51 protein-coding genes, 1 tRNA gene, 1 other RNA gene and 1 pseudogene (1 of these 54 cut by a window edge) are annotated in these 57262 nt (G+C 68.5%); 26 read left to right on the top strand and 28 right to left on the bottom strand.

The genetic code is table 11. From position 1 onward, the window contains the following. From E3O23_RS12040 to ssrA, 4 genes and pseudogenes are all read left to right on the top strand, one after another. A pseudogene (locus tag E3O23_RS12040) lies at positions 1–454 on the top strand (hypothetical protein); the annotation flags it as partial. Further along, positions 451–1365, top strand: coding sequence for a permease-like cell division protein FtsX (ftsX, locus tag E3O23_RS12045; RefSeq protein ID WP_134491345.1), 915 nt, complete (start codon positions 451–453; stop codon positions 1363–1365). The pseudogene E3O23_RS12040 and the gene ftsX, both read left to right, overlap by 4 nt. Before the next feature lie 72 nt (positions 1366–1437). Next, a complete protein-coding gene (gene smpB / locus E3O23_RS12050) occupies positions 1438–1914 on the top strand; it encodes an SsrA-binding protein SmpB (protein WP_134491347.1) in 477 nt (158 codons plus the stop codon). 161 nt (positions 1915–2075) lie between these two features. Continuing rightward, positions 2076–2451: a transfer-messenger RNA gene (gene ssrA / locus E3O23_RS12055) on the top strand. Positions 2452–2542: 91 nt separating this feature from the next. Here the strand turns inward: ssrA and E3O23_RS12060 are convergent. Beyond that, entirely contained in the window at positions 2543–5209 is a 2667-nt protein-coding gene (locus E3O23_RS12060; protein WP_198415183.1) for a bifunctional YncE family protein/alkaline phosphatase family protein, read from the bottom strand. On the opposite strand from E3O23_RS12060, the gene E3O23_RS12065 reads away from it, so the two are divergent. After that, entirely contained in the window at positions 5166–6890 is a 1725-nt protein-coding gene (locus E3O23_RS12065; RefSeq protein ID WP_134491349.1) for a SulP family inorganic anion transporter, read from the top strand. The genes E3O23_RS12060 and E3O23_RS12065 overlap by 44 nt on opposite strands. Positions 6891–6947: 57 nt before the next feature. Here E3O23_RS12065 and E3O23_RS12070 read toward each other — a convergent pair whose 3' ends face one another. The 3 genes from E3O23_RS12070 to E3O23_RS12080 form a co-directional block, all read right to left on the bottom strand. After that, positions 6948–8117, bottom strand: a complete 1170-nt coding sequence (locus tag E3O23_RS12070; RefSeq protein WP_134491351.1) for a globin domain-containing protein — start codon at positions 8115–8117, stop codon at positions 6948–6950. Positions 8118–8223: 106 nt separating this feature from the next. Then, the gene (locus E3O23_RS12075; RefSeq protein WP_134491353.1) at positions 8224–8673 is read right to left on the bottom strand and encodes an RrF2 family transcriptional regulator; all 450 of its coding nucleotides are present in this window, start codon (positions 8671–8673) and stop codon (positions 8224–8226) included. Between the two features lie 25 nt (positions 8674–8698). Further along, positions 8699–9529 (bottom strand): inositol monophosphatase family protein, encoded by an 831-nt coding sequence (locus tag E3O23_RS12080; RefSeq protein WP_134491355.1) that lies wholly within the window; start codon positions 9527–9529, stop codon positions 8699–8701. Positions 9530–9646: 117 nt separating this feature from the next. On the opposite strand from E3O23_RS12080, the gene E3O23_RS12085 reads away from it, so the two are divergent. Next, positions 9647–9722 (top strand) — tRNA-Lys (locus tag E3O23_RS12085). A gap of 160 nt (positions 9723–9882) precedes the next feature. On the opposite strand, the gene E3O23_RS12090 is transcribed toward E3O23_RS12085, so the two are convergent. From E3O23_RS12090 to E3O23_RS12145, 12 genes are all read right to left on the bottom strand, one after another. Continuing rightward, positions 9883–10761, bottom strand: coding sequence for a type II secretion system F family protein (locus tag E3O23_RS12090; RefSeq protein ID WP_134491357.1), 879 nt, complete (start codon positions 10759–10761; stop codon positions 9883–9885). Between the two features lie 9 nt (positions 10762–10770). Beyond that, the gene (locus E3O23_RS12095) at positions 10771–11727 is read right to left on the bottom strand and encodes a type II secretion system F family protein (RefSeq protein ID WP_241983460.1); all 957 of its coding nucleotides are present in this window, start codon (positions 11725–11727) and stop codon (positions 10771–10773) included. After that, positions 11724–13208, bottom strand: a complete 1485-nt coding sequence (locus tag E3O23_RS12100) for a TadA family conjugal transfer-associated ATPase (protein WP_134491359.1) — start codon at positions 13206–13208, stop codon at positions 11724–11726. The genes E3O23_RS12095 and E3O23_RS12100 overlap by 4 nt, the downstream gene beginning before the upstream one ends. Beyond that, a complete protein-coding gene (locus E3O23_RS12105; RefSeq protein ID WP_134491361.1) occupies positions 13205–14560 on the bottom strand; it encodes a CpaE/TadZ family protein in 1356 nt (451 codons plus the stop codon). Before E3O23_RS12105 ends, E3O23_RS12100 begins: the two co-directional genes overlap by 4 nt. Beyond that, positions 14557–15294 carry a Flp pilus assembly protein CpaB gene (gene cpaB / locus E3O23_RS18170; RefSeq protein ID WP_166790497.1) on the bottom strand — a complete coding sequence of 246 codons (738 nt, stop codon included), beginning with the start codon at positions 15292–15294 and terminating at the stop codon, positions 14557–14559. The genes E3O23_RS12105 and cpaB overlap by 4 nt, the downstream gene beginning before the upstream one ends. A gap of 8 nt (positions 15295–15302) precedes the next feature. Then, positions 15303–16304, bottom strand: coding sequence for a TadE/TadG family type IV pilus assembly protein (locus tag E3O23_RS12115; RefSeq protein ID WP_134491363.1), 1002 nt, complete (start codon positions 16302–16304; stop codon positions 15303–15305). Beyond that, the gene (locus E3O23_RS12120; RefSeq protein WP_134491365.1) at positions 16292–16681 is read right to left on the bottom strand and encodes a TadE/TadG family type IV pilus assembly protein; all 390 of its coding nucleotides are present in this window, start codon (positions 16679–16681) and stop codon (positions 16292–16294) included. The genes E3O23_RS12115 and E3O23_RS12120 overlap by 13 nt, the downstream gene beginning before the upstream one ends. A gap of 122 nt (positions 16682–16803) precedes the next feature. After that, positions 16804–16983, bottom strand: coding sequence for a Flp family type IVb pilin (locus E3O23_RS12125; protein WP_134491366.1), 180 nt, complete (start codon positions 16981–16983; stop codon positions 16804–16806). Positions 16984–17195: 212 nt separating this feature from the next. After that, positions 17196–17381, bottom strand: a complete 186-nt coding sequence (locus tag E3O23_RS12130) for a Flp family type IVb pilin (protein WP_134491368.1) — start codon at positions 17379–17381, stop codon at positions 17196–17198. A gap of 128 nt (positions 17382–17509) precedes the next feature. Next, a complete protein-coding gene (locus E3O23_RS12135; RefSeq protein ID WP_134491370.1) occupies positions 17510–18154 on the bottom strand; it encodes a prepilin peptidase in 645 nt (214 codons plus the stop codon). Positions 18155–18209: 55 nt separating this feature from the next. After that, the gene (locus E3O23_RS12140) at positions 18210–18902 is read right to left on the bottom strand and encodes a response regulator (protein ID WP_255453305.1); all 693 of its coding nucleotides are present in this window, start codon (positions 18900–18902) and stop codon (positions 18210–18212) included. A 67-nt stretch (positions 18903–18969) separates the two neighbouring features. After that, entirely contained in the window at positions 18970–20619 is a 1650-nt protein-coding gene (locus tag E3O23_RS12145; protein ID WP_134491374.1) for a sensor histidine kinase, read from the bottom strand. Positions 20620–20749: 130 nt separating this feature from the next. On the opposite strand from E3O23_RS12145, the gene E3O23_RS12150 reads away from it, so the two are divergent. The 5 genes from E3O23_RS12150 (at position 20750) to mgtA (ending at position 28429) form a co-directional block, all read left to right on the top strand. Next, a complete protein-coding gene (locus E3O23_RS12150) occupies positions 20750–22135 on the top strand; it encodes a cation:dicarboxylate symporter family transporter (protein WP_134491376.1) in 1386 nt (461 codons plus the stop codon). Between the two features lie 386 nt (positions 22136–22521). Beyond that, a complete protein-coding gene (locus E3O23_RS12155) occupies positions 22522–23808 on the top strand; it encodes a quaternary amine ABC transporter ATP-binding protein (RefSeq protein ID WP_241983462.1) in 1287 nt (428 codons plus the stop codon). Continuing rightward, positions 23805–24692 (top strand): ABC transporter permease, encoded by an 888-nt coding sequence (locus tag E3O23_RS12160; protein ID WP_134491378.1) that lies wholly within the window; start codon positions 23805–23807, stop codon positions 24690–24692. Before E3O23_RS12155 ends, E3O23_RS12160 begins: the two co-directional genes overlap by 4 nt. A gap of 50 nt (positions 24693–24742) precedes the next feature. Continuing rightward, positions 24743–25636 (top strand): glycine betaine ABC transporter substrate-binding protein, encoded by an 894-nt coding sequence (locus tag E3O23_RS12165; protein ID WP_134491380.1) that lies wholly within the window; start codon positions 24743–24745, stop codon positions 25634–25636. A gap of 102 nt (positions 25637–25738) precedes the next feature. After that, a complete protein-coding gene (gene mgtA / locus E3O23_RS12170) occupies positions 25739–28429 on the top strand; it encodes a magnesium-translocating P-type ATPase (RefSeq protein ID WP_134491382.1) in 2691 nt (896 codons plus the stop codon). Positions 28430–28519: 90 nt separating this feature from the next. On the opposite strand, the gene E3O23_RS12175 is transcribed toward mgtA, so the two are convergent. The 5 genes from E3O23_RS12175 to E3O23_RS12195 form a co-directional block, all read right to left on the bottom strand. Next, positions 28520–28993 carry a flavodoxin family protein gene (locus E3O23_RS12175; protein WP_134491384.1) on the bottom strand — a complete coding sequence of 158 codons (474 nt, stop codon included), beginning with the start codon at positions 28991–28993 and terminating at the stop codon, positions 28520–28522. A 16-nt stretch (positions 28994–29009) separates the two neighbouring features. Further along, entirely contained in the window at positions 29010–29468 is a 459-nt protein-coding gene (locus E3O23_RS12180; RefSeq protein ID WP_134491386.1) for a pyridoxamine 5'-phosphate oxidase family protein, read from the bottom strand. A 103-nt stretch (positions 29469–29571) separates the two neighbouring features. Beyond that, positions 29572–30165 (bottom strand): energy-coupling factor transporter transmembrane component T family protein, encoded by a 594-nt coding sequence (locus E3O23_RS12185; protein ID WP_134491388.1) that lies wholly within the window; start codon positions 30163–30165, stop codon positions 29572–29574. A 24-nt stretch (positions 30166–30189) separates the two neighbouring features. Beyond that, the gene (locus E3O23_RS12190) at positions 30190–30870 is read right to left on the bottom strand and encodes an energy-coupling factor ABC transporter ATP-binding protein (protein WP_134491390.1); all 681 of its coding nucleotides are present in this window, start codon (positions 30868–30870) and stop codon (positions 30190–30192) included. A gap of 7 nt (positions 30871–30877) precedes the next feature. Then, on the bottom strand, positions 30878–31501 hold the full coding sequence (locus tag E3O23_RS12195) for a biotin transporter BioY (RefSeq protein ID WP_134491392.1): 624 nt from the start codon (positions 31499–31501) through the stop codon (positions 30878–30880). Between the two features lie 152 nt (positions 31502–31653). Between E3O23_RS12195 and E3O23_RS12200 the strand changes: the two genes are divergently transcribed. Then, entirely contained in the window at positions 31654–31917 is a 264-nt protein-coding gene (locus E3O23_RS12200) for a GlsB/YeaQ/YmgE family stress response membrane protein (protein WP_134491394.1), read from the top strand. Between the two features lie 98 nt (positions 31918–32015). Here the strand turns inward: E3O23_RS12200 and E3O23_RS12205 are convergent, their stop codons facing one another. Next, positions 32016–33812: a glycoside hydrolase family 15 protein gene (locus E3O23_RS12205; protein WP_134491396.1), complete on the bottom strand. Its 1797-nt coding sequence runs from the start codon at positions 33810–33812 to the stop codon at positions 32016–32018. Positions 33813–33841: 29 nt separating this feature from the next. On the opposite strand from E3O23_RS12205, the gene E3O23_RS12210 reads away from it, so the two are divergent. Next, positions 33842–35218, top strand: coding sequence for a glucose-6-phosphate dehydrogenase (locus tag E3O23_RS12210; protein ID WP_134491398.1), 1377 nt, complete (start codon positions 33842–33844; stop codon positions 35216–35218). 120 nt (positions 35219–35338) lie between these two features. Here the strand turns inward: E3O23_RS12210 and E3O23_RS12215 are convergent, their stop codons facing one another. Together E3O23_RS12215 and E3O23_RS12220 are read right to left on the bottom strand one after the other, a co-directional pair. Further along, complete coding sequence (locus tag E3O23_RS12215; protein WP_134491400.1) at positions 35339–35728, bottom strand: hypothetical protein; 390 nt, start codon at positions 35726–35728, stop codon at positions 35339–35341. A 102-nt stretch (positions 35729–35830) separates the two neighbouring features. Next, positions 35831–36019 (bottom strand): hypothetical protein, encoded by a 189-nt coding sequence (locus E3O23_RS12220; protein ID WP_134491402.1) that lies wholly within the window; start codon positions 36017–36019, stop codon positions 35831–35833. A 169-nt stretch (positions 36020–36188) separates the two neighbouring features. Between E3O23_RS12220 and E3O23_RS12225 the strand changes: the two genes are divergently transcribed. The 6 genes from E3O23_RS12225 (at position 36189) to E3O23_RS12250 (ending at position 44491) form a co-directional block, all read left to right on the top strand. After that, positions 36189–38423: a bifunctional alpha,alpha-trehalose-phosphate synthase (UDP-forming)/trehalose-phosphatase gene (locus E3O23_RS12225; protein ID WP_134491404.1), complete on the top strand. Its 2235-nt coding sequence runs from the start codon at positions 36189–36191 to the stop codon at positions 38421–38423. Positions 38424–38479: 56 nt separating this feature from the next. After that, a complete protein-coding gene (ilvD, locus tag E3O23_RS12230) occupies positions 38480–40174 on the top strand; it encodes a dihydroxy-acid dehydratase (RefSeq protein WP_134491406.1) in 1695 nt (564 codons plus the stop codon). Positions 40175–40218: 44 nt separating this feature from the next. Then, positions 40219–42048: an acetolactate synthase large subunit gene (locus tag E3O23_RS12235; protein WP_134491408.1), complete on the top strand. Its 1830-nt coding sequence runs from the start codon at positions 40219–40221 to the stop codon at positions 42046–42048. Positions 42049–42050: 2 nt separating this feature from the next. After that, positions 42051–42560 carry an acetolactate synthase small subunit gene (gene ilvN / locus E3O23_RS12240; protein ID WP_134491410.1) on the top strand — a complete coding sequence of 170 codons (510 nt, stop codon included), beginning with the start codon at positions 42051–42053 and terminating at the stop codon, positions 42558–42560. 88 nt (positions 42561–42648) lie between these two features. Beyond that, complete coding sequence (gene ilvC / locus E3O23_RS12245) at positions 42649–43677, top strand: ketol-acid reductoisomerase (protein WP_134491412.1); 1029 nt, start codon at positions 42649–42651, stop codon at positions 43675–43677. Positions 43678–43702: 25 nt separating this feature from the next. Next, the gene (locus E3O23_RS12250; RefSeq protein WP_134491414.1) at positions 43703–44491 is read left to right on the top strand and encodes a DUF998 domain-containing protein; all 789 of its coding nucleotides are present in this window, start codon (positions 43703–43705) and stop codon (positions 44489–44491) included. Here E3O23_RS12250 and ppsA read toward each other — a convergent pair. Next, complete coding sequence (gene ppsA, locus E3O23_RS12255; RefSeq protein ID WP_134491416.1) at positions 44389–46764, bottom strand: phosphoenolpyruvate synthase; 2376 nt, start codon at positions 46762–46764, stop codon at positions 44389–44391. The genes E3O23_RS12250 and ppsA overlap by 103 nt on opposite strands. Before the next feature lie 166 nt (positions 46765–46930). Between ppsA and E3O23_RS12260 the strand changes: the two genes are divergently transcribed. The 3 genes from E3O23_RS12260 to E3O23_RS12270 all read left to right on the top strand — a co-directional run bounded on the left by E3O23_RS12260 (position 46931) and on the right by E3O23_RS12270 (position 51420). Then, entirely contained in the window at positions 46931–48568 is a 1638-nt protein-coding gene (locus tag E3O23_RS12260) for an alkaline phosphatase D family protein (RefSeq protein WP_134491418.1), read from the top strand. Further along, the gene (locus tag E3O23_RS12265; protein WP_338145310.1) at positions 48565–49872 is read left to right on the top strand and encodes an alkaline phosphatase family protein; all 1308 of its coding nucleotides are present in this window, start codon (positions 48565–48567) and stop codon (positions 49870–49872) included. Before E3O23_RS12260 ends, E3O23_RS12265 begins: the two co-directional genes overlap by 4 nt. A 147-nt stretch (positions 49873–50019) precedes the next feature. Next, positions 50020–51420, top strand: a complete 1401-nt coding sequence (locus E3O23_RS12270; RefSeq protein ID WP_134491420.1) for an FAD-binding oxidoreductase — start codon at positions 50020–50022, stop codon at positions 51418–51420. Here E3O23_RS12270 and E3O23_RS12275 read toward each other — a convergent pair. Next, entirely contained in the window at positions 51417–52340 is a 924-nt protein-coding gene (locus E3O23_RS12275; protein ID WP_166790498.1) for an alpha/beta fold hydrolase, read from the bottom strand. The genes E3O23_RS12270 and E3O23_RS12275 overlap by 4 nt on opposite strands. Before the next feature lie 105 nt (positions 52341–52445). On the opposite strand from E3O23_RS12275, the gene E3O23_RS12280 reads away from it, so the two are divergent. Genes E3O23_RS12280 through E3O23_RS12290 form a run of 3 tightly spaced genes read left to right on the top strand, consistent with a single transcriptional unit; the run spans position 52446 to position 54476 of the window. Then, complete coding sequence (locus E3O23_RS12280) at positions 52446–53501, top strand: zinc-dependent alcohol dehydrogenase family protein (protein ID WP_134491424.1); 1056 nt, start codon at positions 52446–52448, stop codon at positions 53499–53501. A 28-nt stretch (positions 53502–53529) separates the two neighbouring features. After that, complete coding sequence (locus tag E3O23_RS12285; RefSeq protein WP_134491426.1) at positions 53530–54111, top strand: hypothetical protein; 582 nt, start codon at positions 53530–53532, stop codon at positions 54109–54111. Then, the gene (locus tag E3O23_RS12290) at positions 54108–54476 is read left to right on the top strand and encodes a hypothetical protein (protein WP_134491428.1); all 369 of its coding nucleotides are present in this window, start codon (positions 54108–54110) and stop codon (positions 54474–54476) included. Before E3O23_RS12285 ends, E3O23_RS12290 begins: the two co-directional genes overlap by 4 nt. Positions 54477–54544: 68 nt before the next feature. Here the strand turns inward: E3O23_RS12290 and E3O23_RS12295 are convergent, their stop codons facing one another. Continuing rightward, on the bottom strand, positions 54545–54940 hold the full coding sequence (locus E3O23_RS12295; RefSeq protein WP_134491430.1) for a DoxX family protein: 396 nt from the start codon (positions 54938–54940) through the stop codon (positions 54545–54547). Between the two features lie 96 nt (positions 54941–55036). On the opposite strand from E3O23_RS12295, the gene serA reads away from it, so the two are divergent. Then, positions 55037–56629 carry a phosphoglycerate dehydrogenase gene (gene serA / locus E3O23_RS12300; RefSeq protein WP_134491432.1) on the top strand — a complete coding sequence of 531 codons (1593 nt, stop codon included), beginning with the start codon at positions 55037–55039 and terminating at the stop codon, positions 56627–56629. A 43-nt stretch (positions 56630–56672) separates the two neighbouring features. Here the strand turns inward: serA and E3O23_RS12305 are convergent, their stop codons facing one another. Then, on the bottom strand, positions 56673–57262 hold the 3' portion of the coding sequence (locus E3O23_RS12305; protein WP_241983464.1) for a TetR/AcrR family transcriptional regulator. Its footprint extends 4 nt past the window's final position; only the last 590 of its 594 coding nucleotides appear in the window; its start codon lies off the right edge, out of view; its stop codon occupies positions 56673–56675.

Here is a 57262-nt window from a genome sequence, read left to right on the forward strand (position 1 = left end):
ACCCGCCGCCCCTGCGCCCGCGCGCGGCATCGCGGCGGCCGCGGCCGCACCGGAGAGCGCTCGCGAGTCCGTCCAGCCGGCGGAACAGCCGCGGCCCGCAGCGGCCGACACGCCGGCCTCGACCCCGACCTCGTCCCAGCCCCTGACCTTCCCCCCCGCCGCGGTGCCCCGTTCGGACCCGGCCCGCGTTGCCGCGGCCCACGAGCCGGCGACCATCGCGGCGACGGCCCGCGACACCGGGATGCCCGTTCCGCACGTCGACCCGCCCGAGCCGACCGACGCCCAGCCGACCGACGCCGAGGCGGCGGACGCCGGCGCGATGACCCGGCCGGTGATCCCGGTGACCCAGCACGACGCTCCTGAGCAGCTCACGCTCGCCGAGAAGCTCGGGCTGCGAGCCCCCGGCGAGAAACCCGATCCGACCGGTGAGCAGAACGTGGGGCCGACCCGATGAGGCTCGCACTGGTGCTCTCCGAGGCGGCCCACGGCCTGCGGCGCAACGCGTCGATGGTCGTCTCGGTCGTGCTCGTGACCTTCATTTCGCTCACCTTCGTTGGCGCGGCAATCCTCATGCAGATGCAAGTCGGCCAGATGAAGAACTTCTGGTACGAAAAGGCCCAGGTCGGCATCTACATGTGCACGGCCATCTCGCCCGGCGACACCTGCGTCGCGGGAGAAGCGACCAAGGAACAGATCGACGCCGTCACGGCGCAGCTCGAGTCGCCCACCCTCTCGCCGTTCGTCGACAAGTACTACTTCGAGACCCACGAACAGGCCTTCGAGAACTTCAAGAAGCAGTTCGCCGGGAACCCGGTGGCCGAGTACGTCACGGCCGACCAGCTCAACCAGACCTTCTGGGTGAACCTGAAGGACCCGGCGCAGTCAGACGTCCTCGTGGAAAGCCTGTCCGGCGTGGCCGGCGTCGAGAACGTCGCGGACCAGCGTAAATACCTGGACCAGATCTTCTCCGTGCTCAACACGGCCAGCTACACGGCGATCGGCATCGCCGCGCTCATGCTCGTGGCGGCGGCTCTCCTGATTGCCACGACGATCCGCCTCTCCGCCTTCTCGCGCAGGCGGGAGCTCGGGATCATGCGCCTGGTCGGCGCGTCGAACCGGTTCATCCAGACGCCGTTCATCCTGGAGGGCGTCTTCGCCGCCCTGCTCGGGTCGTTGCTGGCCGGGGGCGCGATCGTGGCGATCGTGAACTGGTTCGTGCAGGGCTACCTGGGCGCGAGGCTCAAGGGCTTCTCGCTGGTGGGTATCGATGACGCGCTGGTGGTGCTGCCGATCCTGCTTGTCGTCGGCGCGGTGCTGGCCGCGTTCTCCGCAAACTTCGCCATCACCCGTTACCTCAAGGTCTGACCCGGCGCTCAGGCTAGACTGATGGGCTGCCGGGCTTCCGCCCGGCGCCCAGAACCGATCGAGGAGTGCGTCGTGCCCAGGGAAAGTGGCGAGAAGGTCGTAGCGACCAACCGCAAGGCGCGCCACGACTATCTGATCGAGGACACCTTCGAGGCCGGGATGGTCCTCAGCGGCACCGAGGTCAAGTCCCTCCGCGCCGGCCGTGCGTCGCTCGTCGACGGCTACGCGTTCATCGAGTCCGGCGAGGCCTGGCTCGACGCCGTGCACATCCCGGAGTACACCGGCGGCAGCTGGACGAATCACCCTCCCCGGCGCAAGCGCAAGCTCCTGCTGCACAAGCAGGAGATCATCAAGATCAGCCACAAAACCAAAGAGGGCGGCTACACGCTCGTCCCGCTCAAGATCTACTTCAAGGATGGCCGGGCGAAGGTGGAAATCGCCGTCGCCAAGGGCAAGAAGGAGTACGACAAGCGCCAGGCCCTGCGGGAACGCCAGGACAAGCGCGAGTCCGACCGGGCCATCTCCGCACGCCGGAACCTCGGCGACTGACTTCTCCGCGAAGGAGCGGAAATAGATCCGCACACACTTGTGTTGTACAGTGAAGGTCGCATCCGGGCCGAAAGGTTCCGGGTTCGAATTTGGAAACTCAACAGCGTGTGACAGTCACCCACTCCCGTGCCGACGGCCAGCCGACGGAACAGGGGAACCATGGGGATGATCGGTTTCGACATTGTTTGCGCAATTGTGAGAAGCGGGTCGAGGATGCAGGGTTATCTCGTAAACGATCTCTGCAAAACAATAAGTGCCAATTCAAAGCGCACTGACTTCGCTCTCGCTGCCTAAGCGAAAGCACTAACGAAGTCCGCCAGACCGGGAATGCTCTCTACCCGGATCCTGACGCCATTTAGAGAGATTGCTTCTACATTGAGCCGCGGGGTGTAGGGGGACTTAAACGAGGGCTGGGCTCGTCGGAATAGATGCCAGTGGCAAATTCCGGGGCCGAGTAAAACGACTTCACTGGATACACCCGTAGAAGGCATATGACCACAGCAGTGGACCGGGGTTCAATTCCCCGCATCTCCACCATCGGTGGGCTGTCACACGCAGTTGAGAGAGGGCCCGGGATCATTGAGATCCCGGGCCCTCTCCGTTCTAACCCTCTCTGTTCACGAGGCCCCTACTGGCCGTCGCCGTCGGCGTCGCCGGGCCTGGATACCGAGCCCGAGCCGATGACATGGTGCTGGGGGACCGGCATGGCCGACTTGTCACCTCGAACGGATTTCCAGATGGCCTGGTTGTAGAGCTGCTCGTCGATCTTGTCCTCGGTGGTCGTGTTTTGGCTCTCCACCTCCGTCGCCAGCGGGGCGTTGGCGCCATTCACCGTTGTCATGTCGTACGGGGGACGCACCACGGAATAGGAAGATTCATTTGGCGTGCTGGTGAACGAGGCACTCATCGGCGTTGCAAACGCGTCGAACTGAGTCAGCGGCGCAATGCCGGCGAGCAGCCCTATCGTGCGAACCATGGACGCCGTGCTGTAGAACGTTGAATCGACCTTGCCTGTCTGCGTGTATGGGCTGATCGCCAGGGCCAGGGTCCGGTGCGCATCGACGTGGTCTGGGCCATTCTGCGCGTCATCCTCGGTCACGAAGATCGCCGTGTCCTTCCAGATCTTGGAGTGGGAGACGGTGTCGACCAACTGGCCCAGGGCGAAATCGTTGTCCGCGACGTATGCCTTCGGAGTCGGTTTCCCTGCCCTGGTGGCCTGCGTGTGGTCGTTCGGCAGCCGGACGAACTGCACGGAAGGAACCGTGCCGGACGCCACATTCGCCGTGAAGTCCTTGGTCCACTCGTCCACCCGCGGGGTTCCACAGTCGGCCTTCAGCGGCGTGAATGTGTCGGAGGAATCAGGGCAGTTGAGGTCGTAGCCGTGATAGTCGTGGTCCGTCTGGGCGTCGAGCACCGGGTCGGGTGCGGTGAATGAGCCACCGGTATTGCTGACGAAGAAGCCGTAGTTGCGGAAACTCACGCCAGCCTTCGCCAGGCGCTGCCACACGTACGTGTTGTCCGGTTCCTGCGCCGCGTTTTCCGGGGCGGCGTTCTCGCTCGGGTACGGAGCCTTGCGGCCGGAGTAGTTCGCCGGCCACATCTGCTCCGCGTACGGATTCGAGTTCGCCGATGCCACCCAGTTCCAGCCGTTGGCGCTCACCTCGGCGTCCGCGTAGAAATTGTCGATGGTAGTGAACTGCTTCGAGAGGCGGCGGAAGTTCGGCGCGGATTCATCGCCGAAGAGGTTCAGCGAGGGATCGCCGTTGCCGCGGCCAAGACTCCCGAGTACCTGGTCGTAGGTGCGGTTCTCCTTGACGATGTAGATCACGTGCTTTATCGGACTCGCCTGACCGGGCCGGCGGGGGATCACCTCTCCCGAGGCGGTGCTCGACCGGTTGTTGCTTGCAACCTGCGCGGTGGCCCGCTGCAGCTTGTCCCCGGTGGGAACGGCGAAACTGCTGAGTGTGCCGACAATCATGGACCCGCTGTACTGGTTCTCGGCTGTCCCGGTCGTGGATTCGGGGTTGGGGTGACCTGGTCCGTTGTTCGGACCGGCGCCGAGTCCCTTGGCGTTCGTGACGTGCAGACTGCCGCCGGCGAAGGCCAGCGAGGTGGGGTACCAGCCCACCGGCACGACTCCCGTGACCGTGCGGGTGGCGAGACTGATCACTGCGACGTCGTTATTGCCTGAATTGCTCACAAACAGGCGACCGCCCTGGTCGTCCAGCGCCAGACCGGTCGGATTCGAGCCGATCGGCGCGTTCTTGTACGGCGCCAGGCCGATCGGCGATGACGTGCCCGCCTCGAGGTCCACTACCGACACAGAGTCGGCGTCGCCGTTGGCCACGTAGAGCGTCTTGCCGTCCCTGGACAGCACCGACTTGTTCGGGTGCAGCCCAACTTCGAGCGTGCCGGTAACCGTGGGAGCGGCGGCCGTGATGTTCACAACGGACACGGTCTTGGCGCCCTGGTTCGTTACGTAGGCCGTTCGGCCGTCCGGGGACACGGCGACCGAGAGGGGACGGTGGCCGACCGAGGTCGTGCTGACGGTGCCGGTCGCAAGATCGACCACCGACACGGCGTCGGCCAGTTGATCTGCGACGACGAGTCGCTTTCCGTCCGGGGTCAGGGCAAGTCCCGCCGGGAACAGGGTTAGCGCCAGCCCATCCGGGTTCTTGGTGGGTAGCTGGATGGCCGGGCCCTCCGTGAGCTTCCCCGCGCTATACGAGTACGTTCGGATCTTCGAGTTTGCGGCCGCACTGGCATAAGCGTGGGTGCCGTCGGCGCTCCAGGCCAGGCCCATGTAGAGCGATTCCGGGGAGGTGTACTTGAGCGTCTGATCGACCTTGTGGTTGGCGGTATTCACAAGTTGCAGGGACTGCGTGCCCTGGCCGTTGTTGGTCACGAGGAGTTTCTTGCCGTCGGGGGAGAGTGCGGAGTTCAGGGGCAGATCGCCCAGCCGGGTTTGCAGGCCGGCGGGGGTGACCCGCTGGCCGACGGGAGTGGTTGCCGTGCCGTCCGGATGGGGGCCAGCGATAGTGGGGACGATTGCCGCGGCGGCGATCCCGCCAACCAGGGCGAATGCGAGTATTCCAAGTGGTCCTGCGTATTTTTTTATCATCACTCTGGAGGCTAGAAGTCTCGGCAAACTCACAGACAGTCTTCGGCGTAACTCCAGATGAACAACGGGATGACGTTTCTGTATTCGCGGCTGACCCGATGCGCCAAAATAGGGCCGTGGAACGAACTGCATGACTGCCAATTGGCTGCGGAAATCAGTGCCGGGAATCGACACGGCGCTCCGCTACCGGCGCGCGTGGTTGCTTCCCGACCTCCGCGCGGGAGTCGTACTAACTGCGCTGCTTATCCCGGTCGGCATCGGCTACGCCGAGGTCGCCGGGCTCCCGCCGGAGACGGGTCTGTACGCCACGATCATCCCCTTGCTCGCCTATGCCCTGTTCGGGCCATCGCGAATCCTGGTGCTCGGCCCGGATTCGGCGTTGGCGCCGATCATCGCGGCCGCCATCCTGCCCCTGGCCCTCGGCGATAACGTGCGCGCTGTCGCGCTCGCCGGGCTGCTGGGGATAATGGTCGGGCTGATTCTTGCGCTGGGTGGCGTCCTGCGCCTCGGGTTCGTGACCGACCTGCTCTCCAAGCCCATTCGGGTTGGCTACCTCAACGCGCTCGGACTGCTGGTAATCGTCTCGCAGCTGCCGACGTTCTTCGGTTTCTCCATCTCGTCGGAGTCGCCGTTCAAGGACGCCGCCGCCATCGTGTCCGGCATCGCCGGCGGCCAGGTCAACACGACCGCGCTGTTGTTCGGCCTGGGTTCACTGGCCGTCATCCTCGTGCTTTCCTGGGCAAAGACACGGATCCCAGGGGTTCTCGCCGCTGTCGTGCTCGCGACCGCGTTCACCGCCGCGTTCGGGCTGCAGGAGGCGCTGCCCGTCGTCGGGGCCCTTCCCCAGGGGCTCCCGGCGCCCGCGCTCGGCGGTCTGCGCTGGGCGGATGTCGGCGCGCTGGTTGTCCCCGCCCTCGGTATCGCCCTCATCGCCTTTGCCGACACCGCCGTCCTGTCGCGCACGTTTGCCGCCCGCCGCGGTGAAAACGTCGACGGCAGCCAGGAAATGGCGGCGATCGGAGTGTCGAACATCGCGGGCGGACTGCTCGGCGGCTTCCCCATCTCGGCGTCCTCCTCGCGCACCCCCGTCGCGGAGAGCGCCGGGGCGCGGACGCAACTCACCGGTATCGTCGGGGCACTGCTCCTCGTCGTATTCATCCTGCTCGCCCCCGGTCTCACCGACTACCTGCCATCGGCCAGCATCGCCGCGGTCGTCATGGTCGCCGCTGCCGGGCTGATCGACGTCACGGGTTTCTTTGCGCTCGTGCGCATGAACAAAATCGACGCGGCGCTGTCGCTCGCGGCCTTCCTCGGCGTTCTGGTTGTCGGTGTGATCGAGGGCATCGGTGTGGCGATCATCCTGTCGCTCGGAGCGTTCGTCGCGTACGCCTGGCGGCCGTACCGGGCCGAGCTCGGTCGGATTCGGGGCCGCCGCGGCTACCACGACCTCTCGCGGCACCCGGAGGGTGAGCGGCTGCCCGGCATCGTCATCGTGCGCTTTGACGCGCCGCTCTTCTTCGCCAACGGGGGGATCTTCGACAATTACGTGCGTGCCACGGTCGCGGCGGCAGGCCGCGACCTGCACACGGTCATCCTCGCGGCCGAGCCCATCACCGACATCGACACGACCGCCATCGACGAACTGCTCGAACTCGACGATTTCCTCGCCTCTCGCGGGATCACCCTGATCTTCGCCGAGATGAAAGGCCCTGTGAAAGACCATCTGCGGGATTACGGGCTGAGCGGCCGGTTTCCCCCCGAGCGGTTCGCGGCCACGGTGGGGGAGGCGGTCGATGAAACCACGGGAACACTGAGGGGTGACCTCGAAGGCACCGAATGGGACAGTGAGCCCTGATACGCGGAACGGGTCAGGCGCAGAAACGCCTGACCCCGTTGGTGGAAATGTGACGAGCTAGACGCCCGCGCCGGCGAGCCAGAGGTCCGGGCCGAAGATCTCGTAGTGGATGCGCTCGGCCGGCACGCCGGACTTGAGCGCCTGCGAGCGGAGGCTGCGCATGAACGGCAGCGGGCCGCAGAGGTAGACCGACGCGTTCTCGGGGATCGTCACGCCGTCCAGGGACATGAAGCCGTCGTGGGCGCCCTCGCTCGGGATCTCGAGCCAGAGTTCCAGCTCCGCCGCCTCGAGGAGGGCGACATCCTCGTTCATCTGGTCCCGCAGGGCCCAGCGCTCGAGGGTGCTCTCGGCGTGCAGCACGATGACCTCGCGCTTGGAATCGCTCTCCACGAGCGAGCGCAGGATCGAGGCGCTCGGGGTGCAGCCGATGCCGGCCGAGGCCAGGATCAGCGGGCTGTCGCCCTCGATCAGGGTGATGTCGCCGCACGGGTTGGACAGGATCAGCGTGTCGCCGATCTGCACGTCTCGGTGCAGGGCAGGGGAAACCTCGCCGTCGGCGTCCAGCTTCGTCGTGAAGACGCGGGTGGTGGCCGTTCCGGCCGAGAGCGAGTACTGGCGCACCTGGCGGATGCCGTCGGGCATCCCCACGGTGACGCTCACGTACTGGCCGGGCAGGGCGGGCGAGACCGGCGTGTCGTCGGCCGGTTCGAGAGTGAAGGTCAGCGCGTCGGTCCCGGCCGGCTCCTTGCCGATGACGCGCCACGGCGCCAGCGGCTTGTCGTTGGCGGCTCCGGTGTACAGGCCCATTTCGAGCTTGATCAGGGCGTGGGCCATGAGCCAGTAGACCTCGGTCCAGGCGCCGGCGATTTCCGCCGTGATGACGTCACTGAGTTCGTCGGCGATGGCCTCGAAGAGGTACTTGTAGACGACGTCGTACTGCTCCGGCTGGATGTCCAGGGAGACGTGCTTGTGGGCGATGCGGGACAGCATGGCTTCCGGCGTGGTGTCCGGGTTGCTGACCAGGTGTGTGGCGAAGACCGCGATGCTGCCGGCCAGTGCCTGCTGCTGCGAGCCGTTCTTCTGGTTGGAGCGGCTGAAAAGCCCGTCGAAAAGTTCGGGGTGAGCGGCGAACATCCGGCGGTAGAAGTTCTTCGCGATTGCGGGCATGCGCTCACCGACCAAGGGAAGAGTGGCTTCGATGAGGGGGAGGGACTGGGTCGAGAGCATGCTGTCTCCTTTGTTTCTGGGGTGTCCTCCTAAAGTAGCATTTCAAATACTTATTTATGGACGAGCGCCCGTTCACAGCCCTTCCGGGCGGGGGAGAAGGAGGCGCTCAGTCCGGCGGGCGGAGGCCCAGGGTCAGGGATACCGGCTGGTTTGACCGGTTCCGGGGGAGCTCGGAAATCACGATGTCGTCGAGTGCGGCGTAGAAGGCTTCCCGGGCGCGTCGCAGGGCAGCGCGCAGGCCGCAGCCGTCGATGAGCGGGCATACGCCGTCCGGAGTTTCGCAGTCCGCGAGATCGACGCGGCTGTCGAGCTGGCGCAGGACCCAGCCGACCGTGGCCAGGCGTCCCGCGTCGCTGATCCGCACTCCGCCAGAGCGTCCGCGCACGGCCTCGATCAGGCCCAACTCCCGAAGCCTGATGATGGCCTTGCTGACGTGGTTGTACGGTGTGCCGACCTGCCGGGCGATGGCCCGGGTGGTCTCCAGCTCGGACGCGGGCGTGGCGGAGAGGAGCATGATGATGCGCAGGCACACATCGGAGAAAGCATTGATCCTCATGGATACAGCGTAGAGGTGAACGCTGCTAAAGGCTGGGGCGCCCCGGCTCCGCCGCCTTCAGCACCTCGAGTGCGGCCTCGTGCAGCACGCCGTTGGTGGCCAGGGCGCTGCCGTGCCAGGGGCCGTCCCGCCCGTCGACCGAGGTGAACCGCCCGCCTGCTTCCTGCACGATCGGCACGAGCGCGGCCATGTCGTAGGGCTGCAGGTCGAACTCGCCGGCGATGTCGAGGTGCCCCTCGGCGAGCAGCATGTACGACCACATGTCGCCGTACGCGCGCGTGCGCCAGACTCGGCGGGAGAGGGCGATGAGGGAGTCGAGCCGTCCGGCCGAGTCCCACTGCTGGATGCTGTTGTAGCTGAGTGACGCGTCGTCGAGCGTCGACACCCCGGAGACCCGGAGGCGCTCCGGCGCGGCAGTGGGAGTGCGCTCGTCGAGCATCCAGGCGCCGCCGCCCGTGCGCGCCCACCACCGCTTGCCGAGGGCGGGGGCGCTGACGACCCCGACGACCGGGACGCCGTCGACCGCCAGGGCGATGAGGGTCGCCCAGATCGGGATTCCGCGCAGGAAGCCGGCGGTGCCGTCGATCGGGTCGATGATCCACTGCCTGGAGCCGGACCCCTCGGCGCCGTACTCCTCGCCGAGGATGCCGTCGCCCGGCCGGCGTTCGGCGAGACCGGCGCGAATGGCGCGCTCGACGGCCTGGTCGGCATCCGTCACCGGGGTGCGATCCGGCTTCGTCGTGATCACCAGGTCGAGGGCGTGGAAGCGCTCCCGGGAGATGGCGTCGGCCCGGTCGGCGAGCTCGAGGGCCAGGGCGAGGTCGTCATCGAGCGAGGGGTTCAGGGGTTCGGTCACGCTCCCAAGGATAGTAATCCGGGGCGACTCACCCGAACGCGCCCTCGATTGGCGAACTGCGCGTTCGTGGTGTTATTGTTGGTCTTCGGTTCGGGTTACAGCCCGAACCGAAAGTATGCACCTCTAGCTCAATTGGCAGAGCAACTGACTCTTAATCAGTGGGTTCCCGGTTCAAGTCCGGGGGGGTGCACCACTCGCAGAAGGCCCGGCCCGCATTGCGGCCCGGGCCTTCTGCCTATCGCCTTCTCATCTTCGTCTTCGGGACTGAGTCGCGGAGAAAGTACCTTCGTTCTGCAATTGAAGGTACTTTGTCCGCAAGTCAGGGGAGGGGCCTCCTCCAGCTGCGAGTTCGGCTACGAGAACGCCTTGATGATCCCGAGCACGGCCGGCGTGAGCAGCACGATGAACAGCACCGGCAGGATGCAGAACACGAGCGGGAAGAGAACCTTGACCGGAACCTTCATAGCCTTCTCTTCGGCCCTCTGGCGGCGGCGCAGGCGCATCTCGGCGGCCTGGATGCGGAGGACATCGGCAATCGCGAGGCCGTAGGCGTCCGCCTGGATGATCGAGCGCGTGAAGCGCCGCAGGTCCGGCGACGAGGTGCGCTCGCTGAAGGACTCATAGGCGTCCTTGCGCGCCCGGCCGATGCTCATGTCCTGCAGCGTGCGAATGAACTCTTCGGCCAGGGGACCCTTGCCGTTCGTGGCGGCCTTGGCCATGGCCGACTCGAATCCGAGACCGGCTTCCACGGCGATGGTCATCTGGTCCAGCGTGTCGGCGAGGGCGTTCTGGATCTTCTCCTGCCGTTCCAGCGCCCTGCTGTAGATGAGGAGGTCGGGCACGAAGAAGGACAGCGTGACGACGAAGGCACCGAGGGCGAAGCGTGGCAGGACAGGATCGCCACTGATCCACCACCAGGAAACCAGGAGTGCGACGATGGCCAGCACTGGCTTGGCCATCAGTATCCTGTCGACAGTCCAGGCAGGCGGGCGCCCCGCGAGCACCACCTGGCGGTCGAGCATGCCGATGTAGCCCTTCGGTGCAATGTCGCGCATCGTCGTGCCGAGTGTGACGCCGGGAGAAACGGGACGCGAGGTGACCGTTTGCCCCCCGGTGGGCGAGGTATCCGTGGTTCGCTGTGTCCTCCGGCCGCCAACGAGTATCCCAACGAGGGCGCCGAATCCGCCGGCAATGGCGACGGAGGCGAGAATGGCAATGACTGTGGGTGGCATGAGGTCCTCCTAGAACTTCACCTTGACGACGGCCATCATCCACAATGAGCCGACGATGAGCAGTACGAGGGCGAGGGCCAGGGCGGCAACGCCCCAGACGCTGTCGAAGAAGCCATTGAAATAGTTCGGCTGGGTCAGTATCAGGAAAGTGAACACGCCGATCGGCAGCAGGATGAGCACCCAGGCGGACATCTTGCCCTCGGCGGCCAGCGCCTTCACCTGCCTGCGGATCTCGTTGCGCTCCCGGATCGTGTGGCCCACCCGGTCGAGCACCTGCGACAGGTTGCCGCCCACCTCACGGTTGATGGCGATCGCCTGGGCGACCCACTGGAAATCATCGCTGTGCATCCGTTGAGCCGTGGTGTCCAGTGCTTCGCCCAGGTCGCGACCGATTCGGGTCTCGTTCACGACCCGGGCGAATTCTTCGGATGTCGGCGATTCCGTCTCCTGGGAGACGGCGTCGACCGCGCGGAGCAGGCTGTGCCCCGCCCGGAGCCCGCCGGCCAGCAGGCCGAGGGACTCGTCGAGCTGGTCGGCGAACTTCGCCCGCCGTGCCGCGGTGCGAATGGCCAGGGTGACCTTCGCGCCGATGGGCGCGAGGGCAGCCAGGGTGACCATGAGCGGCACCCCCAACCCGTTCTCGCTGCCGAGCAGCAGGCCCAGGAGAGCCAGCATGATCGATGCGGTGACCACCAGGAGCACGAAGCCGGAGGGCTGCATGCGGATGTTGGCCTGCTCCAGTTCCGAGGCGCTGAAGGGCGCCTTGCCGCGACGGCGGATGGCCTTGTCGATCGCCGCGGTGGTCTGATCCGTCATCCGGGTCAGGGCGGTCGTCTCCACGGCGCCGGGCGCGCGGCGCCGTTCCAGGGGAATGTGCGGCCGGGGCGGCGCGATCACCAGGAAGACGATGACGAGCAGGGCGATCAGGCCGATCGCGATGCCGACGTAGAGGATCATGGGATTCATCGGGCTGCCTTTGTGTGGAGTTCGGCCTGGAAGACACTGGCGGCGAGGTCGATGCCCATTTCCTTGAACTTGTCCGCGAAGCGCGGCCGCACTCCGGTCGCGACGGCGTGGCCCAGGAATCGGCCGTCGTCGTCGACGCCGGCGCTGTAGTCGAAGATGAAGGCGTCTTGCAGGGTGACGACGTCACCCTCCATGCCCTGCACCTCGGTCACGTGGGTGACCCGACGGGTGCCGTCCTTGAGCCGGGTGATCTGCACGATCACGTCGACGGCGGAGGCGATCTGCTCGCGGATCGCGCGCAAGGGAATGTCCATTCCGGCCATCAGCACCAGGGTTTCCAGCCGGGCGATCGCGTCGCGCGGCGAGTTGCAGTGCACCGTCGAGATGGATCCCTCGTGGCCGGTGTTCATGGCCTGCAGCATGTCGAGGGTCTCGCCGCCGCGGCACTCACCGATCACGATGCGGTCGGGGCGCATCCGGAGGGAGTTGCGCACCAGGTCACGGATGGTGATCTCGCCCTTGCCCTCGATGTTCGAGGGGCGAGACTCGAGCCGGATGACGTGTTCCTGCTGAAGCTGCAACTCGACCGCATCCTCAATGGTGATGATGCGCTCCTCCTCCGGAATATAGGCGGAGAGCACGTTGAGCAGGGTCGTCTTGCCCGTTCCAGTGCCGCCAGAGACGATGATGTTCAGCCTGGCCTTGACGCAGGCGTCGAGCACCCTGGCCATGTCGGGGCTCAGGGTGCCGAACCCGATCAGGTCATGCGCGGTGAACGGCTCCCGGGCGAATTTCCGGATCGTCAGCGACGAGCCGTCGACCGCCAGCGGCGGGATGATCGCGTTGACGCGCGAGCCGTCGGCGAGCCGGGCGTCGACCAGGGGCGACGATTCGTCGATGCGGCGACCCACCTTGGAGACGATCCGCTCGATCACCCGGCGCAGCTGGGCTTCGCTCGTGAACCGGGCCTCGCTGAGGCTCAGCCGGCCGTGGCGCTCGACGAAGATCTGCTCATGGCCGTTGACCATGATCTCGGTGACGGCGTCATCCTTGAGCATCACCTCGAGGGGACCGTAGCCCAGGACGTCCGCGCCGATTTCCAGGATGAGCCTGGCCCGTTCCTCTGCGCTCAGCGGCACCTGCTCGGCCGAGACGATGTTGCTCAGCTCGGTGCGCGCGTAGGCGTGCAGCTGTTCTTCGCTGAGGCTCGAATCGTTCAGCCGGGACCCGATCCGCTCGAACAGCTCCTGCGCCGCCCTCTCCTTGATCTCGGCGAGGGGGTCGACCGGGGGCGGAGTCGCGGGCTTGGCCACGGGCTTCACGACGGGCGCGCGCTCGGGCACGGCGTCTTGAAGCGGATCCCGGACGGCGGAAACCGACATTTCGTCGATCGGTTTCGGCTTGGTGAACATCGACGGCCGCTTCTCCAGGAGATGCTGGGGCCCCTGGCGCACCGCATCGACTCGCTCGTTTAGTCTCATGCCACAACTACCCTTCGGTGTCGGCGACCGCTCGTCAGTGAAGCGGTCGGGTCGAATCGATGTACCAGCGCGTTCAGCGCCCTGGTTGCCGGATCGCGGCTGCCCTCGGTAAGAAGGGGGAGGCCCCGGTTTGTCGAGATTGCGATCAGGTTGGAGCGCCTGATCGCGATGTCGACCGGCACTCCGATTGTTGCCTCCACGTCGCGAACGGACATACCGCCGGCCCGGTCGCCGAGGTTCAGGACGATATGGCGCGAGGCCGGCATGATGCCGATGCCGGCCAGGATGGCCAGCTCCTTGCGCAGCCCGCGAATGCTGGGCACGGACATGTCGCAGACCATGACGGCGTCGGTGGCGAGTTCGAGGGCAGCCAGGGCATGGTCGCCGAGGCCCGGTGCCGTGTCGACGATGACGTAGGCGAAGACCTCGGCTAGCTGCTTGAGCAGGATGCTCAGCTGGTCTCCGGTGACGCGGTCGCCCTCGTCGGGCGTGTCGGCCCCGCAGACAACGTAGAAGCCGCTCGGGTGCGGGGTGAGGTAGGTCTTGAGAACCATGGTGTCGGTCGGGACCACACCCGTGACGACATCGGGGAGCGTGTGGGACGGGACCAGGGACAGGGCCGTCGCCACGTCGCCGAACTGCACGTCCGCGTCGACCAGCACCACTCCCAGCGGGGCGTCCCTGGCCAGCCCGACGGCCAGGTTCGTGGCGATCGTCGTCTTGCCGACTCCGCCCTTGGCCGAGACGACGGCGATCACATGGCCGGGCAGCCCGGCGGCCACGCCAACATCGGCGGCGCCCGAATCGGAGTCGGGCTCGTTGTCGGATTCGATGCCGGACTCCGGGTCGCCGTCGAGGCCGGGTTCGGCTTCCGGTTCGAGCTCGGGGACCAGCTCGAGCCGGGGCGCGCCCTGCGGGGCGGTGTCGACCCCGATGTCGGGTTCGGTCTCTGCCGGGGAGTGGATGCTGCGTTCCATGGGGGACTCCAGTCGGGCGTCCGGGCGACGGACGGGGGCGAAAAGCTTCGACCTGCCGGTGCCAGGCCAAGGGAGCTGGTGCGGACTTGCGGCGGTGGCGCCGCCGCCGATTGCGGCGACGGCCCTGGCCATGACGATGCCCACCCCGGGGAAGAGCCGGGAGAGCCCGGCGGAGAGTTCGAAGGCGCGCTGGTCCGAGAGGAGCGGCCCGATCAGGGCCACATCCGGTCGGTCCGCCGCCCCCAGCCTGCCGAGCACCGCGAGGGGGCCGAAAGGCTGCGAGCGCCTCGCCATCAGGTCGATGCCAGTGCCGAGGAGGGCGTGGGCCCTGGCCTCGAATTGATGGCTGTGCCCGATGAGGAGGAGGCGGTTCACTGGAACACGTCTCCAGCCTGGACGACCTTCGAGCCCGTCTCACTGGCTTCCTTCGGCTCGATGGTCAGCCAGACCGCTCCGAACTGCTGTCCCCAGACGATCTTCTCGATGTCGGGAGTGGTGCGGGCCAGGGTCACCATGACCTCGCCGACCGGCTCGGAGGTGGTCTCCGCATCCTTCGCCGGGGGCGTCTGGGTTCCCTCGTGCACCGCTGTCACCAGTACCTTGTGGAAGACCTGCTTGGCCATCGAGACCTCTTCGGTGGATCCACCGACCTTCACGGTGGCCGCGACCACGATGCCGACGGTGTCGCCGGCTTTGACGGTTCCGCCAACGATCCGTTCGACGGGCAGGGCGATCGTCAGGGCCTGCATGCCGTCCGGCAGCGAGACGTCGCCGCGGGCGGCGAGGTCGGCGGGGTCGACCCAGCGAGAGGCGATCAGCTGCTCACCCGGCATCAGGGTGGCGTCCGCGACGGTTCCGGCCAGGGCCGTGAGCTTCATGACCCGATCCGGAACGGCGGCAATCGCGGGGAGCTGCTTCACGGTGATGAAATCGGTGATGTCCGCGGCCGCCGTGCCCTCGGGTATCTCCTGGGTGACAACGTAGACGGGCACGAACTGGGCGCCGTCGGCCGCGCGGGCATCGGCGCCGCGCACGTATCCGGTGAGCACCACGGTGCCGGCCAGCGCGAGCACGATCGCGACAATGGCTCCAATGAGTCGGGTTTTCATGACATCTCCTATTGGGTGAGTGTTACTGCTGTCGCGTTGAGCTGCGGGCCGCCGAGGCTGATGACGTCCTCGACGGAGACCCACTCGGTGAAGACCCCCTGGATGCCCCGCCAGCTGTTGCCCTTCGGGCAATCCTTCGGGTCGGCCGGAGGCGGAGGGCAGAGCGGGGCGGACTTGTCCAGGTCCTTGAAGGCAGGGAAGTTCCAGCCGGTGATCGTGAAGCCCGCGAAGGCGTAGATGCGGTACTCCGCGTTGGCGCCCGTGCCCTTGGTCAGGTCGAAGATGGGGATGAGCACCGTCTTGCCCTTGAGGGCGGTCAGCTTCGCCTTGCAGTCGCCCGTGATGTCGCCGCCGGTGTTGCTGCCCAGCCAGAGCTCCCCGGCGGCGTTGAGGGTGATGGTCGCTTCGCACGGGGCGCTGAGGTTGTCGAGCCAGCCGAAACCGCCGGGTATCACCTCGGTCGACGGGGCGTGCTTGCAGAGCTTGTTCGTGTCGGTTCGGATGGTCACGTGCTGGCCGGTTGCGGCCAAAGACTCCTGGAACTCGCACCAGGAGAGGGCGAGTGCCAGCACCTCCGCAGAACCGGGACCGCCCCATTCCGCCGTAGCGGTGGCGTGCACCGTTGTGTTGTCGATCCCCAGCAATGCTGCGAACGGGTGGCTGATGGCGCCGGCATTCGAGCCGGCCACCCGGGTGCTGTCGCTGACGACCACGGTGTGGGCGTTCGGAAAGCTTGGGGCGAGCACGTTGGCCGCGCCGTCGTTGGCGTTGCCGTTCGTGTAGCTGGCGGCGAGGCCGCCGGGGTTCGTGCAGACGTCGTTCGTGGCACAGTCCTGGGCGATCGCCAGTGCCGCGGCGTCCGCGCCGTTCTGCAGCTGGGCACGCTCGGCGTAGAGAGCGCCGACGTCCAGGGCAATGGCCAGGGAGCCGATCAGGGGCACCAGCATGATGCCGAGCATGACCGCGGTCGCGCCGCGATCCTCCCGCAGGCGTTTGTTCAACCATTGCATCGGAATACTCCAGTTCCGGTCAGGGGGATCGAGGCGCCGAAGAAGCCCGTCATCAGCGCGACGTTGTAGTTGATGGTCACGGTGACGGCCCCGCCGGCGGTACAGGTGCCGGGGCTGATGCCGATCTGGCCGGCGGTCACGGTCGGGTTGACCGACGGCGCCGCGAGTATGGCCGCGGTGCGGGCCGTGCCAGCGTTGTTGTGGATCGCCATGCTCCTGGCTCCTTCGCGAGCGGCGTTGCTCAGCGAGATCTGCACGTTGTAGACGCGGCTGAACTCGACGAGCCCCAGCACGAGCATGACCAGCACGGGGAGGATCAGCGCGAATTCAACGGCTGCCGCGCCGCGTTCGCTGCATCGATCGCGAAAACGCATCATCTGAATGGCCCTTCGGGTGGGCTGGAGAGCGGTGGGGGAGAGCAGTGAGAGGAGCGGGGTGAGTGTGGCGGCGGCTTCCGGAGGCCCGGTCGCCGCCGCCGTTCTTGAACTCAGTTGAGCGGTTAGAGGGTGTCGGCGACGCCCTGGAACGTGCCCTGGAGGGCGAGTCCAATCGCCCCAACGGCGCCAATGATGATGACGGCAATGAGCGAGACCATCAGGCCGTACTCAACGGCGGTGGCGCCTTCTTCTTCGGTGCGCATGCTGTTCAGAAGCGCCTGGACCTTCGTGTAGAACTTCATTTCGGGTGTCCGTTCTAGTGAAGAGCCGGCCTGGTCGGCGGCTCGGGTGAAGGAAAGCTATTCCGCCTGAGGAATCCTCACTACCCCCAGTAGGGGTGTGACCTACTCGGGGGGTGTCGGAAGTGCGTGCGGGAGCGCGATAGCATGCCGCGCCGGGGATGCGAGGGCATGCGAAGGCTCCGCGGCCGGTCTGCCGCGGGGTCCGGGGGTGGTTAGGGCCAGTTCAAGACGACGGCGTTGAACATTCCCAGGACCCCTCCGCCAACGGCGCCGACCGCGCCAAGGATGATCACGGCGATGAGTGAGCTCATCAGGGCGTACTCCACGGCCGTCGCGCCTCGTTCAAGGTCGTCGGCATGGCGGAGGCGGGTGGACGGGATGTCGAGAATCGTGCGCATATCTAACCCCTTGTGATTTCGGGTATCGCCGGGAAGGAGGCCACCATACTGCCGGACTTCCGCGTGCATCATTCCCCCACTCGTGGGGCACCCGAACGGGGGAGTCGACGCCGAAGGATGGGTGCCGATCAGAGGACGGCGGCGAGGATTGCGACGTATGCCCCGGCCAGCATGGACGGCCCGAACGGCAGGGAACCGCGCAGGCTGACCCGGCTCAGGGCGAGCGCGACGAGAGAGACAACGCTGCCGACCAGGAATCCGGCGACCAGCCCGATCAGCCAGGTGTCCCAGCCGAGGTAGCCGAGGGCGAGCCCGATCACAGCGGCGAGCTTCACGTCCCCCATGCCGACGCCCGCCGGCGAGATGAGCGCGAGCACCAGGTAGACCGCGAACAGCGCGGCGCCGCCCAGCAGGGCGCCTAACGCGGCGCCCCAATCGGCGCCCACGGCGGCCGCGATCACGAGGGCGGCCGCCACGATCACCGTGGTGGCCAGCAGCAGAGGGTTGGGCAGTCTCTTCTCAGCGACGTCGACGATGCTGAGCGTGACGGATGCCGCGGCCAGCAGCAGGTACGCCGGGAGTTCGGGCGCGAATCCGAAGCGCAGGGCGAGGAGCGCGAACAGGACCCCGGCGGCCAGGCTCGCGGCCAGCCGAACCCGCCAGCCGAGGGCGCGCGGCGCGCGCAGCATCCGTGCGGCCAGGAGCGTGAGCGGGACGCCGAGTGCCAGCCCGGCGAGCCCGGCCAGCGTCGGCAGCCACAGATCCGCGTTCATCCCGCTGAGTCTGGCGCATTCCCGGGTCGAAGGCACGCCCCTTTTCGGGAACGGCTCACCCGGACGACTTCCAGGCGTAGGCGTTCTCGGGGCGCCCCGGCGTGCCGTAGCGGGGGGTTCGAAGCACGGCGCCGGCGTCGGCGAGGTGCTCCAGGTAGCGCCGCGCGGTCACCCGCGACATGCCGAGCCGGTCCATGACCTCGCTCGCGGAGGCCGGCCCGGGTTCGGCCTTGAGGAACTCGATGACGGCGGCCAGCGTCGCGGCGGAGAGGCCCTTGGGCGGAGGCAGTTCGCTGGGCGCGCGGAGCGTGGCGAAGGCGAGATCGACCTCCGATTGCGTGGTCACCGACGGCTGGGCTCCCAGCTGCTGGTGGAAGTCGCGGTACTGGATGAGCTTCTCGGCGAACAGGGCGTAGGAGAACGGCTTGATCAGGTATTGCACGGCGCCCGCGGCGATCGCGCCGCGCACGGTCCGGAGTTCCCGGCCGGCGGTGATCGCGATGATGTCGGTGGCCAGCCCGGCCGCCCGGATGCGACGGCAGACGTCGAGGCCGTGCAGGTCCGGCAGGTTCATGTCCATCAGCACGAGGTCGATCGGAGCCCCGGATGTGGCGGCCTCGGAAAGCTGCCGAAGCGCGGACTGCCCGGTGTGGGCCGTACCGGCGTGCACGAATCCTGCCAACCGGCCGAGGTAGGCCGCATGGGCGTCGGCGGTCACGGGCTCGTCCTCGACCACAAGCACGCGGATCTGGCGGTCAGGTGAGCCCGGGCCCGGCGAGCCCGGGTCAGGCGTTCCCGGGTCAGGCGTTCCCGGGTCAGGCATGAGGTGCCCCGGTCAGGTTCGCGGCGGGGGACGCCGGCGGGTGGGGGCGAGCGGGAAGGGTGACCGCGAACACCGCTCCGTCCCGCCGTCCGATGACCAGAATGCCGCCCAGCCGAGCCACGGTTTGCCGCACGAGCGCCAGCCCCAGCCCGCGGCCATACGAGCCCGGGTCCTTGGTGCTGAATCCGGGGCGCAGCACGGCGGATTCCGCCTCGGCGGGAACGCCCGCTCCGCTGTCGGACACCTCGATCACGACGGAGTCAGGCATGGCCCGGACCACCAGGTCCACGGAGCGTGGCGCCTCGCCGGAGGCCGCCGCGTCCAGGGCGTTGTCGACCAGGTTGCCCAGCACGGTCACGAGGTCCTGCACCGACAGCCCGGATTCCGACAGGCTGCCCGACGCCGCCACGGTGAGGGAAATGCCGAGTTCATGTGCCTGTGCCGTCTTGCCCATCAACAGGGCGCCGATCACTGGTTCGTCGACGGCATTGATCATCTCGTCGGTCAGCTGTCGGCTCAGCTCGAGGTCCCCGGTCGCGAACTCCACCGCCTCGGAGATCCGGCCCAGCTCCATCAGGGAGACCAGAACGTGCAACCGGTTGGAGTGCTCATGGGTCTGGGCGCGGAGTGCATCCGAGAGAGTGCGCATCGACTGCAGCTCGCTGCCCAGCGCCTGGAGGTCGGTGTGATCGCGGATCGTGGCGACGGAGCCCATCGCTGCGGGTTTGCCCCGGCCGGCCGCCGACGCGAGCGCGGGTTGCTGGCTGACGACGAGCACCCGGCTCCCGGTTGGATGGATCTCATCGCGAGCGACCCGACCACTTCGGAGCAGCTCGGCCAGGCTCGCCGGCAGGTCAAGATCGGGCAGGACCGGGGCCGCTGCCGGGTCAGGGGACCGAGGAGGGATGCCGAGCAGCCGCGCCGCCTGGTCGTTGTAGAGCACGAGCTCACCCCGGTGGTCGACGAGCACGAGCCCCTCGCGCACGGAGTGCAGCACGGAGTCGAGGTACACGAACATCTGGGCCAGCTGCTCAGGTCCCCAGCCCAGGGTGACCCGGCGCAGATACCGGCCCAGCAGCCAGGTCGCAACGGATCCCGCGGCCAGGAGACCCATCGCCAGGCCGAGCACCGCGGGCAGGCGGGCGGCGAGGGCGATGCTGAGATTGCTCGTCGTCACCCCGACGGCCACGAGGGCACGCACCGTTCCCTGCTCGTCGACCACCGGTACGACGGCGCGCACGGACGGTCCGAGCGTGCCCGTCGAGACCTCGGTGAACGGCTCCCCGGACAACGCGGGCCCGATCGAGCCGATGTAGTCCTGACCGATTTCGGACGCCGTCGGGTGCGTCCAGCGGGTGCGGTCCGGGTGCATGATGGTGATGAAATCGAGGTCGGCGTCCGCCGCGACGTCCAGGGCGTACGGCTGCAGGGCGTCGCTCGGGTTCGCCGCATGGCTGGCCTCGAGAACGAGGGGATTGTCGGCGATCGCCGTGGCCACGGCCAGCATCCGGTCCGCGGTTTCCGTGTATCCGCGATCGCGGGCGTCGACGAATGACGCCGTGCCGACGAAGGCGGCCAGCACGACGATGAAGATGGCATGGGCCAGGAACAACCGGCGCGCGATGCTCCAACCCGGACTCATCGCATTTCCTCCCGTGAACAATATGACCGCAAGCGTGACGCCACCCGGCTCGTGAACCACTCTGGAACGCACCACGGATTTCGGAGGGGCCCGCTGCGGGCCCCCTCAAGCCTAGACAAAGGAGTCTCCCATGGCGTCGTCGCCAGTTGCCCCCGTCCTGAAGCGCACGAAGCGTTTCGACAAATCTCACTACCTGTACACGGCGGTCATCGTCGCCGTCGTACTGGGCGTCGTCGTCGGCCTGGTGTTCGGCGGCCCGGACGGATTCGCCGTCTCCCTCAAGCCGCTCGGGGCCGCATTCATCGGCTTGATCAAGATGATGATCTCGCCGATCATCTTCTGCACGATCGTGCTCGGCATCGGCTCCATCGCCAAGGCCGCCACCGTCGGCCGGATCGGCGGCCTGGCCCTCGGATACTTCCTCATCATGTCCACCTTCGCGCTGGGCATCGGCCTGCTGGTCGGCAATCTCATCCAGCCCGGTGCGGGCCTGGACATCGCCGGCGCCAGCTACGCGGTGACGGAATCCTCCGACACGGAGACCTTCCTACTGGGCGTCATCCCGGTGACCCTGTTCTCCTCGCTGACCTCCGGCAACATCCTCCAGACGCTGCTCGTGGCGCTCGTCGCCGGATTCGCCCTGCAGAAAATGGGGCCGGCCGGCCTCCCGATCCTCCGCGGCATCGCGCACATCCAGGCCCTCGTCTTCCGGATCCTCATCATGGTCATGTGGCTCGCGCCCCTGGGCGCCTTCGGCGCCATTGCCGCGGTCGTCGGCGAAACCGGCATCCAGGCCGTGATCAGCCTGTTCACCCTGATGGCCGCCTTCTACCTCACCTGCATCGTCTTCATCGTGGTCATCCTCGGCGGGCTGCTGAAGGTCGTCACCGGGGTCAACATCTTCAAGCTGATGCGGTACCTGGGTCGCGAATACCTGCTCATCTTCTCGACCTCCTCCTCCGAGGCGGCCCTCCCGCGCCTGATCGCGAAGATGGAGCACCTCGGCGTTTCCAAGCCGGTCGTCGGCGTGACCGTCCCCACCGGCTACTCCTTCAACCTCGACGGCACGGCGATCTACCTGACGATGGCATCGCTGTTCATCGCGACCGCGCTGGGGCAGCCGTTGCACCTGGGCGAGCAGATCGGACTGCTCGTGTTCATGATCATCGCGTCGAAGGGCGCGGCCGGAGTCTCCGGTGCCGGCCTGGCGACCCTCGCCGGCGGCCTGCAGGCCCATGCCCCACAGCTGCTCGACGGCGTCGGCTTCATCGTCGGTATCGACCGGTTCATGTCCGAGGCGCGCGCGCTGACCAACTTCACCGGCAACGCCGTCGCCACCGTGCTGATCGGCACCTGGACGAAGGAAATCGACCGGGTGCAGGTCGACCGGGTCCTCGACCGCCTCGAGCCCTTCGACGAGTCCACGATGCTGGCGCACCACAGCCTCGCGGAACACCCCGGCCAGGTCGAGGGCCAGGGCGACGCCACCAGGCAGCCGGTCTCCGTCGGCGCCTGATCCGGGCCCAGTACTTGGGGGGAACGCGCAAGGCAGTGCCGTCCGGGCAGCAGTACTCCCGGGCGGCACTCGCGCGTCCGGCCCCCAAAGAGAGCGCCCAGTCCCCAAAAAGCCGCCGTCGTCCCCCAAAAAGGGGGTGTGCTAGGGTTGGCGACGGTCTTACGACCCTTCACCAGGACGCGCTCGCGCAGCCGACAACCCGATGCAAACAATCGCACGGGGACGGCCGCGATCGTATGGTGAGGCCCTGACGAGTGGTCCCATGATCGCTCCAGCCCCGCTCACTGAAGCGCGCCGTGGCCGGTCACGGCCTACCCGTCCGGCAACAGCTTGCATTCGATGCGTCGACCGCTAAACCGGTGACGTTCGGCGTGCACGGAGAACACGTGACCGAAAACATTGCCGTCAAGGCAGATCGACTCTACAAAGCGTTCGGGCGCCGCCCGAACGAAATGGTCAAGAAACTCGCCGCAGGGGCCGGCCGGTCCGAAGTCGCCTCCCTGGGCACCGCGGCCGTCATCGACGCGTCGTTCGAGGTCAAGCGCGGCGAGATCTTCGTCGTCATGGGTCTCTCCGGATCGGGCAAATCCACGCTCATCCGGATGCTCAACGGCCTGCTCGAGGCCACCTCCGGCACCGTCACGGTCGCCGGCAGGCCCATCACCGGCATCCCGGCCAGGCAGCTGCGCGACGTGCGCCGGCAGAGCATCTCCATGGTCTTCCAGCACTTCGCCCTCCTGCCGCACCGCACCGTGATCGACAACGTCGCCTACGGCCTCGAAGTGCAGGGGGTGGCCCGCGAGGAGCGACTGGAGCGCGCCCGCACCATCATCCGCCTGGTCGGGCTGGACGGCTGGGCCGACAGCCTTCCCTCCGAGCTGTCCGGCGGAATGCAGCAGCGAGTCGGCCTCGGTCGTGCGCTGGCTGCGGACACCGACGTGCTGCTGATGGATGAGGCGTTCTCGGCGCTCGACCCGCTGATCCGCCGCGAGATGCAGGAACAGCTGATCGAGCTGCAGGCAGAGCTCGGCAAGACCATCATCTTCATCACCCACGACCTCAACGAGGCCATGTTCCTCGGCGACCGCATCGCGGTCATGCGCGACGGCCGGATCGTGCAGATCGGAACCCCCGAGGACATCCTCACCGACCCGGCCAACGACTACGTCGCCCAGTTCGTCCAGGATGTCGACCGGGCCCGGGTGCTGACGGCCTCCAGCGTCATGGAGCCCGTGCGCAGCGTCGTCACGATCACCGCCGGGCCTCGGGCCGCGCTGCGCACGATGCGCGACCTGCAGACCTCGGCCACGTTCGTCGTCAACCGCGACCGCACCTTCGCCGGTGTCGTGCGCGACCGGGACGTCCTCCGGCTGGTCAAGGCCGGCGAGACCGACCTGCGCGGAATCATCCGCGACACCGCCACGGCGGTCACGCCCGACACGGCCCTGGTCGACCTCGTCGAGCCGTCGGTCGAAAGCGACCTGCCGATCGCCGTCATCGACGAGAAGAAGCGCCTGGTCGGGGTCATCCCGCGAGTCACGCTGCTCGCCGCGATCGGCAACGTCTCCACGACCACGGGCGAGCTGCCCGTCGTCGAACCGGCTGCGACGATCTCCGTCAGCCTCATCACCGAAACCCTGCGCGAAACCGCGCTGGAAGGGGCACAGCTGTGAACGACTTCCGCATTCCCCTCGGCACCTGGGCCGACGGCTTCATCGACTACATCACCGACACGTTCGGCTTCCTGTTCGACGTCATCCGGGCGGTCTTCGACGGCGCCTTCGAGGCCGTTGACTTCCTGCTCGTCTCTCCGCCGTTCTGGGTGATCATCGTGATCGCGGCCGCGTTGGCGTACTCCACCCGCGGCTGGAAGTTCGCGGTCGGATCCATCGTCGGGCTGCTCCTGATCGTGGGCGTCGACCAGTGGGAGAACGCGATGGACACCCTCGCCCTCGTGCTGGTCGCGAGCCTGCTCGCCATCGTCATCAGCGTTCCACTGGGGATCCTGGCCGCGAAGTCGTCCGCCGCATCCAGCATCATCCGACCGGTGCTCGACTTCATGCAGACGATGCCGGCCTTCGTCTACCTGATCCCGGCGCTCATCCTCTTCCGCGTCGGAGTCGTTCCCGGAATCGTGGCGACGATCATCTTCGCGCTGGCGCCCGGCGTCCGTCTCACCGAACTGGGCATTCGCGGGGTCGACAAGGAAGTCGTCGAGGCCGGGCAGGCCTTCGGCGCGTCGCCCTGGCGCATTCTCCGCCAGATCCAGCTCCCGCTCGCGATGCCGACGATCATGGCCGGAATCAACCAGGTCATCATGCTGTCCCTGTCGATGGTCGTCATCGCCGGAATGGTCGGTGCCGGCGGCCTCGGCGCCCAGGTCGTTGCCAGCCTCAACCGCATCGACGTCGCCCTCGGCTTCGAGGCTGGACTCGCCGTGGTCATCCTCGCGATCTTCCTGGACCGCCTGACCGCGGCCCTCGGAACGGGCGACACTCCCCTCGGCCGGCTGCTCGGGGCGCGCAAGCGCGCCCGCCAGCAGGTACTGGCAGCCTGACCCACACACTTCACACCCCGCCACCCATCGCGGTGGCACGAAAGGACACCATGAAGAATCGTTCACGATCATTGATCGCCGCCGGAGCGGTCGGGCTCCTCGCCCTCACCGGTTGCGCGTCCGCTGACGAAACCGTCGGCGGCGGCAACAAGGACAAGAAGGACCTCACCATCGCCGTGTTCAACGGCTGGGATGAGGGCGTCGCCGCCTCCGAGCTGTGGAAGGCCGTCCTCGACGAGAAGGGCTACAACGTCGAGCTGGAATACGCCGACGTGGCGCCCGTCTACTCGGGGCTGTCCACCGGGGACTACGACCTCAACCTCGACGTGTGGCTGCCCGAAACCCACGCCTCCTACGTTAAGGAGTACGGCGACGACATCGTCGACCTCGGGGCCTGGAACGAGGAGTCCCGGCTCACCATCGCGGTGAACGAGGATGCCCCGATCGACTCCCTCGATGAGCTCGCCAAGAACGCCGACAAATTCGGCAACCGCATCGTTGGAATCGAGCCCGGCGCCGGGCTGACCGCAGCGACGACCGACCGGGTCATCCCGGCCTACGGCCTCGACAAGATGGACTACCTCACCTCCTCGACCGCCGCCATGCTGACCGAGCTGACCGCGGCCACCAAGGCCGGCGAGAACATCGTCGTCACCCTCTGGGAGCCGCACTGGGCCTACAGCTCCCTGCCGATCAAGACCCTCGAGGACCCGAAGGGCACCCTTGAGAACGTGGAGAGCATCCACGCCTACGGCAAGAAGGATGTCGCCAAGGACTTCCCGCAGGCCAGCAAGTGGATCAAGAACTTCGACATGGACCTCGAGAAGCTGTACTCGCTCGAGAAGGCCATGTTCGTCGACTACGACGGCCAGGACTACGCGCCGATCGTCAAGAAGTGGATCGGCGAAAACCAGGAGTACGTCGACTCCATGACCAGCAAGTAGAGCCGCACGGCTCCACGTTCCACCCGACAGGCCCGCGTCCCCGTGACGCGGGCCTTTCGGCGTCCACTGGCGTCCGGCGCGCAGGTGGGACATTCTGAGGCCATGCCGGACGTGGGCGTGGCGGACGTGGATCTGCCGGAGTCGCTGGCCGATGCCGCGCGCCTCGGCCCGGTGGAGGCGCTTCGGGCGCTGCGCAGCCGCGAAGCCGGGTTGACGAGCGCGGAAGCCGCAGAGCGCCTGAGGGAGCTGGGACCCAACGCTGTCCGGACGCACCGGGCCAGCGCCTGGTCGGTGCTCGCCCGGCAGTTGCGCAGCCCCATCCTGATCCTCCTCATCATCACCGCCGGAATCTCGCTCTTCCTGGGCGATTTCACGAACTCGATAGTCATCGGCGTGATCCTCGTGGTCAGCGTCGGCCTCGGTTTCAGCAACGAGTATCGGGCCGAGCTGGCCGCCCAGGCCCTGCACTCCCGAGTGACGCACCGTGCCGTCGTCGTCCGCGACGGCACGGCCCGCCCGGTCGACGTCGTGGAACTCGTGCCCGGCGACGTCGTTCACCTGGGACTTGGCACGGTCGTGCCGGCGGACATCCGGTTGCTGAGCAGCGAAGACCTGCTCTGCGACGAGAGCATCCTCACCGGCGAGTCCCTTCCGGTCAGCAAGGACCCCGCGGCGGAGGCCGAGGCGGGCGAGCTGGCCTCCTGCGTCCGCATGGGCACGGTCATCCAGGCCGGCAGTTGCGTCGGCGTCGTGGTCGCCACGGGAGGACGGGCAGAATTCGGCCGCATCGCCCTCGGGCTGGGGGAGCAGCAACCGCAGACCGAATTCCAGCTCGGGCTCCGACGCTTCTCCATCCTTCTGCTGCAGGTGGCGATCGGCCTGACCTCGCTGATCTTCGTTGCCAACCTGTTGCTGCAGCGCCCGGTGCTCGAGTCCCTGCTCTTCTCCCTGGCCATCGCGGTCGGCATCACTCCGCAGCTGCTTCCTGCCGTCGTCAGCACCAGCCTCGCGACGGGCACCAGGCAGCTCGCCCGCCGAAAGGTGCTCGTCAAACGGCTGGTCTGCATCGAAGACCTCGGCGACATGGATGTGCTCGTCACCGACAAGACCGGGACGCTCACCGAGGGGCAGATCGGGTTCGCCGACGCACTGGCCGTCGGTCCGGGCGCCTCGGCCGAGGACGTGTACCAGCTCGGCCTGCTGGCCACCGAAGCCGACTACGCGACGGGCGGGCTCGCGGACACGGGCCAGAACCCGCTCGACGCCGCGCTCTGGGCTTCCCCGCGCGCGGCGGCCTTCCGGGCAGACCGGTATGACCGCCTCGACGTCATCCCCTTCGACCACGAGCGGCGGATGACCAGCGTGCTGGTGCGGGAAGCCTCCGGAAGCGCGCGACTGGTGACGAAGGGCGCCCCCGAGGATGTCCTCCGGCGCTGCGTCGGCACGCCGGCTTCGGCCCTGGCGCTGCTGGATGAACAATTCGACGCCGGCGCCCGGGTGATCGCGGTCGCCACCCGTCCGGCCGCCGGGGTCGTGGGCATCCGGCCGGCCGACGAGCACGACCTGGTCCTGGCCGGCTTCCTCGTCTTCGTCGATCCGCCGAAGGCCAACGCCCGCCAGTCGCTGGATCGCCTGGAGGCGCTCGGAATCACGGTGAAGATCGCCACCGGGGACAACCCCCGGGTGGCGGAGAAGGTGTGCGCGGACCTGGATGTCCTCTCCGGCGGCACCCTCACCGGCGCGCAGATCGACGAGCTGTCGGATGCGGAGCTGAGTGCGGCGGCCGAGGAGGCGAGCATCTTCGCCCGCGTGACGCCGGAACAAAAGGCGCGGATCGTGCGGCTGCTGCGAGAGAGCGGCCGGGCCGTCGGATTCCTCGGTGACGGCGTGAACGACGCCCTGGCGCTGCACGACGCGGACATCGGCATTTCGGTGGACAGCGCCACCGACGTCGCGAAGGACGCCGCCGACGTGGTGCTCCTCGACAAGGACCTGGGAGTGCTCGCGGACGGCGTGATGGAGGGCAGGCGCATCTTCGCGAACACGATCAAGTACGTGCTGATGGGGACGTCGAGCAACTTCGGCAACATGTTCAGCGCCGCCGTGGCATCCGTCGTGCTGAGCTTCCTGCCGATGCTGCCCGGCCAGATCCTGCTGAACAACCTGCTCTACGACACCGGGCAACTGGCCATCCCCGGCGACAACGTGGACGAGGAACAGCTTCGGGCGCCGGCGCACTGGAACATCGGGCTCATCCGGCGCTTCATGCTCGTCTTCGGCCCGATCAGCTCCCTCTTCGACTTCGCGACCTTCGCCCTGATGCTGGTCGTCTTCGACGCGGCGCCGGGGGAGTTCCGGGCCGGCTGGTTCATCGAGTCGCTCGCGACACAGACCCTGATCATCTTCGTCATCCGGACGCGCCGGGTGCCGTTCCTGCGCAGCCGCCCGTCGGCCGGCCTCACCGCGGCGGCCCTCGGCGTGGTGGCAGTGGGCATCTCCCTGCCCTACTCCCCGCTGGCGGGACTGCTCGGCTTCGACCCGCTCCCCGTGCCGTTCTTCCTGGCGCTGCTCGCGATGCTCGTCGTCTACCTGGTCCTGGTGGAGTTCGCCAAGCTCTGGTTCTTCGGCCTGGCCGCGCAGAAGGCGCCGGCGCCCCGGCAGCGGAGGCCGGAGCACCGCATCAATCGCCGGGCGGCGCCCTTCAGCATCACCATGCCGGTGCCCGCCGTGGGCCCGCGGAGGCGGCGCCGGCGCCGGACGGCCGCGCGCGCACGGCCGCCGAAGACCGGATGAATCGCGTGCGGCGGATCGACGACCGGACGACGCCGCCGCGTCGAACACGTCTTCTCCGGTCATCGCGGCACCGTCGTGCCCGCCGCGGTCTCAGTCCGTGACGCCTGGGGCGCGCGGGCCGGCGCCCCGGGCGGCGACCGCTATCGCCCGCGCCCAGGCGGTTGCCCCCTCCACCTCGCCGGCAGCGAGCGGCCCCTCCCGGCCCTCGACAATGAAGCCGCGCGGCCTGGCCACGATCCGGGCTCCCGCCTTCCCAAGGGCGTGGGAGATCTTCCCCGCGGCGTCGCCGTGGATGAAGAGCCTCACGCGCGTGTCGAAGGCTGCGGCGTGGACGCCTCGGAGGGTGTCCGCGCCGAGCCCGTCGAGGAACTCCTGCGTTCGAGGGGTGGGTTTCCAGGCGTTGATCGGGCTTCCGACGACGAGCAGGTCCACTCCCTCCAGAGCGCCTTTCGCCAGGCCGGCCAAGGGGGTTGCCGTGGCGCCGTTTCCGAGTTCCGCGGCAATCGCCTCGGCGACTTTCTGGGTGTTGCCGAAGTTCGAGTCAAACAAAACGAGTGTGCTCATGGTTCTCTTCCTTCCTTCAGGCGCGTGATCGTGTGGTCCATCCGCGGCCGTCGTGCCAGCCCTCGATGACCAGGCGGGTGTTCGAGCCGTCGACATAGGTCAGGACGACCTCGCTGACGTCCACCTCGAAGCAGGAAGATCCCGGCGGCTCGCTCTCGAGCGGGGCTATGTCGATGAGGCGGCCGGCGATCTTCGCATCGCCCGGCCAGTCGGACGGTTTCCCGGCCGGCGGCTCGATCGTCGGGGAGTGGATGGCGACCCGAGGGTCGCGGCGAACGTCCTGGAGCTTGACCGACCCTGGCATCATGCCCAGCGTGATGCGCCCCTCCCGGAACGCGACCTCGGTCCCGCTGATCCGCGGGGCGCCGTCGGTGCGTACCGTAGCCATCGTCTTGTTCGTGCCCGAGTCGAATCGTTCCCGGACTCGTGACGCGAAACCGGGGGCCTCGGATTCGACCTGTGTCCATGCCGCCATGAAGGCAATGTACCCCTGCGGGCGGAGCCGTGTCCCGGCTGAGTTGCGGACAAAGCACCTTCCATTTCGTGGCGAAGGTACTTTCCCCGCAAGTGAACTTCGCTCAGTCGTCGAGCCCTCGGGCAACGAGGGCCTCGCCCAGGGCATCCGCCGCGTACAGCGACCGGACGACGACGGGAACGGCCAACGCCATCACCGAGCCGCGCGTTCCGCGAGCCCGGCGGGCCTCGAGTACCTCGGTCACGATCTCGGTCACAAGGGGGATGCAGCGGATGGTGAGGGCCACCAGCAGGCCGATCCGGTCGGCGTCGATCCAGCGGCCGAACGGCCGGAGCATTCGCTGGAAGGCCTCGAGAACGGACGTCACGGTCGTGGTCAGGGTGAACAGCGCGGCGAGGGCGACCGCGGTGATGAGTCGTCCGGCCATCAGCCCGGCGACGAGCCAGCCGGCCAGCAGCCCCTGGATCGGCACGACGATCACGAGCATCCAGAGAATCGGGGCGATCTGCGCCACGGCGGCCCGCGGCGGGATGCGCGCGATGACGAAGAGGGTGAGGACGACGAGCGCCGCGACGGCAAGCTGCCACGGCTGCTGCAGCACTCCGATGACCACCACGCCGACCGAGAGCAGGACCAGCTTGAGCAGGGTGGGCGCCCGGTGGACGACCGACCGGCCGGGGGAGTACAGGCCGATCACGCGAGGCCGATCATGCGAGGCCGATCATGCGAGCAGCGCGCGGTACGCGTCCAGGGAGTCCTCGGGGACTCCGTCGGCCACGACCGCGCCGTGCTCGATGACGATCACCCGGTCGAAGCCCTCGAGCAGCGCGAACTGATGGGTGACCACGATCACCTGCTGGCTCATCGAGCGCAGCAGGTCGCCGATGTGGCGGGCGTTGCGGGCGTCGAGCAGGGTGGTCGGCTCATCCGCGACGAGGACCTTTGGGTCCGCGACGAGCACGGCGGCCAGGGCGAGGAGCTGCTTCTGTCCGCCGGACAGCAGGTGAGCGGGATGGTCGGCGTGCCCGGCGAGCCCGAAGCGGTGCAACGCGGCCGTGGTGCGCTGGGTGATCTCCTCCGCACTCAGGCCGCGGCGGCGAAGGGTGAACGCGATGTCCTCCTGCACGGTGGGCATGACGATCTGGTTGTCGGGATTGGTGAAGATGAAACCGACGAGGCGGCGCACCTCGCGAGCCTTCTTCGCCACGTCCAGGCCGTCCACCGACACGGTTCCGCTGCTCGGCGCGACAAGACCGTTGATCATGCGCACCAGCGTGGACTTGCCGGAGCCGTTGGCGCCGACGATCCCGATGCGGTGCTCGGTGAGCCTCAGGTCGATCCCCCGGAGGACCTGCCTCTCGCCGAACGCGTGCGAGACCGCGTCGAAGGTGATGGTGCTCATCGAGCCCCTAGGCCGTTGGCGCGGAGTCGACCTGGGCCGGCGCCGTGCCGGACGAGGACCGCCGGGCGAGCGGGGCGATGAGTCCGGGGTAGGCCCGGTGCACCTGGCGGGCAACCAGCACGGTCACGACGACCTTCAGCAGGTCGCCGGGCAGGAACTTCGCGCTGTCGAATATCGCGACCCAGAGGGGCAGGCCCAGGTTGATCGCGGTCACGGGAATGCCGAGAAGGTAGACGGCGACGACGCCGCCGAGTGCGGTCGCCCCGACGGCGGGCCAGAACGGGTACTTCGGCAGCAGGCGCGCCGTGAGGTAGCCGATCACGACCACTGCGAGCAGCCAGCCGTAGAGGTATCCGGTGGAGGGGGAGATGGTGAACCAGAGGAGTCCGCCGCGACCGCCGGACAGCAGGGGAAGGCCCGCCGCGGCCAGGGCGAGGAACAGCGCAACCGCGAAGAAGCCCTTGCGGGCCCCGAGGATGGCGCCCGCGAGCATGACGCCGAGGGTCTGGAAGGTGATCGGCACCGCGACAGCTCCGATGGACAACGCACCGGGAAGACCGAGGGCGGCGATCAGGGCGGCGAAGATGGCGATGTGTGCGAGGTCCCGCGCGGCGAGTGTCCGATTTGTCATATTCCCCAACTTAGAATTCGTGCGACACGCCGGGGAAATGAGAACCTACAACAAAATCGCGAAAAGTCTATAAGCTGCCCTCCACGGACAGCAGATTCACAGCCGGCCGCACCGCCGCATCCGCTCTGGATGCCGACAGAAGGGTACCGATCATGAGTTTTCTCGGCTTTCTCCTCCTCGGTTTGATCGCCGGGGCCATCGCGAAGATGCTCCTTCCCGGCACGCAGGGTGGTGGCTGGTTGATCACCCTGGTGCTCGGTGTCGTGGGCGCGATCCTCGGCGGCTGGCTGGCCAGCCTGCTCTTCAACGTCGAAATGGGGACGTTCTTCGAATGGCGGACGTGGGTGATCGCGATCCTCGGCTCCATCGTCGTGCTGCTCGTGTACGGGCTTTTCACCCGCAGCAGGAAGGCCTGATCCCGCACTCCGCAGGCACGCATCACCAGGCATCACCACGTAAGGGGGCTCCGCTTCGGCGGGGCCCCCTTTCCTGTCGGTGGTGCCTGGCTGCCGGCCTATTCCCGGCTCCGCCCCAGGGCAGCCCTGGCGGCCTCGATCGCATCGGCCGCGCGCACGAGGCCGAGGTGGGACAGCGCCTGGGGCGTGTTGCCCACCTGGTGCCCGCCCCGCACGTCGTACTCCTCCGACAGCAGGCCCACGTCGTTGACACAGCCGACCAGCCGGTGCATGAGGGTCGTCGCGTCCCCTATCCGGCCGGACGCCGCGTACTGCTCGACCAGCCAGAACGAGCAGGCCAGGAACGAATGCTCGCCCGGCGGCAGCCCGTCCACCGAGGGGTGGGCACGGTACCGCATGAGCAGGCCGTCCTGCATCAACTCGGCCTCGATCGCGGCGACCGTGCCGAGCATCCGGGGGTCCGTGGCCTCGCAGAACCCGACCTGCGGGAGCACGAGGAGTGAGGCATCCACCTCCTGGCTCCCGAAGTACTGGGTATAGGAGTTGAGCGCGGTGCTGAAACCGCGGCTCTCGATGTCGCGCCGAACCTCGTCCCGCAGTGCCGTCCAGCGTTCCAGCGGGCCGGGGAGGCCATATTCGGTGATTCCGCGCACCGCCCGGTCGAAGGCGGCCCAGACCATGACCCGGGAATGCGTGAAGGCACGAGCCGGCCCGCGGACCTCCCAGATTCCCTGGTCGGGATGCTGCCAGTTGCGTTCGAGGTGTGCGATGAGCGCGCACTGCAGGGGCCAGGAGAACTCCGACTCGTCCACTCCCGCCCCGCGGGCTGCGTGCAGCGCGACCATCACCTGGCCGACGGCGTCCCCCTGGAACTGGCTCACGGCCGCGTTCCCCACCCGGACCGGTGCCGCCCCGCGGTAGCCGGGCAGGCTGTCGAGCTCCCGCTCCGGCAGGTAGCGCTCGCCGGCGAGACCGTACATGATCTGAACGTCGGCCGGGTCGCCGGCGATGGCCCGGAGCAGCCAGCCTCGCCAGGCTTCCGCCTCGGTCTCGTAGCCGTGCGAGAGCAGGACCTCCAGCGTGAGCGACGCGTCGCGCAGCCACACGTACCGGTAGTCCCAGTTGCGTGAACCGCCGAAGTGCTCGGGCAGCGACGTCGTCGCGGCGGCGACGATGCCGCCCGTTTTCTCGTGGCTGAGAGCGCGCAGCACGAGCATCGAGCGCACCACCTGGCCATGGAAGTCACCCGTGTCCGTGCAGCTGCGGGCCCAGCCGCCCCACCACTCCGCGGTCTCCCGGTAGGCCTGCCTGACGTCCACGGCCGTCGGCGTGTCCAGGTGGGACGGGAACCAGGTCAGCTGCAGATCGACGGTTTCGCCGGGCGCGACGGTGAACTCCGACACGTGCCGGTGGTCCGCGGCGCGCAGGGCGGGACCGCGCACCACGATGGCATCCGGGCCCGCGACGGCGATGATGGCCGGCTCGGCTTCGTGCCTCAGCTGGCGCACCCAGGGGATCGTCGTCGAGTAACCGAAGCGGATGCGCAGCTCCTGGGCCATCTCGACCGTGCCCCGGATGCCGCGCACCCGGCGCACGACATCGGACCGGCCGTTGCCGTGAGGCATGAAGTCGATGACTTCGACCTGGCCGGTCTCGGTCGTCCACTCCGTCAGCAGGATGAAGGTGTCGCCCACGTACCGGCGGGTGCAGGTCGCCGACGGGTCGGTCGGGGCGAGGAGCCAGCGGCCGTTGTCCTCGGTGCCGAGGAGGGCCCCGAACATGGAGGCGGAATCGTACCGGGGCAGGCAGAGCCAGTCGATGCTGCCGTCCAGGCCGACGAGCGCAGCGGTATGGCAATCGCTGATGAGGGCATAGTCCTCGATATTGAGCGCCATGGCTCCATCCTGACAGCTACGGTGGGCGTATGACGCAGCCCATCGCGACTCTCCTCATCCTCGGCGCAAGCGGAGACCTCACCTCCCGGCTCCTGCTGCCGGCGCTGGGGCAGCTCCTGACCGAGCAGCACGTGCGCCGGTTGCGCCTGGTCGGCGCCGGCAGCGACGACCTGTCGCCCGCCGAGTGGCGGGCGATCGTGGTGAAGTCGTTCGCCACCGCCGAGGCATCCGGCGCCTGCGTCGACCACCTCGTGGCCACGACCGTGTACCGCCGGGCCGATGTGACCCGGCCAGAGGAGCTGCAGGGGCTGCTCGCCCTGTGCGAGGGGGCGCCGGCCGTCTACTTCGCGCTGCCGCCGGCCGTGACCGGGCTGGTCTGCGAAGCGCTCGCCGAGCTGGAACTTCCCGGCGGCACCCAGCTCGCCCTGGAGAAGCCGTTCGGCTTCGACGAGGACAGTGCGGTTCGGCTCAATGCGAGCCTGGCCAGGCTCGTTCCCGAAGAGTGCATCCACCGCATCGACCATTTCCTCGGCCGGTCCACGGTCTTCAACCTGCTCGGCTTCCGGTTCGCGAACCGCATCTTCGAACCACTCTGGAACAACAACCACATCGAGCGTGTCGACATCGTCTATGACGAGCAGCTCGGACTCGAGGGACGAGCGGGCTACTACGACCGGGCAGGGGCACTGGTGGACATGATCCAGAGCCACCTCCTGCAGGTTCTCGCCGTGCTGGCCATGGAGCCGCCGGCGACGCTGGATGCCGCGGACCTGCGAGACGCGAAGGGGATCGTGCTGCGCGCCACCCGGGTGCGCGGCGGAAGCCCGAGTCGCTCGAGCCGGCGGGCCCGCTACGGCGCGGGCGTGGTCGCCGCGCGACCGGTGCCGGCCTACGTCGACGAGCCGGGCGTCGACCCCGCCAACGACACCGAGACCCTCGCCGAGGTGACCTTCGAGATCAACAACTGGCGGTGGGCCGGAGTGCCCTTCACCCTCCGGTCGGGCAAGGCCCTCGCCGCACGGCGCCGCGAGATCGTCGTCACCTTCAAGCCCGTTCCCCATCTGCCGGTGGGGCTCACCGGCCATGAGGAGCCGACGGTCCTGCGCATCTTCCTCGGGCCGGACGAGCTGTCCCTGGAGCTCAATCTCAACGGCCCGGGTGACCCGCATGTGCTCGAACGGGTCAGCCTGGGCGCGGTCTTCGGCCCGGGCCAGCTGCTGGCCTACGGGGAAGTGCTCGAGGGGGTGCTCGATTCCGATCCGGCGCTCTCCGTGCGGGGCGATGTCGCGGAGCAATGCTGGCGAATCGTGGCGCCGGTGCTTGCCGCCTGGCGCAAGGGGAAACCGCCGCTCGAAGAGTACACGGCGGGCACAACCGGACCGTCGGGCTGGAGCACCCTGGGCTAGGGTGTGCCTCCCAAGGCCAGCCGGGGCGGATTCGAACGCAACTGTGGCCCATTCGGACAACTGTTGCCCGCGTGCCGGCCACAGTCGTCCGGATGGGCCACAGTTGCCGCCAGACGGCTGTCAGGCGACGAGGCGGGTCTGCTCGCTCTTGCGGATGGACGCGATCGGGAGCTGCACGGGAGCCGCCACGGTCGCACGCTCCGGCTCGGCCCACACGGAGATCGGGGCGGGAGTCCAGGACAGGGCGGTCGGCTCTGCGTCGCGTTCGCCGCGAAGCTCGGCCTTCTGGCTGCTCAGGATCCCGGTCAGGGTCGTGGCGATCTGCGTCGCCTTGAGCCCGTGGAAAATGACGTCGGTATCGTCGGCGCTGCGGGAGACGAGCGTCCACTGGCCACGTTCGCCGATGAGTTCGGCGAGCTTGTCGTGCAACAACTCGAAGATCTGTTCGTCGCTGAGTTCAGGCGCGGACACCTGAATGACGGGTGCGACGCGACGTCGACGACCAAACATCGGGGGCCCCTTTCGAGCGGAACGACTGCTTGCCCCAATTCTCGCTGACGCGCACGGGATACCCAAGCCGGACACGCCGGGAGATCAGGCAGTTCGGGTCGTTCAGGCCTCGATCTTGTGCGCCCTGGCCTGTTCGACGACCGTGTCGATGGCGGCGACGGCGCTCAGCGCCCAGCCCAGCCACATCAGCACGAGTCGCCAATCGCGCGGCCCGTTCCTCGTGGCCTGGAAGATACTCCACCCGCCCATGATGACGCCGAGCATGGCACCGTTGAAAATGTACTTGCGCATGGGGCCTCCGCTTCGTCTGGCTCCTACCGTACTCGCGCACGGCTCGGATGGCGTTCCGGGGGCCCGCCTGTCGGCATCGCTCTCCCCGGCCGGGAATGTGGCCGGCTGGTAAACTCCTGATTTTGCAGCACACTTCGACAACAAAGCGCGCAGCGGAACGGACCTCCCCATCTCAACTCCCGCAGAAACCCGACAGTCCGCCGAGCCCCAGGGCGCCTACCCCCTGGTCGTCCTGTCGAACCGCCTGCCCGTGGATCACGAGGTGAATCCCGACGGATCCGACGCCTGGCGCACCTCGCCGGGAGGACTGGTGACCGCGCTGGAGCCCCTGATGCAGGCGTCGGATGGCGCCTGGATCGGCTGGCCAGGGGTCGCCGATCGGAGCTTCGATCCCTTCGAGAAGGACGGGATCTCGATCATCCCGGTTCGGCTGAGCGCCCTCGAGCTGGAGCAGTTCTACGAGGGCTTCTCCAACGACACGCTCTGGCCGCTGTACCACGATGTGATCGCCCCGCCGAGCTACCACCGGGAATGGTGGGACTCCTACGTTTCGGTGAATCGGCGCTTCGCCGAACGGGCGGCTGCGGCCGCTGCGCCGGGTGCCACGGTCTGGGTGCACGACTATCAGCTCCAGCTCGTGCCGCGGATGCTTCGCGAGGCGCGCCCCGACCTGCTGATCGGCTTCTTCAACCACATCCCGTTCCCGCCGTACGGAATCTACGCGCAGCTGCCGTGGCGCAAACAGATCCTCGACGGCCTTCTCGGCGCCGACCTGATCGGCTTCCAACGGGTCGCTGACGCCGGAAACTTCTCGGGCGCCGTGCGACGCCTGCTCGGCTACCCCACGCGCGGCGTGGCCATCGACGTTCCGGACACGGATGGTTCGCGCCGCGTGATCGCGAAGCACTTCCCCATCTCGATCGACGCGGCCAGCTACGAGGCGCTGGCCAGGCGACCCGACATCCAGGAGCGCGCCCGGCAGATCCGTGAAGACCTCGGCAACCCGAAGACGATCATGCTCGGCGTCGACCGGCTCGATTACACCAAGGGCATCGGGCACCGCATCAAGGCCTTCGGGGAACTGCTCGAAGAGGGCAGCCTGAACGTTGAGGATGTCACGCTGGTGCAGGTCGCGAGCCCCTCCCGGGAACGGGTCGGCACGTACATGGCCCTCCGCGACGAGATCGAGCTCGCCGTCGGCCGGCTGAACGGCGACTACTCCACCATCAGCCATACAGCCATCAGCTACCACCACCACGGGTACCCGCGGGAAGAGATGGTCGCCCTCTACCTGGCCGCGGACGTCATGCTCGTGACCGCCCTGCGGGACGGGATGAACCTCGTCGCCAAGGAGTACGTGGCCGTGCGATTCGATGGCGACGGGGTCCTGGTGCTGAGCGAATTCGCCGGAGCCGCCGACGAACTCAAACAGGCGATCCTGATCAACCCGCATGACATCGACGGCGTGAAGGCCGCCATCCTCCGTGCCATCGCCATGCCCCGGACCGAGCGCACGCGCCGGATGCGCGCGCTGCGCCGCAAGGTCTTCGACAACGATGTCGCCGCCTGGTCGGCATCCTTCCTCCGCACCCTGACCGAAGGAGCCGTCGTGCGCGCCGGAATACCCGACAAGCTCGTCGACGCCCTGCGTGAGTTCAGCGGCGCCGAGACGCTCCTGGTGGCCCTCGACTTCGACGGCACCCTTGCCCCGCACGTCGACGCCCCGGAAGAGGCGCGCGCGGTGGAAGGCACCCGTGAAGCCGTGCAGCGCCTGCTCGACCTCCCCGGCATTCGGGTCGCCTTTGTCTCCGGCCGCGCCCTGGTGAGCCTGCAGCACGTGGCGCAGCCGCAGGGCGAGGTGCTGCTGACCGGATCGCACGGCATCGAGGTGCAACTGGACACGCCGGAGATCGAGCTGGACCTGGTCGCCGCCGAACTCGAACAGCTCGACGCGCTCGCCGGCGTGCTCGACCGGATTGCCGGATCGACCTCCGGCACCTGGATCGAGCGCAAGCCGGCCGGCCTGGCGCTGCACACCCGGCTCGCGACGGCGCAGGACGGCCTGGCCGCCCAGCGCCAGGCGCGCGAGCAAACAGAGCAGCTCCTGCCGGGACTCACCGTGCGGGAGGGCAAGAACGTGCTCGAGTTCTCCGTCCGGTCGAGCACCAAGGGTGACGCCCTGGCGCGACTCCGGGATCACACGGGCGCCGACCGGGTGCTCTACGCGGGCGACGACGTGACCGATGAGGACGCGTTCGCGGTGCTGCGCGCTGGCGACATCGGCCTCAAGATCGGTCCGGGGGTGTCGCTGGCCGGTTACCGGGTCCGCGGCCCGGCCGAGGTCACCGAGGTGCTTGGCCTCCTCGCCGATTTCCGGGCGGCCGGATCCGCTGCGGCGAGCTGATCGCACGAGGCGTCACACGAGCGGTGGCCCTTGTCCCGACGTTCTAGACTCGGTGCATGCCTGAGAACGATCTGAAGCCACGCAGCCGAGCCGTCACCGACGGGATCGAAGCCACCACATCGCGCGGCATGCTCCGCGCCGTGGGGATGGGGGACGCCGACTGGGACAAGCCCCAGATCGGCATCGCCAGCTCGTGGAACGAGATCACGCCGTGCAACCTGTCCCTCGACCGCCTGGCCCAGGCGTCGAAGGAGGGCGTGCACTCCGGCGGCGGCTACCCGCTCCAATTCGGCACGATTTCCGTCTCCGACGGCATCTCGATGGGCCATGAGGGCATGCACTTCTCCCTCGTCTCGCGCGAGGTCATCGCCGACTCCGTCGAGGTCGTCATGCAGGCAGAGCGCCTCGACGGCTCGGTGCTGCTGGCGGGCTGCGACAAGTCGCTGCCCGGGATGCTCATGGCCGCGGCGCGCCTCGACCTCGCCTCCGTCTTCCTCTACGCCGGGTCGATCGCCCCCGGCTGGGTCAAGCTCTCGGACGGAACCGAAAAAGACATCACCATCATCGACTCCTTCGAGGCGGTCGGCGCGGTGAAGGCCGGACGGATGAGCGAGGCCGACGCCAAGCGCATCGAATGCGCCTTCGCCCCCGGTGAGGGCGCCTGTGGCGGCATGTACACGGCCAACACGATGGCGAGCGTCGCCGAGGCCCTCGGGATGAGCCTCCCCGGCTCCGCATCGCCGGCGTCGGCCGACCGCCGCCGCGACTACTACGCGCACCGCTCCGGCGAGGCCGTCGTCAACCTCCTGCGCCTGGGGATCACGGCCAGGGACATCCTCACCAAAAAGGCCTTCGAAAACGCGATCGCCGTCGCGATGGCCTTCGGCGGATCCACCAATGTCGTGCTTCACCTGCTCGCCATCGCCAGCGAGGCCGAGGTCGAGCTGACCCTCGACGACTTCAACCGCATCGGCGACAAGGTCCCGCACATCGGCGACCTCAAGCCCTTCGGCAAGTACGTCATGAACGACGTCGACCGCCACGGCGGAGTGCCGGCGGTCATGCGCGCGCTCCTCGAAGCCGGGCTGATCCACGGCGACGCCCTCACCGTCACCGGCAAGACGGTCGCCGAGAACCTGGCCGAGATCGACCCGCCCGACCTCGACGGCGAGGTCCTCCGCACCCTCGACAACCCGATCCACGCCAGCGGCGGCATCACCGTGCTCAAGGGCACAATGGCCCCCGAGGGCGCCGTCGTGAAGACCGCCGGCTTCGACAGCGACGTCTTCGAGGGACCGGCGCGGGTGTTCGAGCGCGAGCGCGCCGCAATGGACGCCCTGACCGAGGGACGCATCGAAAAGGGTGACGTCGTGATCATCCGTTACGAGGGGCCGAAGGGCGGTCCGGGCATGCGTGAGATGCTCTCGATCACCGCCGCCATCAAGGGCGCTGGGCTCGGTGCCGATGTACTACTATTGACTGATGGTCGGTTCTCAGGCGGCACAACCGGACTGTGTATCGGCCATATAGCACCCGAAGCGGTGGACGCAGGTCCCATCGCCTTCGTGCGCGATGGTGATCTCATACGGGTCGATATCGCAGCTCGCACGCTCGACCTACTGGTCGACCCTGATGAGCTGGCCACCCGCCGCACCGGCTGGGCTCCGCTTCCTCCGCGCTACACCCGTGGCGTCCTGGCTAAGTACACGAAGCTCGTGCAATCCGCGGCCCTGGGCGCGGTTACCGGCTAGGACTTCTGCTCACCGCTGCATCTGAAGTAGGGATTTGACCTTCCATGACCACGGAACCTTCGCCCGTGCCATCGCCCACACCGCGCGCCTCCACGGGGCCGGACAAGCCAGGCGCTGAGAGCTCAGCGCCGGAGGTCCTGACGGGTTCCGGCGCGATCATCCGCACCCTCGAGCTCCTCGGCGTCACCGATGTCTTCGGCATCCCCGGCGGCGCCGTCATCCCGCTCTACGACGAGCTGATGACGCAGGACGTCATCCGCCACATCCTCGTGCGGCACGAGCAGGGCGCCGGCCACGCGGCCGAGGGTTACGCCGCGGCCACGGGCCGCGTCGGCGTGGCCATCGCGACCTCCGGGCCGGGGGCGACCAACCTCGTCACGGCGATCGCGGATGCCTACATGGACTCCGTGCCCATCCTCTGCATCACCGGGCAGGTCTTCTCGACCTCGATGGGGACCGACGCGTTCCAGGAGGCCGACATCGTCGGCATCACCATGCCGATCACGAAGCACTCCTTCCTGGTGCGGCGCGCGGAAGAGATCCCGGCGGCCATCGCCGCGGCGTACCACATCGCCTCCACCGGCCGGCCAGGCCCCGTGCTCGTCGACATCACCAAGGACGCGCAGCAGAACAAGGCGCCGTTCATCTGGCCGCCCAAGCTCGACCTCCCCGGTTACCGTCCGATCACGAAGGCGCACGGCAAGCAGGTCCAGGCCGCCGCCCAGCTGCTCGTCGAGGCACGGAAGCCCGTGCTCTATGTCGGCGGCGGCGTCATCCGCGCCCATGCGTCGGCCGAGCTGCTGAAGCTCGCCGAACTGACCGGCGCGCCCGTCGTCACCACGCTCATGGCCCGCGGCGCCTTCCCGGACTCGCACGCCCAGCACGTCGGGATGCCCGGCATGCACGGCACCGTCCCGGCCGTCCTTGCGCTCCAGGAGAGCGACCTGATCGTGTCCCTCGGCGCGCGGTTCGACGACCGTGTCACCGGCAAGGTGTCCGAATTCGCGCCGAAGGCCAAGATCGTCCACGTCGACGTGGACCCCGCGGAGATCTCGAAGATCCGCGCGGCCGACGTGCCGATCGTCGGCGATGCCAAGGACGTCATCGCCGACCTCACCGTGGCGTACGCGGCCGCGGCCGCGGAAACGACTCCCGACATCAGCGTCTGGTGGTCCTACCTGAACGGCCTCCGCGAGGAGTACCCGCTGGGCTTCTCCGAGCCCTCCGACGGCCTCCTCGCTCCCCAGTACGTGATCAAGCGCATCGGCGAGCTGACCGGGCCGGAGGGCACCTACGCCGCCGGCGTCGGCCAGCACCAGATGTGGGCGGCCCAGTACATCAAGTACGAGCGTCCGAACTCCTGGCTGAACTCCGGCGGCGCCGGCACCATGGGGTACTCGGTTCCCGCCGCCATGGGTGCCAAGGTCGCCGAGCCGGACCGCGTGGTCTGGGCCATTGACGGCGACGGATGCTTCCAGATGACCAACCAGGAGCTCGCCACCTGCACGATCAACAACATCCCGATCAAGGTGGCGATCATCAACAACTCGTCCCTCGGCATGGTGCGCCAGTGGCAGTCGCTGTTCTACGACGGCCGGCACTCCTTCACCGACCTGAACACGGGCCACGGCACCGCGATGGTGCCCGACTTCGTCAAGCTGGCGGAGGCCTACGGTGCCCTCGCGATCCGGGTGACCAGCGCCGACCAGGTCGACGACGCGATCAAGCTCGCGCTGGCGACCAACGACCGGCCCGTCGTCATCGACTTCATCGTCAGCCGCGACGCGATGGTCTGGCCGATGGTGCCGCAGGGCGTCAGCAACAGTTACGTCCAGTACGCCAAAGACCACGCACCGACCTGGGAAGAGGAGTAACCATGAGCACCCACGTTCTCAGCCTCCTCGTTGAAAACAAGCCGGGCCTGCTGACGCGCGTCGCGGGCCTGTTCGCCCGGCGCGGTTTCAACATCGAGAGCCTCGCCGTCGGCCACAGCGAAATTGCGGGCCTGTCCCGGATCACGATCCTCGTCGACGTCGAAGACGTGCCGCTCGAGCAGGTGACGAAGCAGCTGAACAAGCTCATCAACGTGATCAAGATCGTTGAACTCGAGCCGTCGCAGTCGGTCCAGCGCGAACACCTGCTGATCAAGGTGCGTGCCGACAACGCCACCCGGTCCCAGGTGCTCGAGGCCGTTACGCTGTTCCGTGCCCGCGTGGTCGACGTCTCGACGGATGCCCTGGTGATCGAGGTCACCGGGGACTCCGGCAAGACGCAGGCCCTGCTCCGCGTGCTGGAGCCGTACGGAATCAAGGAGATCGCCCAGTCGGGCCTGCTCGCCATCGGGCGCGGCTCGAAATCGATCACCGACCGAGTTTTCAAGAACTAGGGTCTCGACACGCTCGACCACCGGGTTCCGGTTGTCGAGCTGGTCGAGACACGACCGCCGACAAACAACAACAAGGAGATAACCACTCGTGGCTGAGATCTATTACGACAAAGACGCCGACCTGTCGATCATCCAGGGCAAGAAGGTTGCCGTCATCGGTTACGGTTCGCAGGGCCACGCCCACGCGCAGAACCTGCGCGACTCCGGCGTCGAGGTCGTCGTCGGCCTCAAGGAGGGCTCGAAGTCCAAGGCCAAGGCCGAGGAAGCGGGCTTCACCGTCCTCAGCGCCGCGGAGGCATCCGCCTGGGCCGACGTGATCGTCATCCTCGCGCCCGACCAGGTGCAGCGCCACCTCTTCGCGGACGACGTGGAACCGAACCTCGCCCAGGGCAAGGCCCTCGTCTTCGGCCACGGCTTCAACATCCGCTTCGGCTACATCACCGCCCCCGAGGGCGTGGATGTCGTCATGGTCGCCCCGAAGGGACCAGGCCACACCGTGCGCCGCGAGTACGAGGCCGGCCGTGGCGTTCCCGTCATCGTCGCCGTCGAGAAGGATGCCTCGGGCAGCGCCTGGCCGCTGACCCTCAGCTACGCCAAGGCGATCGGCGGGCTCCGCGCCGCCGGCATCAAGACCACCTTCACCGAAGAGACCGAAACCGACCTGTTCGGTGAGCAGGCCGTGCTCTGCGGCGGCGCCTCGCAGCTCATCCAGTACGGCTTCGAGGTGCTGACCGAGGCCGGCTACCAGCCGCAGGTCGCCTACTTCGAGGTGCTGCACGAGCTCAAGCTCATCGTCGACCTGATGTGGGAGGGCGGCATCGCGAAGCAGCGGTGGAGCGTTTCGGACACGGCCGAGTACGGCGACTACGTCTCCGGCCCGCGCGTGATCGACGCGCACGTCAAGGAGAACATGAAGGCCGTTCTCGCCGACATCCAGAACGGCGCCTTTGCAGCTCGTTTCATCGCCGACCAGGACGCCGGAGCGCCGGAGTTCCTCGCGCTGCGCAAGAAGGGCGAAGAGCACCCGATCGAGGCCACCGGCCGCGAGCTGCGCAAGCTGTTCGCCTGGAACGCCTCGGCCGACGACGACTACGTCGACGGCGAAGCCGCGCGCTAAGCGACGCCCGGCGGGCAGTCACACAGTGCGCGTCAGCGACAGGGTCGGCCGTTCCCGGCCGGCCCTGTCGCCGCGTCCGGCGCGGCGCTTCGCCACCGCCGCGATGGTCGGCGTCGTTCTCTACATTCTCGTGGACGCGGTGCTGCAGTTCCTGCCTCCGCACTACAGCGTGGTCAGCGACGCGGAGAGCAACCTCGCGGTCGGCCCCTTCGGCTGGATCATGAACCTCAACTTCCTCGGCCGGGCCGGGCTCACGCTCTGCGCGGCCGGCGCCATCGGCCTGGTCGGCCCCGGGTCGAGGCTGCGGCGCACCGGGCTGGTTCTCCTTGTCATCGCCGGCGCGTGCTCGGCGGCGCTGGCCTTCCTGCCGACCGACATCAACGGTCGGGGGGAGTTCGGCCTGCGGACCTCGACCCTGACGGGCGCCCTCCACCTCGCGGTCGCGTCGCTCGGATTCCTCGCAGCCCTCGCCGCCTTCGCGTTGCTGACCGCCTGGCTGCGGGGCGTGCCCGCACTGCGACGGGTTTACCCGGCCGCCCTCGCCCTGACCGTCGTCGCGGCCGTCGGGCTGCTCTGTGTGGGCCTCGCCGACCACCTCGCGCCGACACTGCTGGGGCTCGCCGAACGGGTCTGCCTGGCCGGCATCCTCGGCTGGGCCTTCGTCGTCTGCGCGGCCATCCGCCGCAGGGTGACGGACTCGGCCGGCGCGACTCAGGGCTCGGCCAGCGCCAGCCAGGTTGACACGAGCGTGTCCGGCGACAGCGACATCGAGTCGATCCCCTCGGCGGCGAGCCACCGGGCGAAGTCCGGGTAGTCGCTCGGCCCCTGGCCGCAGATGCCCACGTACTTGCCCGCCCGCTTGCCCGCGGCGATGGCCTCGGAGATGAGCTTGAGCACGGCCGGGTCCCGTTCGTCGAAGGCGTCGGCGACGAGCGCGGAGTCCCGGTCGAGCCCGAGCGTCAGCTGGGTCAGGTCGTTGGAGCCGATGGAGAAGCCGTCGAAGTGCTCGAGGAATGCGTCGGCGAGCACGGCGTTGGCGGGGATCTCGCACATCATCACGACCTCCAGGCCGTTCCGCCCGCGTTCCAGCCCGTTCTCGCCGAGAATGCGGATCACTCCTTCCGCTTCGGCGATCGTCCGGACGAACGGGATCATGAGCTTGAGGTTGGTCAGCCCCATCGTGTCCCGCACGAACAGGGCGGCCTGGCACTCGAGGTCGAAGCTCGCCCGGAAGGCGTCGGAGACGTACCGGGACGCGCCCCGGTACCCGATCATCGGGTTCTCCTCGTCGGGCTCGAACGACCGGCCGCCGAGCAGGTTGGCGTATTCGTTGGACTTGAAATCGGAGAACCGCACGATGACGGGCTCGGGGGCGAAGGCGGCGGCGATGGTCGCGATGCCCTCCGCGAGGCGCTTCACGTAGTAGGCGGTGGCCCCGCCATAGGCATCCGTTCGCTGGTGGATTTCCGCGACGACCTCATCCGTCAGCCCGGCGGTGTTGCCCGACTCCACCGCGATCAGCGCCGCCGGGTGGATGCCGATCCTGGTGCTGATGATGAATTCGAGCCGGGCCAGGCCGACGCCGTGGTGCGGCAGCGAGGCGAGCGAGAAGGCCTGCTCGGGGGAGCCGACATTGAGCATCAGGCGGGGGCCGATCGGCGGGAGGTCGCTCACGCTGACCTCATCCACGGTGAAGTCGACGAGCCCGTCGAACACGCGACCGGTCTCACCCTCGGCGCAGCTGACGGTGACCGGCTGCCCGTCGTACAGTGCGGCGGTGGCGGTGCCGGTGCCCACGATCGCCGGAATCCCGAGTTCGCGGGCGATGATCGCCGCGTGGCAGGTGCGGCCTCCGCGGTTCGTCACGATCGCGCTGGCCTTCTTGATGACCGGCTCCCAGTCGGGGTCCGTCATGTCCGTGACGAGGACGTCGCCCGGCTGCAGCCGCCCCATCTCCGCGGTCGAGGCGAGCACCCGGGTGATGCCGCTGCCGATCTTGCGGCCCACGGCCCGGCCGGACAGGAGTTCCTCGGCCTCCTCGGTGAGGCGGTACTGGCGGAGGACACCGCCCGGCTCTGCGCGGGACTCCACGGTCTCCGGCCGGGCCTGCAGGATGTAGAGGCGGCCGTCGACGCCGCTCTTGCCCCACTCGATGTCCATCGCCCGGCCGTAGTGGGCCTCGATGGTGACGGCCATCCGGGCGAGTTCGTGCACGTCGTCGTCGGTGATGCTGAACCGGCGCCGGTCGGCCACGGGCACCGGCTCGAAGCGCGTGGTCGCCTCTCCTCCGCCCGCGTACACCATCCGTTGCTCCTTCGTGCCGAGTTCGTGACTGAGGATCGCGAACTTCCCCGCGGCCAGGGATCCCTTGTAGACCCGGAACTCGTCCGGATTGACCGCCCCCTGGACGATCGCTTCGCCGAGCCCCCAGACCGAGTTGATCAGCACGAGGTCCTTGAAGCCGGATTCGGTGTCGATGGTGAACAGCACCCCGGAGGCGCCGATGTCGGAGCGGACCATCACCTGCACCCCGACCGACAGGGCGATGCCCAGGGTGGGCACGTCGTGGTGCGCCCGGTAGGCGATCGCCCGGTCGGTGAACAGGGACGAGTACACCTCGGGCAGCCGGCGCAGTACCTCGTCGATTCCCTCCACATTGAGCAACGTCTCCTGCTGGCCGGCGAAGGATGCCTCGGGCAGGTCCTCCGCGGTGGCGCTGGAGCGCATGGCCACGCTCAGGCCCGCGGGGTTGCAGCTCTCCAGCTGGCGGAAGGCCTCCCGCACCTCGGCCTCGAGGGGCGGAGGAAGCGTGCCGGCGACGATCGCCGCGCGGATGGAGGCGCCGGCGGCCTGCAGCGCCGCGAGGTTGTTGGTGTCCAGGCCGCCCAGCGCCCGGTCGATCTCCCTGTCGATGCCGTTCTCGAGCAGGAACTCCCGGAAGGCGTCCGAGGTCGTGGCGAATCCCATCGGCACGGTCACGCCGAGCGAGGACAGGTGGGAGATCATCTCCCCGAGGGACGCATTCTTGCCGCCCAGGGCACCCAGATCGGCCAGCGACGCGTCGCCCAGCCAGATAACTCGTCGCATCCGTTTGCTCCGCTCATCGACACAAGGAACAGGGGTCCCTCGACGCAAGGTACACCCAAAGATTCCCGGCGCGGGGCGTGGACGGCGGACGAACCCGGGGGGAACAGCGGGTGAACAGGCCCCGGAAGCGCGAAGGCCCGTGAAGGGGCACCCCCAGACTGGGGGCATGAGTCCTTTCAATCGACGAGATTTGTTGCGGTCCGCCGGCGTCATCGCATTTGCCGGTGCCGCCGCGACGGCGGGCACGCTGCCGGCCCGCGCCGCCGCTTCCGCAACCGCGGCCGGATTCCGGCACGGTGTTGCGTCGGGTGACCCGTTGCCGAGCAGCGTGCTGCTCTGGACGCGCATCACCCCGACGCCCGATGCGGAGCCCGGGTCGGGCGTTGGCCCCGACGTCACCGTGAGCTGGGAGGTGGCCGAGGACTCCGGCTTCCTACGGATGGCGGCCCGCGGGTCCGTCCGGACCGGACCCGCTCGCGACCACACGGTCAAGGTCATTCCAGGGGGACTGAAGCCCGGCACCGCGTACTGGTACCGGTTCACGGCATCCGGCGTGACGTCGGCGACAGGTCGGACGCGCACGGCACCCGCTGCCGGGGCCGCGGTGGACCGGCTGCGCATGGGGGTGGTCTCCTGCGCCAACTGGCAGGCCGGGTACTTCTCGGCCTATCGCTACCTCGCGGACCGTGGCGACCTGGATGTGGTCCTGCACCTCGGCGACTACCTGTACGAGTACGCCCCCGGCGAGTACCAGGCGCGGGACGTCGTCGTGCGACCGCATGATCCGGCGGTCGAGATGACCACGTTGTCGCACTACCGCCGCCGCCACGCGCAGTACAAAACCGACCTCGACCTGCAGGCGCTGCACGCGGCGGTTCCGTTCGTGGTCACCTGGGACGACCACGAATTCGCCAACGACGCCTGGTCGGGCGGGGCGGAGAACCACACGGAGGGCGTGGAAGGCGCCTGGGCGGCCCGACGCGACGCATCCAAGCAGGCGTACGCCGAGTGGATGCCGGTGCGCTTCGAGCCCGGCGGGCACATCTACCGGCGTTTCGAGTTCGGCGCCCTGGCCAGCATCTCCATGCTGGACCTGCGCACGTACCGAAGCCGGCAGGCGTCCAGCGTCGTCGACCCTGCGATCGGCAGCCCGGCCCGGACCCTCACCGGTGACGCGCAGATGGACTGGCTGCTCGGCGGCTTCTCCTCGCCGGCCACCCAGTGGAAGCTCATCGGCAATCCCGTCATGATCGCCCCGGTGCGCTTCCCCTCCACGCTCAGCGCGCAGGAAGTCGGCGCGGTCGAACAACTCCTGGGAACCACCGCGATCGACGGCGTCCCCTACAACGTGGACCAGTGGGACGGGTACACGGCTGACCGCAGCCGGGTGATCAGCCACCTCCGCGATAACGCCATCACGGACGCCGTCTTCCTCACCGGGGACATCCACTCCGGCTGGGCCTGCGACGTGCCGGCGGATCCGCTGACCTACCCGTCGAACGGCGCGTCCGTGGCCGCCGAGCTGGTCTGCACGTCGGTGACCAGCGACAACCTGGACGACATCCTGGGGACGCCGCCACGGACGTCATCCGTCGCCGTCGAGGAGGCCTTCAAGGGCGCGAATCCGCACGTGAAGTACCTGGACTTCGACTCGCACGGGTTCTCCGTGCTCGAGGTCACACCGGGTGCCCTGCGGATGGACTGGTACGTGCTCTCCGAGCGCACGAACCGCGCGGCGACCAGCACACTGTCGACCTCGTGGCAGGTCGCCGCGGGCACCCAGGCCGTCAGCCGCGTCCTGTGAACGCCGCCCAGACCCCGTCGTCCGCCGGCTTCCCGGCTGCCGACCGGCGCCAGTTCCTCAGACTGGCCGCGGCCGGTGGCGCCTCCGTCATGCTGTCCGTCGCGGCGGGGACCGCGCTCCCCGCGCGCGCGGCCGCTGCCACGGCGCCGGGTCCACGCACCCGCGTCTACGTGCTGGTCGTCGACGGCTGCAGGCCGGATGAGATCACGTCGGCGCTGACCCCGCGCCTGGCGGCTCTCCGTTCCGCCGGGACCAACTTCCCCGCTGCCCGCTCCCTGCCGGTCATGGAGACCATCCCGAACCACGTGATGATGATGACCGGCGTTCGGCCGGACCGATCCGGGGTGCCGGCCAACTCGGTCTACGACCGCGCCGAGGCCGTCGTCCGCGACCTGGACCGGCCGACCGACCTGCGATTCCCGACCCTGCTCGACCGGCTCAGGGATGAGGGCTTCTCGACGGGCTCCGTCCTCAGCAAGCGCTATCTCTTCGGCATCTTCGGCGAGCGCGCCACCTACCGCTGGGAGCCGTCCCCGCTCCTCCCGGTGACCGGCCACGCGCCGGACAACTTCACGGTCGATGCGCTGATCGCCATGGTCGACGGCGTCGATCCTGACTTCGTGTTCACGAACCTCGGCGACGTTGACCGCGTGGGGCACTCGGACGTCTCCGGCACAACCCTGCAGGCCGCCCGGACCACGGCCCTGGCCGACACCGACAACCAGGTCGGCCGCTTCGTGGACCACCTCGTCGCGGCGGGCACCTGGCAGAGCAGCGTGCTGATCGTGCTCGCCGACCATTCGATGGACTGGTCCATCCCGTCGAACGTTATTTCCGTCGATCAGATCCTCTCCGGCCGTGCGGACCTGCGCGAGCAGATCGCCATCGCCCAGAACGGCGGGGCCGACCTGCTCTCCTGGACGGGGCCGCTCCGCTCTCGGGATGCCGGACTGGCCGACATCCGCGGCCTCGTGGCCGCGCACCCCGGGGTCCTGTCCGTTTTCGCCCCCGGCGACCTGCGCCTGGGGCCGGAGGCGGGGGACCTGGTCGCGTTCTGCCGGGCCGGCTGGCGCTTCTCCGATCCCTACATCGCGTCGAATCCGATACCGGGCAACCACGGGCATCCGGCCACCGAACCGATTCCCTTCTTCGTTGCCGGCGGGAGTCCGAGAGTCTCCACCGGGGTGTCCTCCCAGCCCGCCCGCACGATCGATGTGGCGCCGACGGTCGGGGCACTGTTCGGGCTGGCCGCGCCCGCGGGCGGCTACGACGGGACGGCGCGGGTCGACGCTTTCGCGGGCTGACCTTCCGATCACGCGGCCCTTGCGAGGGCGTTTCACCCTGCCGATAATGGACGAAGCGGATGATCCGGGCCGCGCTCACCCAGCCAGTGCGGCCGACCGCATACACGTCTATATCGGTCTGGATCGGCAAAGGTGTGGGTGAGACAGATGGGTGATCACAAGGCCATGGCCTCGGCTGCCGTCGACGATCTGCGGGGTCAGGTCGCCGGAACCGTGCTGCTGGCCGACGACCCCGGGTATGACGAGGCCAGGCGCGTCTGGAACGGGATGATAGATCGACGGCCGGCGGCGGTGGTGCGCGCGGCCTCTGCGGCCGACATCGCCCCGACCGTGCGGTACGCGAGGTCGCACGCGCTGCCCCTCGCGGTGCGCGGAGGCGGGCACAACGTCGCCGGCAACGGAACCGTCGACGGCGGCATCGTGCTCGACCTGGGCGGGCTGACGGCCGTGCGGGTCGACGAGGAAGGCGGCACGGTGCAGGCCCAGGCCGGCGCAACCCTCGGCGACATCGACCGGGCGACCGCGCCGCACCATCTGGCTGTGCCCGTCGGGGTGGTCTCGGGAACCGGCGTGGCCGGCCTGACTCTGGGCGGGGGAGTCGGCTGGCTGACCCGTGCCCACGGCCTGACGATCGACAGCCTCCTCTCGGCCGACCTGGTCACGGCGTCGGGTGAGCTCCTGCGCGCGAGCGCCACCGAGAACCCGGAGTTGTTCTGGGGGATACGGGGAGGCGGAGGCAATTTCGGCGTGGTGTCCTCATTCACGTTCCGCGCGCATCCGCTGCCCGCGGAGGTGTTCTCCGGCAGCCTCGTCTACCGCCGCGACGGCTGGGCCAATGCTCTCCGGGCCTACGAGGCCTGGACGCGCGACCTGCCCGATGAGCTGACCTCGATAGTCTCGTTCTTAGTTCCGCCGGAGACTTGGGAACTCGGCGGTGACCCGCTGATGCTGCTGGGGTTCGTCTGGGCGTCACCGGACGCCGCGGAGGGCGGGCGGATCGTCGACCGGCTGAGGGCGGCGGCTCCTCCCGACACGGAAATGGTCGAGCCGGCCCGCTGGGCCGAGTGGCAGTCGGCCGCGGACGAGATGTTCCCGAAGGGCGTGCGGGGGTACTGGAAGAACACCTCGTTCGACCGGCTCGATGACGACGTGATCGGAACGCTGGTGCGTCGGGGAGCCGAACAGACCTGGCGGGGGACGGGCTTCGACATCCACCACCTGGGCGGGGCGTACGGGCGCGTCGCCGAAGACGCAACGCCCTTCCCGAACCGGTCCGCGCGGTTCTGGCTGAATGTCTACGGCTACTGGCCGGATGCCGCGGACGACGTACCGTGCACCGCCTTCGTGCGCGGGATGGCCGGCGACATGGAGCCGTACTCGACCGGCGGGCAGTACCTGAACTTCCTCGGCGAGGAGCGCGGGCGCGATCCTCTCGCCCAGGCGCTGTCGATCTACGGCCCGGAGAAGTTGCAGCGCCTCGCCGCCCTCAAACGCGAGGTCGACCCGGAGAACATCTTCCGGCTGAACCACAACATCCCGCCGGTCTAGGCGCAGCGCCGCCGCAGGTACTGCGCGACCGGCTCCGGCGCGAAATAGACCACGTGGCCGACGCCGTCGATGACGTCGGGTTCTGCCGGATCGGCCGACCCGGGGCGCCGCCGGACCCGGGTCAGCTCGCGCGCGATCTCGCCGAAGACGGGATGCGACGCGTTGCCGAACGCGAAGCGGATGTCGGCGGCCGACTCGGCCAGGGCCCGCCGGTCGACGGGCTCGCCGGTGATCGGGAGGTCGCCCCGGATGAAATTCTCGGCCAGGGCTTCGCCGCGAGCGGCGTACCAGTCCAGGCCCCGCGGGGCGGCGAGCAGCCCGGACGGCCGGACGGCGGACGGCTCGGCGCCGGGCTGCTCGACCCGCGCGGCGTCGGACGCCAGCGCCACCGCCCCGGCCCAGTCGCCGGGATGCACGGCGAGGTGCCGGTCCACCTGCGCGCCGACGCGGGCGGCCAGGTCGCGACCGGATGCCGTCAGCTGGAAGTAGCCCGGTTCGAACACCGTGACGCGTCGCACCGTCTCGGGGTGGCGCAGGGCCAGCCGCACGGCAGCGATCCCGCCTGCGCTGGCGCCGAAGACGTCCGCGCGGGTGTGGGCGCCGCCCGCGTCAGCGCCGAGTCCGAGGGCGTGGAGCAGTTCCGCGGCGTCGTCCGCATGCCGGGCGGAGTCGCAGGGCCAGCCGTCGCGGCTGCTCCGCAGGGTGCCGCGGGGGTCATAGGTGACGACGGTGAACCCGGTCAGCCGTTCGGCGATGGGGCGGAACATCTCCGCGTCATCACTGGCCGCTCCGATGATCAGGATCGTCGGGCCGGTGCCGCGCACCTCCGCGTGGAGCCGGCATCCGTTCACCTCATGCAGACCGGCCCGCGGCGCCTCGGCACAGGGGAGGGCGAAGGGATTCGTGGTCTGGTCCGCCATGCAGGGAATCGTAGCCCCGCCACGGCGCCCGGGAGTACGGTGGGCAGAGGCGGGCGGTTGCCCGCAACGCAGGTCCACTGAATAAAGTCCACTGAGGGAGTCACCGTGAAGGCACTGGTATATGGCGGTCCGGGCAAGAAGGCCTGGCAGGACGTTCCGGATCCGGAGATCGTGCATGCCACCGACGCGATCGTGCGGGTCGACACGACGACCATCTGCGGCACCGACCTGCACATTCTCAAGGGCGACGTGCCGGCCGTGCAGGTCGGCCGGATCCTCGGCCACGAGGGCGTCGGCACGATCACGGCCGTGGGCTCCTCGGTGAGCAGCCTCGCCGTGGGCGACCGCGTCATCATCTCCTGCATCAAGTCCTGCGGGCACTGTGCCAACTGCAAGTCCGAACTGTATTCGCACTGCCTCGGCGACGAAGGCCAGTCGGGCATCGGCTGGGTCTTCGGGCACCTGATCGACGGCACTCAGGCCGAATACGTGCGCGTGCCCTATGCGGAGAACTCCCTGCACAAGATGCCGGCGGGGGTCAGCGACGACCAGGCGGTCATGCTCTCCGACATCCTGCCGACCGGCTTCGAGATCGGCGTGCAGTACGGGCGGGTCAAGCCCGGTGATGTGGTGGCCGTGATCGGTGCCGGGCCGGTGGGCCTGGCGGCGATCGCCACGGCGGGGCTCTACGGCGCCGCGACCATCATCGCCCTCGACCTGGATCCGAACCGCCTCGAGCAGGCGAAGGGGTTCGGGGCGACGGACACCGTGCTTTCCGGCGCGGCCGACTGGAAGGAGCAGGTCTTCGCCCTGACCGACGGTGCCGGGGTCGATGTCGCCATCGAGGCGGTCGGCATCCCGCAGACCTTCACCATGGCCACCGAAATCGTGCGGCCCGGCGGGAACGTCGCCAACGTCGGAGTCCACGGCAAGCCGGTGGAGCTGCACCTCGAGAACCTGTGGATCCAGAACATCAACATCAGCATGGGGCTGGTCAACGCCAACACGACGCCCATGCTGCTCAAGCTGGTGGCGCAGAACAAGATCCCCGCCGAGAAGCTCGCGACGCACCACTTCAGCTTCGACCAGTTCCTCGAGGCCTACGACACCTTCTCCCGCGCGGCGGAAACGAAGGCGCTGAAAGTGGTGATCAGCCGGTAATCCTCCGCGGGCTCGGTAACCTAGGCAGATGACTTCTCATCGGGATGACGATGCCCTCGGCTGGGCCGGCGACGACGATCCGACGCTCGCGTCCGGTTCGGCCCAGGGGCGGCGCGCCCCCGAGGTCCGGCCCGGCGCCGAACCGGAGGCGGAACGTGCCCCCGAGGACGCGCCGGATTCCGTGCCGGAGCCCGGGCCGGCGCCCGGCACCGGGCCGGAAACCGAGCCCGAGCCCGAGCCCGAGGTGCCGGACGGCTGGTCCATCGCCGGGCCAACGGCCGCGGTCGAGGCGCAGGCGGCACGCGAGGCGGCCGCCCCGGCGAGTTCGGCCGCGCTCATCGCACTGGGCATCTTCGCCGGGATCTACCTGCTCTACACGCTCGGCTGGTTCTTCAGTGTCGGCCGGATCGAGAATCCGCTGGCCGAGCCGGTGGCCAGGTTCATGTTCTCGCTGGGCCTCGGTTTCGCCGTCGCGGCTCCGGCCGCCTGGTTCGGTACGACCTACTGGTTCACCTCGGCACACGGGCGCGCACGCATCTCCTGGCTCCTGGCCGGCGCGGTGCTGCTCGCGCCGCTCCCCATCATTCTCGGCACCGGAGGAATCTCATGAGCGAGGCATCCGAATCGCGGTCCGCCGCCGCCCAGCCGGCCGGGCGGCGGACGCCGCAGTGGGTCGTCGTCACGATCGCCGTGTTCTTCGGCCTGTTCTACGCCTACGACGCGTGGGAGGCGGTGGGCAACCTGGTTGGCCTCAACCTCGCCGCGCAGGGCCTGGACACGCAGCTGAGCGGCGGCGGCTGGGCGTTGCTCCTTGCCGGCATTCTGCTGCCCGTGCTCGTCTACGTACTGGCGTTCTGGCTCGGCCGCGGCCGCACCGCCGTGGCCAGGACCGTGCTCTTCCTCGTCGGGCTCTGCCTCGTCGCCGTGCTCACCCTCGACATCTTCACCTTCGGCCTCGGCGCCCTCCTCATCTGACCGCGAAACCGCAGTTGTGCGCGTCATTCGGGCGTTTTAGCGCGCACAACTGCGGTTTCGCGGGGTTTTCAGGCGATCGCGAGGACGATGAGGGCCATCAGGGCGAGCTGGCCGAGGAGGCGCGGCACGAGCGGGATGGCGACCCGACCGAAGCGCTCCGGGTGCCGGGCGGCGTACGCGTTCGCCGGGAAGACGAGGGCCAGGAACACCACCAGGCAGACGCCGGACGTCACAATCGTCGGCGGGTAGAGCAGGCCGATTCCCCCGGCCAGTTCGCAGAGCCCGGTGACGATGACGAGGTTGCGCGGGTTCAGGAATCCGCTCCAGCGCAGGCGAGGCGGGACCATCGCCGCCATGGTGCGCTGCACTCCGGGCCTGAAGTGCGCGATTCCCGCCCCCACGAAGACGAGGGCCAGCAGCAGGCGGAGCGCCAACTGGATGCCGGGAAACGTAACGCTGCTCATCGGTCCATTCTGCAGCCAGTAGGCTGATTTGGTATCTGGCGCCCCACGGTCGCGGCGCACATTCCCTTGCCTGTCGCAAACGAAGGATCCCTTTTCGTGTCGAAGCCTGTCGTCCTGATCGCTGAAGAACTCTCGCCCGCTACTGTCGACGCGCTCGGCCCCGATTTCGACATCCGCCAGGTCGACGGCACGGATCGGGTCGCACTCATCGCCGAGCTCGCGACGGCCCACGCCATCCTCGTCCGGTCCGCGACGAAGGTGGATGCCGAGGCGATCGCGGCCGCGCCGCTGCTGAAGGTCATCGCCCGCGCCGGTGTCGGCCTGGACAATGTCGACATCAAGGCGGCCACCGCGGCCGGCGTCATGGTCGTCAACGCGCCCACCTCGAACATCATCTCGGCCGCCGAACTGACCGTCGGCCACATCCTGAGCCTGGCCCGCCACATCCCGGCCGCGCACGGCGCCCTGGCCGAGGGCCAGTGGAAGCGTTCCAAGTACACCGGCGTCGAGCTCTACGAGAAGACCATCGGCATCATCGGGCTCGGCCGCATCGGCGCGCTCATCGCGGCCCGCATGCAGGCGTTCGGCACCAACGTCATCGCCTACGACCCCTACATCACCTCGGCCCGGGCGCAGCAGCTCGGGGTCGTCCCGGTCAGCCTGGACGAACTGCTCGAGCAGTCCGACTTCATCACGATCCACATGCCGAAGACGCCGGAGACCACCGGCATGATCGGCGAGGCGCAGTTCAAGCTGATGAAGCCGACCGCGTTCGTCGTCAACGTCGCCCGCGGCGGCCTGATCGACGAGGCCGACCTGTTCACCGCGCTGACCACAGGCACGATCGCCGGCGCGGGCCTCGACGTCTTCGTCAGCGAGCCGCCGACCGGTTCGCCGCTGCTCGGACTCGACAACATCATCACCACGCCCCACCTCGGCGCGTCCACCGACGAGGCCCAGGAGAAGGCCGGAGTCTCCGTCGCGAGGTCGGTCCGACTGGCACTGTCCGGGGAGCTCGTGCCCGACGCCGTCAACGTCGCCGGCGGCGTCATCGACCCGTACGTGCGCCCCGGCATCCCGCTGGTGGAGAAGCTCGGCCAGGTTTTCTCCGGCCTCGCGCAGCACAGCCCACTCACGAGCGTCGACGTCGAGGTGCGCGGCGAACTGGTCGACTTCGACGTCAGTGTGCTCCGCCTGGCCGCGCTCAAGGGCATCTTCACCAACGTTGTCAGCGAGACGGTCTCGTATGTGAACGCGCCGCTCCTCGCCGAGCAGCGCGGCATCGCCGTGCGCCTGATCACCGAAGCCGAGTCGCCCGAATACCGCAACGTGATCACGCTGCGCGGCGCCCTGGCCGACGGCTCGCAGGTGTCCGTCTCTGGCACGCTGACCGGGACCAAGCAGGCGGAGAAGATCGTCGAGGTCAACGGCTACGAGGTCGAGGTCCCGTTCGCCAAGAACCTCATCGTCATGCTGTACACGGACCGCCCGGGCATCGTGGCCGTCTACGGCCGCGAGTTCGGCGATGCCCAGATCAACATCGCCGGCATGCAGGTCGCCCGCCACGTCGCCGGCGGCAAGGCGCTCAGCATCCTGACCGTGGACTCACCCGTTCCGGCCGGCCTGCTCGCTTCCGTTCGTGACGCGATTTCGGCCGACATCATGGTGGAGATCGACCTCACCGACTAGCCCACCCGGCTAGTCGCGGCGTTCGCCTCGCGAGCGCCGCGTGTCAGGTCCGAGTGCCGGTCAGCCGTTCGATCACGCCGAGAAGCCGGTCGAGCGCAGCGGAGTCCTGGCCGGATGCCGCCGACGCTCCCGTGTGCGCCAGCGTCGACTCGTAATACAAACCGTCGCTGATCAGCATGATCGCCTGCGCCGTGCCGGGATCGCCCACGGCTCCCTCGACGACGGCGAGCCACTGGCGACGGATGTCCGCGAGCGCCTGGTTCGCGCTCGGATGTGAGCCCTGCGCCAGCCGGGCGACCGCGACAATTGCCCGGTCCAGGGGCGTGCCCTCGCTGACCGAGGTGCGGATGAGGTAGTCGACCACGCCGGCCGGGGCCGAGCGGATGTTGTCGATGTCGACCTCGACGAGCGCGCGGAGGCGGGCGATCAAGCCGTCCACGAGGGCCTCCTTCGAGGCGAAGTGATAGAGCAGGCCGCCCTTGGAGACCCCGGCGGCGGCGGCGACGGTATCCAGCGTCGCGGTTCGCTCGCCCTGGTCGATCAGTACGCCCACGAAGGCGTCCAGGATGCGGTCCCGGGTGGGGACCGGGGTGAGCGAAGCGGCGGAGGCGGACGGTGCGGGGGAGGACAAGG

This window comes from Cryobacterium tagatosivorans, from assembly GCF_004402215.1.
Classification (GTDB): Bacteria; Actinomycetota; Actinomycetes; order Actinomycetales; family Microbacteriaceae; genus Cryobacterium; species Cryobacterium tagatosivorans.

Coding starts and splice junctions, on each gene's coding strand:
- ftsX (WP_134491345.1), top strand. CDS start 451: ATGAGGCTCGCACTGGTGCTCTCCGAGGCGGCCCACGGCCTGCGGCGC.
- E3O23_RS12065 (WP_134491349.1), top strand. CDS start 5,166: ATGACTGCCAATTGGCTGCGGAAATCAGTGCCGGGAATCGACACGGCG.
- E3O23_RS12070 (WP_134491351.1), bottom strand. CDS start 8,117: ATGCTCTCGACCCAGTCCCTCCCCCTCATCGAAGCCACTCTTCCCTTG.
- E3O23_RS12075 (WP_134491353.1), bottom strand. CDS start 8,673: ATGAGGATCAATGCTTTCTCCGATGTGTGCCTGCGCATCATCATGCTC.
- E3O23_RS12090 (WP_134491357.1), bottom strand. CDS start 10,761: ATGCCACCCACAGTCATTGCCATTCTCGCCTCCGTCGCCATTGCCGGC.
- E3O23_RS12095 (WP_241983460.1), bottom strand. CDS start 11,727: ATGAATCCCATGATCCTCTACGTCGGCATCGCGATCGGCCTGATCGCC.
- E3O23_RS12100 (WP_134491359.1), bottom strand. CDS start 13,208: ATGAGACTAAACGAGCGAGTCGATGCGGTGCGCCAGGGGCCCCAGCAT.
- cpaB (WP_166790497.1), bottom strand. CDS start 15,294: ATGAAAACCCGACTCATTGGAGCCATTGTCGCGATCGTGCTCGCGCTG.
- E3O23_RS12115 (WP_134491363.1), bottom strand. CDS start 16,304: ATGCAATGGTTGAACAAACGCCTGCGGGAGGATCGCGGCGCGACCGCG.
- E3O23_RS12120 (WP_134491365.1), bottom strand. CDS start 16,681: ATGATGCGTTTTCGCGATCGATGCAGCGAACGCGGCGCGGCAGCCGTT.
- E3O23_RS12125 (WP_134491366.1), bottom strand. CDS start 16,983: ATGAAGTTCTACACGAAGGTCCAGGCGCTTCTGAACAGCATGCGCACC.
- E3O23_RS12130 (WP_134491368.1), bottom strand. CDS start 17,381: ATGCGCACGATTCTCGACATCCCGTCCACCCGCCTCCGCCATGCCGAC.
- E3O23_RS12135 (WP_134491370.1), bottom strand. CDS start 18,154: ATGAACGCGGATCTGTGGCTGCCGACGCTGGCCGGGCTCGCCGGGCTG.
- E3O23_RS12145 (WP_134491374.1), bottom strand. CDS start 20,619: ATGAGTCCGGGTTGGAGCATCGCGCGCCGGTTGTTCCTGGCCCATGCC.
- E3O23_RS12150 (WP_134491376.1), top strand. CDS start 20,750: ATGGCGTCGTCGCCAGTTGCCCCCGTCCTGAAGCGCACGAAGCGTTTC.
- E3O23_RS12165 (WP_134491380.1), top strand. CDS start 24,743: ATGAAGAATCGTTCACGATCATTGATCGCCGCCGGAGCGGTCGGGCTC.
- mgtA (WP_134491382.1), top strand. CDS start 25,739: ATGCCGGACGTGGGCGTGGCGGACGTGGATCTGCCGGAGTCGCTGGCC.
- E3O23_RS12175 (WP_134491384.1), bottom strand. CDS start 28,993: ATGAGCACACTCGTTTTGTTTGACTCGAACTTCGGCAACACCCAGAAA.
- E3O23_RS12180 (WP_134491386.1), bottom strand. CDS start 29,468: ATGGCGGCATGGACACAGGTCGAATCCGAGGCCCCCGGTTTCGCGTCA.
- E3O23_RS12190 (WP_134491390.1), bottom strand. CDS start 30,870: ATGAGCACCATCACCTTCGACGCGGTCTCGCACGCGTTCGGCGAGAGG.
- E3O23_RS12195 (WP_134491392.1), bottom strand. CDS start 31,501: ATGACAAATCGGACACTCGCCGCGCGGGACCTCGCACACATCGCCATC.
- E3O23_RS12200 (WP_134491394.1), top strand. CDS start 31,654: ATGAGTTTTCTCGGCTTTCTCCTCCTCGGTTTGATCGCCGGGGCCATC.
- E3O23_RS12205 (WP_134491396.1), bottom strand. CDS start 33,812: ATGGCGCTCAATATCGAGGACTATGCCCTCATCAGCGATTGCCATACC.
- E3O23_RS12210 (WP_134491398.1), top strand. CDS start 33,842: ATGACGCAGCCCATCGCGACTCTCCTCATCCTCGGCGCAAGCGGAGAC.
- E3O23_RS12215 (WP_134491400.1), bottom strand. CDS start 35,728: ATGTTTGGTCGTCGACGTCGCGTCGCACCCGTCATTCAGGTGTCCGCG.
- E3O23_RS12220 (WP_134491402.1), bottom strand. CDS start 36,019: ATGCGCAAGTACATTTTCAACGGTGCCATGCTCGGCGTCATCATGGGC.
- ilvD (WP_134491406.1), top strand. CDS start 38,480: ATGCCTGAGAACGATCTGAAGCCACGCAGCCGAGCCGTCACCGACGGG.
- E3O23_RS12235 (WP_134491408.1), top strand. CDS start 40,219: ATGACCACGGAACCTTCGCCCGTGCCATCGCCCACACCGCGCGCCTCC.
- ilvN (WP_134491410.1), top strand. CDS start 42,051: ATGAGCACCCACGTTCTCAGCCTCCTCGTTGAAAACAAGCCGGGCCTG.
- ppsA (WP_134491416.1), bottom strand. CDS start 46,764: ATGCGACGAGTTATCTGGCTGGGCGACGCGTCGCTGGCCGATCTGGGT.
- E3O23_RS12260 (WP_134491418.1), top strand. CDS start 46,931: ATGAGTCCTTTCAATCGACGAGATTTGTTGCGGTCCGCCGGCGTCATC.
- E3O23_RS12270 (WP_134491420.1), top strand. CDS start 50,020: ATGGGTGATCACAAGGCCATGGCCTCGGCTGCCGTCGACGATCTGCGG.
- E3O23_RS12275 (WP_166790498.1), bottom strand. CDS start 52,340: ATGGCGGACCAGACCACGAATCCCTTCGCCCTCCCCTGTGCCGAGGCG.
- E3O23_RS12285 (WP_134491426.1), top strand. CDS start 53,530: ATGACTTCTCATCGGGATGACGATGCCCTCGGCTGGGCCGGCGACGAC.
- E3O23_RS12290 (WP_134491428.1), top strand. CDS start 54,108: ATGAGCGAGGCATCCGAATCGCGGTCCGCCGCCGCCCAGCCGGCCGGG.
- E3O23_RS12295 (WP_134491430.1), bottom strand. CDS start 54,940: ATGAGCAGCGTTACGTTTCCCGGCATCCAGTTGGCGCTCCGCCTGCTG.